Source organism: Nissabacter sp. SGAir0207, assembly GCF_005491205.1.
In the GTDB taxonomy this organism is placed as follows: domain Bacteria; phylum Pseudomonadota; class Gammaproteobacteria; order Enterobacterales; family Enterobacteriaceae; genus Chimaeribacter.
Genome location: NZ_CP028035.1, coordinates 1,028,507 through 1,084,855 on the forward strand (window position 1 = coordinate 1,028,507; position 56,349 = coordinate 1,084,855).

Genomic DNA, 56,349 nt, shown 5'->3' on the forward strand with positions numbered 1-56,349 from the left:
TAACGTCGAACCGCATGGCCTGTGCATCAGCCTGCGCATCCCACAGTGGAAATGAGCCAAAACAAAACGGCGCCCGAGGGCGCCGTTTTTTATGCTTCCGCAGAAGAGATTATTTACGGATGCGGATTACCGGGGTCTCGCCCACGGTCACGCTGCCGGAGAGCTTAATCAGCTCCTTGATCTCATCCATGTTGGAGATGACCACCGGCGTCAGCGTGGATTTGGCTTTCTCTTCCAGCAGCGGCAGGTTGAACTCAATGACGACGTCGCCCTTCTTAACGCGCTGGCCCTCTTCAGCGATGCGTTTGAAGCCTTCGCCTTTCAGTTCCACGGTATCGATGCCGAAGTGGACAAACAGCTCAATGCCACTGTCGGATTCGATAGAGAAAGCATGGTTGGTTTCAAAGATCTTGCCGATGGTGCCGTCAACCGGGGCAACCATCTTGTTGCCGGCAGGTTTGATGGCGATGCCATCACCCACGATCTTCTCGGCAAACACCACATCTGGCACATCTTCAATGTTGACGATTTCACCAGAGAGCGGCGCTACGATCTCAATCGTGCCTGACTCTTTCTTATCATCAGAAACCAGCGATTTCAGTTTATCGAACAAACCCATGATCTTCTCCTAAGCATTAATTTGGGCGGCGTTCCACGCAGCAAAATCAGCAGAGTGTTTTCTCTTCGATGAACTTGTTCACCAAATTCATCAACTCTTGCGCCGTCGGTTGAGCCAGTGCCTCGTCGGCCAACGCCTTCACATCTTCGAAGTTCGTATTACGAATGATTTTCTTGATGCGTGGGATTGAAATTGCACTCATGCTGAACTCATCTAATCCCATGCCCAATAACAGCAGTGTAGCACGTTCGTCGCCTGCAAGCTCGCCGCACATGCCGGTCCATTTGCCTTCCGCGTGGGAAGCGTCAATCACCTGCTTAATCAGGCTTAAAACAGCCGGGGACATTGGGTTATATAGATGAGAAATCAGTTCATTGCCACGATCAACTGCCAGAGTATACTGGGTTAAATCGTTTGTCCCAATACTAAAGAAGTCAACTTCCTTGGCCATATGGTGCGCAATGGCCGCTGCCGCCGGGGTTTCCACCATCACGCCCACTTCGATGGTCTCATCGAAAGATTTGCCTTCATCGCGCAGTTGCGCCTTCAGCATCTCCAGCTCCTGCTTCAGCTCCCGCACCTCTTCAATTGAGATGATCATCGGGAACATGATGCGCAGTTTGCCAAAGGAGGAGGCACGCAGGATGGCGCGCAGCTGGGCGTGCAGGATCTCTTTGCGATCCATGCAGATACGGATAGCACGCCAGCCGAGGAACGGGTTCTCCTCTTTCGGCAGGTTCATGTACGGCAGGTCTTTGTCACCGCCGATGTCCATGGTGCGCACGATCACCGCCTGGGAGCCGACGGCCTCAGCCACCGCTTTATAGGCCTGGAACTGCTCCTCTTCGGTCGGCAGCGCGTCACGATCCATGAACAGGAATTCGGTACGGTAGAGGCCCACGCCCTCCGCGCCGTTGCGCTCTGCACCGGCGACATCGCGCACGGTACCGATGTTGGCGCACACTTCCACCTGATGGCCATCCAGCGTAATGGCTGGCAGGTCTTTCAACTTCGCCAGATCGTTCTTTTCGGTCAGGTACTGGTTCTGTACCGCCTTCAGCTCATCAATCACATCGGCAGTCGGGTTGACGTAGATGTGGTTGTTGACGGCGTCCAGAATCAGGTAGTCGCCGTTGGTGACCTGCTTGGTGACGTCGCTGGTGCCCACAATCGCTGGCAGCTCCAGGGAGCGCGCCATGATGGAGGTGTGGGAGGTGCGGCCGCCCAGATCAGTGATGAAACCGAGCACCTTGTTCAGGTTGAGCTGCGCAGTCTCAGAAGGGGTCAGGTCGGTCGCCACCAGAATCACTTCATCCTGAATGGAGCCGAGGTCAACAATGTGCATGCCGAGGATGTTGCGCAGCAGGCGCTTGCCAATGTCGCGCACGTCAGCGGCGCGCTCTTTCAGGTACTCATCATCCAGATCTTCCAGCGCGTTGGCCTGGGTCTCAATGACGGCGTAGGCGGCGGCATCTGCGGTGGCATGCTCATCTTTGATGAGGGCTATGATTTCCTGCTCAAGCTCTTCGTCTTCCAGCAGCATGATGTGGCCTTCGAAGATTGCTTCTTTCTCTTCCCCGAAGGTCTCGCCGGCTTTGGTCTTGATGATTTCCAGCTGCGCGGAGGCTTTCGCCCGGCCAGCCAGGAAACGCTCGACTTCACTCTCAACTTGCTCTGCAGAGATTTTTTTCCGGTCGATGATAATTTCATCTTCTTTCAGCAGAAGAGCCTTACCGAAAGCGATACCCGGTGATACTAAAATGCCTGAAATCATAACCCTACCTTACTCTTGACTGGTGTTAACTAATAAAGACGGGCCTTCTTATTCAAGCTCAGCCATCAGTTTTACCAAATGCTCGACGGCTTGTTGCTCGTCTTCGCCTTCAGCAGAGATAGTCACGACAGTCCCTTGGGTCAGACCGAGGGTTTGCAGTTTGAACAGGCTCTTGGCGCTGGCGCTTTTGCCGTTGGAAGTCACGGTGATCTCAGAGGCGAAACCCTTCGCTTCTTTCACAAATTGTGCAGCAGGGCGAGTGTGCAGACCATTCGGAGCGGTAATTGTAACTTCTTGCTGGAACATTATATTTCCCCAACTTATTGGATTAATGTTGTGGAGCTAAAGTTTAGCGCAGTTGCCCAACTTTAGCCTGTTTGGTCGCGCCTGACGGGCAGGAGCAAACGTAGATACACCAGGAAGCATCAACGCCGCACAAGTACAGCCTCCGGTGCGGGACGCTTCCAATCTGCACCCCATTATGCCGTGTTTTGCCGGGATGTAACAAACCAGTAAAACGATTCAGCGGCAATCTGGCGCGGGGCAAGATTAATTTTGCGCATCGAAATAATTGCTCGCTTAAATACTAGACCTGCCGGTTAAAAGCAATCTGTGACAGCTGCAAACTTTGATGCAGCCCACAAAAAAGCACCCATAAGGGTGCTTTTTTCATCGTATCGGCAGACAAATGCTTCGCAGGGCAGATGTTGCAAATGTTGCAAAGATTATTCCGCCGCCAGATCGGCAAACAGCGCGGTGCTGAGGTAGCGCTCGCCGGAGGAGGGCAGGATCACCACGATGGTTTTGTCAGCAAAGCCCGGCTCTTCCGCCAGTTTCACCGCCGCCGTCACAGCCGCGCCGGAAGAGATGCCGGCCAAAATGCCTTCCTCTTCCATCAGGCGGCGCGCCATGCTCATGGATTCGTCATTGCTGATTTTGGCAACGCGGTCCAGCAGCTCCAGATCGAGGTTACCGGGGATGAAGCCAGCGCCAATGCCCTGGATTTTGTGCGGGCCGGGTTTGACCTCTTCACCCGCCAGCGTCTGGCTGATGACCGGGGAGTCGGTTGGCTCAACCGCCACCAGCGTGATCTCCGGGTTCTTGCTCTTCAGGAAGCGGCCCGCGCCGGTGATGGTGCCGCCGGTGCCCACGCCCGCGATCAGCACGTCCACCTGGCCGTCGGTGTCTTCCCAGATCTCCGGGCCGGTGGTTTTCTCATGAATCTCCGGGTTGGCCGGGTTGCTGAACTGCTGGAGGATCAGGTAACGATCCGGGTCAGAGGCCTGGATCTCCTCGGCCTTGGCGATGGCGCCCTTCATGCCCTTCGCACCTTCGGTCAGCACCAGATTGGCACCCAGCGCTTTCAGCAGCTTGCGGCGCTCCACGCTCATGGTCTCTGGCATGGTCAGCGTCAGCTTGTAGCCGCGCGCGGCCGCCACGTAGGCCAGCGCGATGCCGGTGTTGCCGCTGGTCGGCTCAACCAGTTCTTTGCCTTCAGTCAGGATGCCGCGCTTCTCGGCGTCCCAAATCATGTTGGCGCCGATGCGGCACTTGACGCTGAAGCTCGGGTTACGTGATTCGACCTTGGCGAGAATGCGGCCGTTGCCGATACGGTTCAGACGTACCAGCGGCGTGTGGCCGATTGTCAGTGAGTTGTCTTCATAGATCTTGCTCATAACCCGTCCTTTAACTGGTTGAAAATTTTGGGGAACGTCAAGAGCATACGCTATCGATTGGCGCAGGGAAGTAAAGAATTAGTATATCTATATGTTATTAGGAAATATGTTTTTAGCACAACAGGAAGGGCAGGGCGGGGGGCTGGCCCCCCGCCAAAAAACGGCTCAGCGTGGCGGCAGGGCGTGCTGCGCGCGGTAGCGGTCAACCCACATGGCGGTGGCACCGCAGACGGCCACCGGCATGATGAACAGGTTCACCAGCGGGATCATGGTGAACAGGCTGACCAGCGCGCCGAACTGCAAATTGTGCAGCTTGTGGCGGCGCAGCGACTGGCGCATGGCAGCGAAACTCACCTTGTGGTTGTCAAACGGATAGTCACAGTACTGGATGGCCAGCATCCAGGCGCTGAACACAAACCACAGCACCGGGGCCACGGTCTGGCCGATGCCGGGGATGAAGTAGAGCGCCAGCAGCACCAGCGCGCGCGGCAGGTAGTAGGCCAGCTTCAGCCACTCACGCTTCATGATGCGCGGCAGGTCTTTCAGGATGCCGACGAACCCGCTGTCCGGCAGCGGCTTGCCGGTCAGCCGGCCTTCCAACTGCTCTGCCAGCAGGCCGTTGAAGGGGGCGGCAATCCAGTTCACCAGCGTGCTGAACAGGTAGCTGAACACCAGCAGGATAGAGATCACCGCCAACGGCCACAGCAGGTAGTTGAGCCACTGTAACCAGCTCGGCACATAGCCCATCAATTGTGGGATCCACGCCTCCAGCCGGGTGAAGAGCCACCAGAAGGCGCCGCCCATCAGCAGGATGTTGAGCAGCATGGGCACGAGGATAAAACGCTTGAGGCCGGGCAGGGAGAGCAGGCGCCATCCCTCGGCGACATAGTGGAAACCGTTCGCCCCGGTGGGGGCGCGTCGTGGTTCAGGCATAAACAGCGGATCTCAGGGTGATCATTCGTGGCGGCTATCATATCGGGGGGATTTTCCGCTGGCTAGTCGCCAATCGCTGGAAAAAACAGCAGAAAAAGGTGCGCACTTCATGTTTATGCCGGGAAAATAGAGTCAATACTTGCACTTGTGTACGCGGGCAAATAGAGTTACTAGATGAATGTTTTCTGCGGCGTTCAAGGCCGTGGTGGCAATGTATAAAAGCAACTAGAGATAGCAATGATGCAGGATTTGCGTCTGATACTAATCGTTGTTGGCGCGATCGCCATAATAGCGCTGTTGCTGCATGGTTTATGGACCAGCCGCAAAGAGCGCTCCGCCCTGTTCCGCGATCGTCCAGCCAAGCGAACCAAGAAAGAGCGAAATAGCGCCCCGGCCGAGGATGTGGACGAAGGGGTCAGTGAGGTACGGGTGCGCGCCGCCCATGCCCATGATGAGCCAGAGCTGGGTCAGTTTGATGAGCCTGAAGCCGCGCCGGTACGCCGTGCGCCGCCCCAGCCTGCGCCCGCTGCCCGCCAGCCGGAGCCGGCACCCCAGCCTGCGCCGCGTCGCCAGCCTGCGCCTGTTGCCGAGGGTGATGACCCGCTGCTAAATGGCTACTCCGCTGCCGAGCCGGCCACCGCGCCGACGCCGCGCCAGCGTGACGTGCCAGAGCGTGAGCCAGTGCACACCTTCGTGCCCGCCGATGAGGATGAGGATCTGCCGATGTTTGGCAGCGCGGATGAGCCGGAGCCAGCTCCCTCCCGTCCAGCCGCGGCCCCGGTTGCCCCGGCCGCGCCTGCGCAACCGGAACCGGTAGTGCCACCGGTGCCGCCGCGCGAAAAATTGAGAGAGACCGTGCTGGTGCTGCATGTGGCCGCCCATCAGGGTGGCGTGATTGGCGGCGAGGTGCTGTTGCAGAGTGTGTTGCAGGCTGGCTTCCAATTTGGGCAGATGAACATTTTCCATCGCCACCTCAGCCCGGCCGGTAGCGGCCCAGTGCTGTTCAGCCTGGCCAACATGGTGAAACCCGGCTCCTTTGACCCGGACACCATGTCGGACTTCTCCACGCCCGGCATCACGATGTTCATGATGGTGCCGTGCTATGGCGACGCCAACCAGAACTTCAAACTGCTGCTGCAATCCGCCCAGCGCATTGCCGATGATGTTGGCGGCGTGGTGCTGGATGATGAGCGCCGCATGATGACGCCGCAGAAGCTGGAGACCTATAAGGCCCGCATCCGCGAAGTGCTGGAGGCGACCGCCGAGTCCTGATAGCCGGCGCCTCTGCCCCTTCCTGACCAACCCCCGCCTGCCGGGGGTTTTTTATCTTCAAATGGTGAGCCATGGAATCGATCATTCAACAAATCAATCAACTGCGGGCCTCACTGCGCCACCACGAATACCAGTACCATGTCCTTGACGCCCCAGAGATCCCAGATGCCGAATATGACCGGCTGATGCGCGAGCTGCGCGAGCTGGAGACGGCGCACCCGGAGCTGATCACCGCTGACTCACCGACCCAGCGGGTCGGGGCCGCGCCACTCACCGCCTTTGAGCAGGTGCGCCATGAGGTGCCGATGCTGTCGCTGGACAACGTCTTCGACGAGGAGAGTTATCTGGCGTTCAACAAGCGGGTGCAGGATCGCCTGAAGAGTGCCGATACCCTGACCTTCTGTTGCGAACTGAAGCTGGATGGGCTGGCGGTCAGCCTGCTGTATGAAGATGGGGAGCTGGTGCGCGCCGCCACCCGCGGCGACGGCACCACCGGCGAGAACATCACCGCCAACGTGCGTACCATCCGCGCCATCCCGCTGCGCCTGACCGGTGACAATATCCCGCGCCGGGTGGAAGTACGCGGCGAGGTGTTCATGCCGCAGCGCGGCTTTGAGGCGTTGAATGAGGAGGCGCGCCGCACGGGCGGCAAGGTGTTCGCCAACCCGCGCAACGCCGCGGCTGGCTCACTGCGCCAGCTGGATCCGCGCATCACCGCCAAGCGCCCGCTGACCTTCTTCTGCTACGGCGTCGGTGTGCTGGAGGGCGGCGAGCTGCCGCGCAGCCACTGGCAGCGGTTGATGCAGTTCCGCGAATGGGGCCTGCCGGTCAGTGACCGCATCCGCCTGTGCAACGGCAGCGAGGAAGTGCTGGCGTTCTACCACCAGATTGAGCAGGCGCGCACCGGCCTTGGTTTTGACATCGATGGCGTGGTGATCAAGGTGGACTCCCTCGATCTGCAAGAGGCGCTCGGCTTTGTCGCGCGTGCGCCGCGCTGGGCCATCGCCTTTAAATTCCCGGCGCAGGAGCAGGTGACCACTGTCCGCGACGTGGAGTTCCAGGTCGGCCGCACCGGCGCCATCACGCCGGTGGCGCGGCTGGAGCCGGTATTGGTGGCGGGCGTGACAGTGAGTAACGCCACGCTGCACAACGCCGATGAGATTGAGCGCCTCGGTTTGCGCATCGGTGACACCGTGATTGTGCGCCGCGCTGGCGACGTCATCCCGCAGGTGGTGGGGGTGGTGTTGAGCGAGCGCCCGGAGCACGTGCGTGAGGTGACGTTCCCCACCGCCTGCCCGGTCTGTGGCTCTGACGTGGAGCGCGTGGAGGGCGAAGCGGTGGCGCGCTGCACCGGCGGCCTGTTCTGTGGTGCGCAGCGCAAGGAGTCGCTCAAGCACTTTGTCTCGCGCCGGGCGATGGACGTCGATGGCATGGGCGATAAAATCATCGACCAGCTGGTGGAGAAGGAGTACGTCAAGACGCCCGCCGATCTCTTCCGCCTGAGCGCTGGCGTGCTGACCGGGCTGGATCGTATGGGGCCGAAGTCGGCGCAGAATCTGGTCAACGCGCTGCAAAAGGCCAAAGAGACCACGCTGGCGCGTTTCCTCTATGCGCTGGGCATCCGTGAGGTGGGCGAGGCGACCGCCGCCAACCTGGCGGCGCACTTTGGCTCGGTGGAGGCGCTGCGTGCCGCCGATCTGGAGGCGCTCAAAAGCGTGCAGGACGTGGGCGACATCGTGGCGAAGCATGTGCGTAACTTCCTGGAGGAGGCGCACAACCAGCAGGTGATTGACGAGCTGCTCGACCCGGCCATCGGCATCCACTGGCCGGCGGTGCAGGTGATTGTGCCTGAGGAGATTGACAGCCCGTTCGCGGGCAAGACCGTGGTGCTGACCGGCTCGCTCAGCATCCTGTCGCGTGACGAGGCCAAGGATCGCCTGACGGCGCTGGGTGCCAAGGTGAGCGGCAGCGTGTCGAAGAAAACCGATCTGCTGATCGCGGGAGAGGCGGCTGGCTCGAAACTGGCCAAGGCGCAGGAGCTGGGGATTGAGGTGATTGATGAGGCGGAGATGGTGCGCCGGCTGGACGCCTCCGCATGATGGATAAAGAGGATCTCATCGCCCTCGCCAACACCCCGATGCCGTTTGGCAAATATCAGGGCCGGATGCTGATTGACCTGCCGGAGGAGTACCTGCTGTGGTTCGCCCGCAAAGAGGCGTTCCCGGCCGGGAAACTCGGGCAGTTGCTGGCACTGACGCTGGCGATCAAAACCGAGGGGCTGGAGGGGCTGGTCACGCCGCTGAAACGCGGCTGACCCTCCCCAAAGGGCGTGGCGCAGGCCACGCCCTTTTTTTATGCCTTGTCAGCTGCCGGGGTGAGGGCGGCGGCCTGCCGCTGCTGGTAGCGCTTCGCCAGCACCGCGCAGGTCATCAACTGCACCTGATGAAACAGCATCAGCGGCAGCACCATGACCCCAACGCTGGCGGCCGGGAACAGGATATTTGCCATCGGCACGCCATTCGCCAGACTCTTTTTCGAGCCGCAGAAGACAATGGTTATCTCATCCGGTCGGCTGAAGCCCAGCCGCCGCGCCACGAACATATTGAAGGCCAGAATAATCGCCAGCAGCACGGCGCAGAACAGCAGGATGGCCAGCAGTGACCCAATCCCCACCTGATGCCAGATGCCGTGCGTCACCGCCTCGCTGAAGGCGGAGTAGACCACCAGCAGGATGGAGGCCTGATCGGTCTTGCCAATCACCTTCTTATGGCGGCTGATCCAGCCCGCCAGCCACGGGCGCGACAGGTGGCCGAGCACGAAGGGCACCAGCAGTTGCAGCACGATGGAGCCAACCTGCGACAGCATATGCTGCTCGCCGCTATGGACGTTCATCAGCAGCCCCACCAACATTGGCGAGACGAAGATGCCGAGCAAACTGGAGGCGGAGGCGCTACACACCGCCGCCGCCACGTTGCCGCCCGCCAGCGAGGTGAAGGCAATCGCGGACTGTACGGTGGCGGGCAAAATGCAGAGGTAGACAAAGCCAGCGTAGATCTCCGGGCTGACCGGCAGCGGCGACCACCACTGCAACGCCATGCCCAGCAGCGGGAAGATGATGAAGGTGCTGCACATCACCAGCAGGTGCAGCCGCCAGTTATTGCTGCCCGCCAGAATCGCTTCACGCGAGAGCTTGGCGCCGTGCATAAAGAACAGCAGGGCCACGGCGGCAGTGGTCAGGTGGCTGAAAAAGGGCACAAAGGCTCCCTGTGCTGGCAGCAGCGAAGCGAGCACCACGGTGCCAATCAGGGTCAGGGTATAGGGATCAGGTAAAAAGCGCATAAGGGTTCCATCACGGGAGTGAATGGCTATTGTGACCGGTTGGGATACAATGAAAAAATTGATTTATTTAATCCATTGATGAATTTTCCCCATGAACTACTCCCTGCGCCAGTTACGTACCTTTGTCGCCATCGCCCGCCACGGCAGCTTTAGCCGCGCTGGCGAGGCAATCGGCCTGAGCCAGTCTGCGGTCAGCCACAGCATCAAGGAGCTGGAGGCGGAGGTAGGCATCCGGCTGCTGGATCGCACCACCCGCGAAGTGGTGCTGACCGACGCCGGGCAACGGCTGGCACCACGGGTGGAGCGCCTGCTAGAGGAGTTGCAGGCGGCGCTGCTGGACAGCCGCAGCTTTGGCACCCAGCACACCGGCACGGTGCGCGTCGCCTCCAGCCAGACCATCTCCGCCCACCTGATGCCGCAGCGCATCGCCGATGGCGCGGCGCGCTTCCCGGAGATTCGCCTGACGCTGCGCGACCAGCCGCAACAACAGGTGCTGCACAGCGTGCGCAATGCCGAGGTCGATTTCGGTATCGTGATCGATCCGGTGACGGCCGCGGATCTGCACTGCGAGGTAATCATGCAGGAGCCATTCTTGCTGCTTTGCCGGGATGATCACCCCTTTGCCGGGCAGGCGCAGGCGAACTGGCGTGACCTGGAGGGGCAGGCGCTGGTGTTGCAGGATTACGCCTCCGGCAGCCGGATGCTGATTGACCGGGCACTGGCGGAGCAGGGGGTGACGGCGGAGATTGTGCAGGAGATTGGGCACCCGGTGACGCTCTACCCGATGGTGGAGGCTGGCATTGGCATTGGCGTTTTGCCCGCGCTGGCACTGCCACTGCCCGCTGGCAGTCGGCTGGCGGTGCGGGTGCTGCACCCGGTGGTCAACCGCAGCCTGATGCTGGTGCGGCGGAAAAATCGCTCCCTCTCCCCGGCGGCGGAAGCGATTTGGCAAGTGGTGCAGGCGCAGGCCGCCGCCCTGACCCAGCGCCGACAGCAGCAGCCGAACTGGCCGCAGGCCTAGGGCTTAGACGTAGATATCGATCTGGTTGGTGTCGCTCGGGCGGTTCACCCCTTCGGTGCGGGCGCTGTAGGCGCTGTCGCTGCTGGCGGTGTTGGCGGCCTGCTGCTTCTGCTGGGCGGCCTGCGCCTGCTGTGCCTCCAGCCGGGCAATCTGCGCCTGCAACTGCGCGATCTGCGCCTGCAACAGGTCTTTCTGCTTCTGCACCTCGTCAGAGCTTTCTGAGGAGTTGCTCAGGTCTTTCACCTGTTGGGTCAGTTTCTGTACCTGCTTGGTGAGCTGGGCGATCTGCTGGGCCGGATCGCTGCCGCCGCTGCTCTGGGTGGCGCTGGTGCCGGTTGCACTGATGGTGGTCATGGTCTCTCTCCGAATGTCAGCCCGGAAGGTGGGCAAACTGGGTATCGGCGAGGCCCTGTGGCGCTTTATCGGTCTTTCGAATTTTTTACACTTACCCGCCACGGTGCAACCCGCGCCCCGCCTGCCCCGCGCTGGAGCAGCGCCGCGTACCGGCGTCGCCAATCGGAAAAAAGTGTTGCCGGGTCAACGCGCCCGCTGGCCCTCGCATCTGGTACAGCCTTTGCAGCATCCCAGGACACCATACCGAGGGGAGAGAGCCATGCACACCACATCCGCACCTGACGCCCGGCCCGCGCTGAAACGCACGCTGGGCAGCTTTCACCTGTGGGGGATCGCCGTTGGGCTGGTGATCTCCGGCGAATACTTTGGCTGGAGCTACGGCTGGGCGCAGGCCGGTACGCTGGGTTTTTTGGTCACCGCGCTGCTGGTCGCCACCATGTACTGCGCCTTTATCTTCAGCTTTACCGAGCTGACCACCGCCATCCCGCACGCTGGCGGGCCGTTCGCCTACGCCTACCGCGCCTTTGGCCCGACCGGTGGCTTCATCGCCGGGTTTGCCACGCTGGTGGAGTTTGTCTTCGCCCCACCGGCGATTGCGATGGCGATTGGCGCCTACCTCAACGTGCAGTTCCCGGCCATCAACCCGAAGTGGGTGGCGGTGGGGGCGTACCTGATCTTCATGACGCTCAACCTCCTTGGCGTGTCGCTGGCCGCCACCTTTGAGCTGCTGGTGACGCTGCTGGCGATTTTTGAGCTGCTGGTGTTCATGGGCGTGGTGGCACCGGGCTTTGATGCCGCCAATTTCATGCAGGGCGGTTGGGCGGGCAGTGACGTCTTCACCTCCGCCGCGCTGCCGGGCATGTTCGCCGCCATCCCATTTGCCATTTGGTTTTTCCTGGCGATAGAGGGGGCGTCGATGGCGGCAGAGGAGGCGCGCGAGCCGCAGCGCACCATCCCGCGCGCCTTTATCGGCGGTATCCTGACCCTGACGCTGCTGGCGCTGGGCGTGATGCTGTTCGCGGGCGGGGTGGGGGAGTGGCGGCAGCTGGCCAATATCAACGATCCACTGCCGCAGGCGATGAAACGGGTGGTGGGCAGTGACAGCGGCTGGCTGCACATGCTGGTATGGCTGGGGCTGTTTGGGCTGATCGCCTCGTTCCACGGCATCATCATGGGCTATTCGCGGCAGATTTTCGCCCTGGCGCGCGCCGGATACCTGCCAGCGCGGCTGTCGGCGGTCAATGGCCGTTTCCACACGCCGCACTGGGCCATTCTGGCTGGCGGGGTGGTCGGCATCGCCGCCATCTTCTCCGACTCTTTGGTGACGTTGGGGGGCCTGCCGCTGACCGCCAATATCGTCACCATGTCGGTATTTGGCGCGATCGTGATGTATATCATCTCGATGGCGTCGCTGTTCCGGCTGCGCCGTCGCGAGCCGTTGCTCATCCGGCCCTTCCGCGCGCCGCTCTACCCGCTATTACCGGCGTTGGCGTTGGGGTTGGCTGTGGTCTGCCTCGCGGCCATGATCTATTATAACCCCTTGCTGGCGCTGATATTTGCCGCCATGATGCTGCTGGCGTATGCCTGGTACTGCATCACCCACCATTCACGCCGCGCCGCCGCCTGCGATCCGCATTTGCAGATTGCCGAACCGCTGAAGGCCGCGGCAGTTAAACCTGGCAAATAAGAGACTGAGAACTATGTTTCAGGCCACCCTGAGTCACCGCAGCTATCGGTTCCGCGATCTCCGCGATCTGATGGCCAAAGCCTCGCCGGCGCGATCCGGCGACTATCTGGCAGGCGTGGCGGCCGAGAGCGCCGAGGAGCGCATGGCGGCGCGGATCGCCCTCGCGGATCTGCCGCTGACGGCCTTTTTGCAGCAGGCGCTGATCCCCTATGAGCAGGATGAGGTGACGCGCCTGATCATCGACAGCCATGACGCGTTGGCCTTCGCACCGCTGTCACACCTGACGGTAGGCGGGTTCCGCGACTGGCTGCTCTCCGAGCGTTGCGACAGCGCCCAGTTGGCGGCCGTCGCCGCGGGCATTACGCCGGAGATGGCGGCGGCGGTCAGCAAGCTGATGCGTAATCAGGATTTGATTCTGGTGGCGAAAAAGTGCCGGGTGGTGACCGCCTTTCGCAATACCATTGGCCTGCCGGGCCGCCTGAGCGTGCGGTTGCAGCCCAACCATCCCACCGACAGCCTGCCGGGCATCGCTGCCGCGCTGCTCGACGGCCTGCTGTATGGCGCGGGCGATGCGGTGATTGGCGTCAACCCGGCCAGCGACAGCCTGCCGCAACTGGCGCAGCTACATGAGATGCTGGACGAGGTGATCCAGCGCTTCGCCATTCCCACCCAGTCCTGCGTGCTGACCCATGTCACCAATACGCTGCAACTGATGGAGCGCGGCGCGCCGGTCGATCTGGTGTTCCAGTCGATTGCTGGCACCGAGGCGGCAAACCGCGGCTTCGGCATTGACCTGGCGCTGCTGGCAGAGGCCCAACAGGCGGCGCTCAGCCTGCAACGCGGCACCGTCGGCCAGAATGTGATGTATTTCGAGACCGGGCAGGGGAGTTGCCTCTCTGCCAACGCCCACGCTGGCATTGACCAGCAAACCTGCGAGGCGCGCGCCTATGCGGTGGCGCGCCACTTCTCGCCGCTGCTGGTCAACACGGTGGTGGGCTTTATCGGGCCGGAGTATTTATATGACGGCAAGCAGATTATCCGCGCCGGGCTGGAGGATCACTTCTGCGGTAAGCTGATGGGGCTGCCGCTGGGGTGCGACGTCTGCTACACCAACCACGCCGAGGCGGATCAGGATGACATGGACACCCTGCTGACGCTGCTGGGCACCGCTGGCCTGACCTTCCTGATTGGCGTGCCGGGCGCGGATGACATTATGCTGAATTACCAGAGCACCTCCTTCCATGACGCCCTCTATGTGCGCGAACTGTTGGGGCTGAAACATGCGCCGGAGTTCGCCGCCTGGCTGGCGCAGATGGAGATCATTGATGAACAAGGACGGCTGCGCGACCCGCGCGCGGGCCACCCACTGCTGCAACACCTGCCACAGGGACGACTTGCATGAAAAAACCGCCACTCAATCCCGCCTGGCGCCGCCTGCAACAGTTTACCGCGGCGCGCATCGCCCTCGGGCGTACCGGGGCCAGCCTGCCGACGCAGGCGCTGCTGGAGTTCGGGCTGGCACACGCTCAGGCGCGGGACGCGGTGCACCAGCCCTTTGACAGCGATACCCTGGCGCTGCAACTGGAGGCGGAACTGTTCAACACCCTGACGGTGCAGAGCGCGGCGGTGGATCGCCCCACCTACCTGCGCCGCCCGGATCTGGGCCGACAACTCAATGCCGCCAGCCGCGAACTGCTGCGCGAGCAGCGGCGCAAGGGGGCAGATCTGGCGCTGGTGATTGGCGATGGCCTCTCCTCCAAAGCGGTATACCGTCAGGCGCTGCCCTTGATCACCGCCCTCGATCCCTATTTGCGTGAACTGGGGCTGACGCTGGCACCGGTGGTGCTGGCCCATCAGGCGCGGGTGGCGCTAAGCGATGAGATTGGCGAATTATTGCAGGCGAAAATGGTGGTGATGCTGATTGGCGAACGGCCGGGCCTCTCCTCGCCAGACAGCCTGGGCGCGTACCTCACCTGGCAACCGCACCGTGAGCGGCTGATGTCTGAGCGCAACTGCGTCTCCAATATCCGGCCAGAGGGGCTGGACTACCCGCAAGCGGCCTTCAAGCTCGCCTGGCTGCTGGAGCAGGCGTTCCAGCGTCGGCTGACGGGCATTGCGCTGAAAGACGAGAGCGACAACCCAGCGTTGCATGGTCGCATCACGCCACGTTTGGCAAAATAGGCACGGCAGGGCGAGGGCGGCCCTGTTTAACCGCAGGCAACAGCGAACAGAGATAACGCAGGCGTGGAAATAGGGAAAAGCAAAACAGGAATAGCGTAAGAGCACGGAAAAAGTAGAGAAATCGTGCGTTGGAATAACAGGAGATAATCAAGGGGAGTGAGAAATGGTGGGCGATGACGGGCTCGAACCGCCGACCCCCTCCGTGTAAAGGAGATGCTCTACCAACTGAGCTAATCGCCCATTTCTCAAATCTAAAACTCAACTGGCATGAACCAGATGATGGTGGGTCGTGCAGGATTCGAACCTGCGACCAATTGATTAAAAGTCAACTGCTCTACCAACTGAGCTAACGACCCGCAGAAGTGGTGGGTGATGACGGGCTCGAACCGCCGACCCCCTCCGTGTAAAGGAGATGCTCTACCAACTGAGCTAATCACCCACTTCTGGTTTGCGTAAGGGTGAGAGATGGTGGGCGATGACGGGCTCGAACCGCCGACCCCCTCCGTGTAAAGGAGATGCTCTACCAACTGAGCTAATCGCCCATGTCTCACGTCTTACTGCTTTATCACAACAGGCCACCTGTTTAGTGGTGGGCGATGACGGGCTCGAACCGCCGACCCCCTCCGTGTAAAGGAGATGCTCTACCAACTGAGCTAATCGCCCCCGTCGTGATGGAGTCGCATTATAGGGATAGTTCGAAGTGAGTCAACGCTTTTTCCGGAGAAAATAATCGTTCGCCGCAAAAGTAATCAGGATGCGATATTTATCGCCAGCGCTGCCGGTTCTTTATGCATATCTTTGATGAATGAGCGAAAGGCGAGGGCGGCAATCGTTGAGGAAATGATGTGGAGTGGTAGAATGTTGCCCACTTTTTTCGTTCTTTCCGAGCAAGCAGTGGCCCATTCTGGCCCCATTGCGTAATAAGGCAGTGTTTCCATGAAAATCAAAACCCGTTTTGCCCCCAGCCCGACCGGCTACCTGCATGTCGGTGGCGCCCGTACCGCGCTCTACTCCTGGCTGTTCGCCCGCCATAATCAGGGCGAGTTTGTGCTGCGCATTGAAGACACCGACCTGGAACGCTCCACCCAGCAGGCGATTGACGCCATTATGGACGGGATGAACTGGCTGAACCTGGCGTGGGATGAAGGCCCCTACTACCAGACCAAGCGTTTTGACCGCTATAACCAGGTCATCGACCAGATGCTGGAGAATGGCACCGCCTATAAATGCTACTGCTCGAAGGAGCGTCTGGAAGCGCTGCGTGAAACCCAGATGGCGAACGGCGAGAAGCCGCGTTATGACGGCCGCTGCCGCGACAGCCATGAGCACCATGCGGCCGATGAGCCGTGCGTGGTGCGCTTCCGCAACCCGCAAGAGGGATCGGTGATCTTTGATGACCAGATCCGTGGGCCGATCGAGTTTAGCAACCAAGAGCTGGACGATCTGATCATTCGCCGTACCGATGGTTCACCCACCTACAACTTCTGTGTGGTGGTGGATGACTGGGATATGGAGATCACCCACGTAATCCGTGGTGAAGACCATATCAACAATACCCCGCGCCAGATCAACATCCTGAAAGCGCTGGGCGCGCCAGTGCCGGTCTATGCCCACGTCTCCATGATCCTCGGCGACGACGGCAAAAAGCTCTCCAAGCGCCACGGCGCGGTGGGCGTAATGCAGTATCGCGACGACGGCTACCTGCCGGAAGCGCTGCTCAACTATCTGGTGCGCCTTGGCTGGTCGCATGGCGATCAGGAGATCTTCTCGATTGAGGAGATGACCAACCTGTTCACCCTGGAAGCGATCAACAAATCCGCCAGCGCCTTCAACACCGAGAAGTTGCAGTGGCTGAACCACCACTACATCAACACCATGGCGCCGGAGTATGTGGCCACCCACCTGCAGTGGCACATTGAGCAGCTGGGCCTCGACACCCGCAACGGGCCGCAGCTGGCGGAGATCGTCACGCTGCTGGGCGAGCGTTGCAAAACGCTGAAAGAGATGGCGGAAGCCAGCCGCTACTTCTATGAAGACTTCAGCGAGTTTGATGCTGACGCGGCGAAGAAACACCTGCGCCCGGTGGCTCGCCAGCCGCTGGAGGCAGTGAAAGCGCAACTGGCTGCCATTACTGACTGGACGCCGGAGAACGTGCACCACGCCATTCAGGGCACGGCGGATGCGCTGGGCGTGGGCATGGGCAAGGTCGGGATGCCGCTGCGCGTGGCGGTCACCGGTGCCGGCCAGTCGCCGGGCATGGACGTGACCGTACACGCCATCGGCCAGCGCCGCACGCTGGCGCGCATTGATCAGGCCCTGGCTTACATCGCAGAGCGCGAAGCCCAGCAGTAAGGTTTTCGGGCAATAAAAAGGCCGGCGGGGGATGCCCCTGCCGGCCTTTTTTATTGCCTGATCTTACTCGTGCTGTCCCTCATCGTTCCCCTCTGGCGAGCCTTCGGCCAGTCCCAGCTTCTTCATAACGCCGGTGATACCCTCACGCAAAATGAACTGGGTGATCAGGTGCTTCTCACGCCGGTTCAGGCGTGCGAACGCTGCCGCCCAAATGTCACGCGGCTGGTTGGAGTGGGTGAGGTAGGTTGCCGGCTCCTCTTGAGCAGAGCGGGCCTGCGCCAGAAACGGCGCCACGCTGGCGAGCAGGAATTCATGCGCCCGGCCACCCTGAACGCCAGGGCGGCGGCGCTTAACCCAGTTCTCTTTGGCAGCGCGCTGGTTGATGCTCTGCTCAGTGTAGCCAGTCTTTTGCGCCAGCTCCTTGGGAGTGATCCATTCGTCAGCCATCATACTTCCCTGATGAGTAAAATTACGGGTTCGTGTTACGTCTTCATTTTACATGAATCACTAACAGGGGAGGCGGAAGTGGAAAAAGGCGCGATCTGGATCACAAGAAAAACTGCCCGCAGATGCGGGCAGTGAGCAGGGGGTAAAGCGAACGTCGGCGATTATGCCTGTTTGGCAACCATGCCCGGACGGTAGGCCAGGAAGTAAATCAGGCCAACAAAGCCTGCGCCACCCACGGCGTTGCCCAGGAACACCGCCACGAAGTTCGGCAGGTAGTCACCCCAGGTCAGGGCACCGGCAAAGATGGCCGCCGGGATGATGAACATGTTGGCAACCACGTGCTGGAAGCCGATCGCCACGAAGGCCATCACCGGGAACCACATGCCAATCACCTTGCCGCCCATCTCTTTACTGGCAAATGCCAGCCAGACGGCCAGACAGACCAGCCAGTTACAGCCGATGCCGGAGATAAAGGCGTGCAGGAAGTCCGCGTTGACCTTCGCCTGTGCGATGGCAACGGTCTTGCTCAGGTAGGCGCCTTCGGTCATGCCCAGGAAGTGGCCAAAGAAGTAAGCGACTGCCAGGCTGCCCATCAGGTTAGCCAGGGTGACCCAGAACCAGTTACGCACGATGGCGAGGCCCTTAATCTGACGCGAGAACCAGGCAATCGGCAGGGTCATCATGTTGCCGGTCAGCAGTTCGCCACCCGCCAGCACGGTCAGGATCAGGCCAACTGGGAAGACGGCCGCGCCCAGCAGGCCGCCGAAGGAGCCCCACTGTGGCGGCAGGGTGCCGATGACATGCAGGTCAAGCAGGAAGCCAGTAGCGATGAAGGCGCCAGCCATAAAGCCCAGGATAATCAGGTTCAGGATGGAGGCCTGGCTTTTCGCCACGCCGGCCTGTACGGCGAGTGTTGCAATTTCTTTAGGTGAATGCAGTGACATGTGTAGCCCGGATGTAAAGGTTATGATTTTAGCGCCAGCAGTCTAGTATGAGAATTATCTCAAAACAAGCGTGATTGTTTAGTGAGCTAACATTAATTTAAACCTTATCTAACATCATGATGTTAGCGAAAGCAGGGCAGCGGGGGCAGGACAGTGGCCAGACGGGCGCGTGCCGTCTCCTTAGGATTCAGCCCCAGCCGCGTGGAAAAGCCGTTAACACGGCTGATGAAAGTGGCAGGTTGGCGGCAAAAACGGCGGCAGGTACCGGATTTGATTGCTTTTTCAGCGTTTGAATAATTTGTCGGAATTAGCCGTTGACAGCATCAGGTGGGTTTCATATTATGCGCCCCGTCCACACGACATGTTGTGTTGATGAGGGGCTATAGCTCAGCTGGGAGAGCGCTTGCATGGCATGCAAGAGGTCGACGGTTCGATCCCGTCTAGCTCCACCAACTCACTTCTCAGGGGAGTTGGTTAAGGACTTTCACTTTTGGTCCCTAAAAATGAAGTGACCACATATTGTGGGGCTATAGCTCAGCTGGGAGAGCGCTTGCATGGCATGCAAGAGGTCGACGGTTCGATCCCGTCTAGCTCCACCAAATTTAGAAAAACCGGCTCAGGCCGGTTTTTTGCTTTCTGGCGTTTGCCACTTCTCTGCTCCCTACTGCTTTTCCTGCCATACCAAATCACAGGCAATAAAAAAGGCGCCGCAGCGCCTTTTAGAGAGATCGTCCGCTTAACCCAGCACCAGACCGGCGATAGAGGCGGAGAGCACGCTCACCAGCGTTGAGCCGTAGAGCAGCTTCAGGCCGAAGCGTGACACCACGTTGCCCTGATGCTCGTTCAGGCCCTTGATGGCGCCCGCCACAATCCCGATGGAGGAGAAGTTGGCGAAGGAGACCAGGAACACCGACAGAATGCCTTCCGCACGTGGGGAGAGGGTGGCAGCAATCTTCTGCAAGTCCATCATCGCCACGAACTCGTTGGAGACCATCTTGGTCGCCATGATACTGCCCACCTGCAACGCCTCGTTGGATGGCACGCCCATCACCCAGGCGAACGGGTAGAAGACGTAGCCCAGCAGCTCCTGGAAGGAGTGGCCGAACAGGGTGGAGAAGAGGGCGTTGACCGCGGAGATCAGGGCAATGAAGCCGATCAGCATCGCTGCCACAATAATTGCCACCTTAAAGCCCGCCAGAATGTATTCGCCCAGCATCTCGAAGAAGCTCTGTCCCTTGTGAAGCTCCCCCAGTTGCAGATCCTGCTCGCCCTCAACGCGGTACGGGTTGATCAGCGACAGCACGATAAAGGTGCTGAACATGTTCAGGATCAGCGCTGCCACCACATATTTCGGGTCAAGCATGGTCATGTAGGCGCCGACAATCGACATGGAAACCGTGGACATCGCCGTGGCGGCCATGGTGTACATGCGCTTCTCGGACATCTTGCCGAGAATGTCTTTGTAGGCGATGAAGTTTTCAGACTGCCCCAGAATCAGCGAGCTGACGGCGTTGAACGACTCCAGCTTGCCCATGCCGTTCACTTTCGACAGCACAGTACCGATCCAGCGGATGACAATCGGCAGCACACGGATGTGTTGCAGGATACCGATCAGGGCGGAGATAAAGACAATCGGGCAGAGCACTTTCAGGAAGAAGAAGGCCAGACCCTTGTCGCCCATTCCGCCGAAGACAAAGTCAGTACCTTGGGCGGCGTAGCCGAGCAGCTTGTCAAAGAAGTTGGCAAAGCCCTGAACAAAGCCTAAACCAACTTCCGAATTCAGGAAGAAGTAGGCGAGCAGGACTTCAATAACCAGTAGCTGTGCGATAAAACGTAAGCGTATGTTCTTGCGATCGTGACTGACCAACAGCGCCAGTATAGCGACCACAGCCAACGCCAACACGAAGTGTAGTATGCGGGACATGTGTGCTCCAAATTTGAGGCAGGCAATATTTCGGGGGACATTTTATGTAACGGCTACATTAAAAACGAGACATCAATTGCAAATATAAAAAGTCATGCTGCTAAAAGCAACGAAATGGCGCATTTATCAGCCACTTAAGAAACACATGTGCCAGCTGAATATTTGTGCTAGTTTTAATAATTGCGATAGTACGCGCTAAATTCTCGCGGACTGGGTAAATTTCGAACGGCAAAACCCTCAAAATACAGGGGACTCTGTGGTCTTCGTTCCCACAACTCTTTAGACACATCACTGCAGCCTATCAGTGAGATACAGAGAAGCGATGGAATTACGCTTGATAATGATTCTCATTAACCTGATGATGGCGGTAAGCTCACAATGATTAAGGGTTATAGGCTATGCTGAACAGCCGCGCTGACTCCACCAGCCGCACGTCCAGAAAAATCAAACTTTCCCTCATGGGGCCGGCGTTTATCGCCGCCATTGGCTACATCGATCCGGGTAACTTCGCCACCAATATTCAGGCGGGGGCCTCGTTCGGCTATCAGCTGCTGTGGGTGGTGGTGTGGGCCAACCTGATGGCCATGCTAATCCAGCTGCTGTCGGCCAAGCTGGGCATCGCCACCGGCAAGAATCTGGCGGAGCATATCCGTGACCGCTTCCCGCGCCCGGCCGTGTGGGCCTACTGGGTGCAGGCGGAGATCATCGCCATGGCGACCGATCTGGCGGAGTTCATCGGCGCGGCGATTGGCTTTAAGCTGCTGCTCGGCGTGTCGCTGCTACAGGGGGCCGTGCTGACCGGCATTGCCACCTTTATTATCCTGGCGATTCAGCGGCGTGGGCAGAAGCCGCTGGAGTGGGTGATTGGCGGCCTGCTGCTGTTTGTGGCGGCGGCCTACATTGTGGAGCTGTTCTTCTCGCAGCCCAAAATGACGGAGCTGGTGAAGGGGATGGCGCTGCCATCGCTGCCGGGCGCGGAGGCAGTCTATCTGGCCGCGGGCGTTCTGGGCGCGACCATTATGCCGCATGTCATCTATTTGCACTCGTCGCTCACCCAGCGTTCCGGCTCCAGTTCCAAGGCGGAGCGCTACTCCTCCACCAAGCTGGACGTGGCGATCGCCATGACCATCGCGGGCTTTGTCAATCTGGCGATGATGGCAACCGCCGCCGCGGCCTTCCACTTCAGCGGCCACAGCGGCATCAGTGAGCTGGATCAGGCTTACCTGACGCTGGAGCCGCTGCTGGGCCACGCCGCGGCCACCATCTTTGGCCTCAGTCTGGTGGCCGCCGGCCTCTCCTCCACGGTGGTGGGCACGCTGGCAGGGCAGGTGGTGATGCAGGGCTTTGTGCGCTTCTATATCCCGCTCTGGATCCGCCGCGTGGTGACCATGCTGCCCTCGTTCATCGTGATCCTGATGGGAATGGACGCCACCAAAATTCTGGTGATGAGCCAGGTGCTGCTGAGCTTCGGTATTGCGCTGGCGCTGCTGCCACTGCTCTCTTTTACCGGCAACCGCGAGCTGATGGGGGAGATGACCAACACCCCGCTGATGCAGAATTTAGGGCGGATGATTGTGGTGGTGGTGATTGGCTTGAACGCCTACCTGTTGATCAGCATGCTCCGCTAACAGGCAGAAAAGAGAAAGGCAGGCCCTTGGGCCTGCCTTTTTTTATTTGTTTTTATTATGTGCTGTGTGTGTCTTTGCCGTTATCAATGATGTCCATGGCCGCGGCCATGATCGTGGCCGTGGTCATGCCCCCAGCCGTGACCACGGGGCGGGCCGTGGTGCCAGCGCGGTGGGGGCGGCGGTGGCCGGTGGAAGCGGGGATGATGACGGCCCCACCAGGCACGGTCACGCCAGCGGTGTCCATCCCAGTAGTTGCCATGCCGGTCGCGGTCACCGATGGAGAGCGACAGACCGGGCATCCGTAAATCGAGGCCCCCCGCCTTGGCAGGCAGGACAGCCGGTAACAAGGCGACAAACAGGGTGCTCAACAAAAGTGTTTTTACTTTAACCATTCTTATTATCCTCCAGACCACCGTAGTGGATGGCATAGGTATACGGCTAAACATAAGCAACTTCTATAAGACAATGCGCCCTTTTGAATCCTTTACCCCTCTTAACAGATCACTGACAAAGCGGCAGATCATGGGGAAATTGTGGAGAGAGGCGGGAGCTGGCTGGCACAGGTTTAGCGAGGGAGATCGAGGGTAATAGCTTGATATTAAGAGTTATTTTTCACGTAATGCCAAGGTGAAAACTGTGGAGCGTGGGACAATGCTGGGTAAATGCATTGATAAGCAGCCTAATCTAATCCGGTGCGGCAGCGCGCGTCAATCAGCGGGTGAAGGTGGGCACGTCGTTAAAGGTTAATGAAAGTGTTCCTGCCGGTAGCTCGGCATTTGGCAAGGCCAACGTACTGGCCTCGCCAAATAGCGGGCTTATCCGGAAACTTGCCTGTCCAGGTAAGCGCTTACACCAAAATCTCTTCGATGGCGTCCAACTCCTGCTGGCTGAAGGTGCGGTTCTGCAACATGCCGACCGCATCCTCAATCTGGCTGGTTTTGCTGGCGCCAATCAGCACCGAGGTCACGCGGTCGCCGCGCAGCACCCAGGCCAGTGCCATCTGGGAGAGCTTCTGCCCGCGCTGCTGTGCCAGTGCGTCCAGTGCCCGTACCCGCGCCAGCTTCTCGTCTGTCAGTTGGTCTGGATTGAGGAAGCGGCTGCCGCTGGCGGCGCGGGAGTCGGCCGGGATGCCATGCAGGTAGCGGTCAGTCAGCTGCCCACCGGCCAGCGGTGAGAAGGCGATTGAGCCGACGCCGTGCTCCTCCAGCGCATCCAGCAGACCCGCCTCCACGCCGCGCTCAAACATCGAGTACTTCGGCTGGTGGATCAGGCAGGGCGTCCCGAGGTCGGTCAGGATCTCAAACGCCTGCCGTGCCCGCTCCGCCGGATAGTTGGAGAGGCCGACATAGAGCGCCTTGCCCTGACGCACCAGCAAGTCCAGCGCCGCCATCGTCTCCTCCAGCGGGGTATCAGGGTCGGGGCGGTGGTGGTAGAAGATGTCAACATACTCCAACCCCATCCGGGTCAGGCTCTGGTTGAGGCTCGACACCAGATACTTCTTGGAACCCCAGTCGCCATACGGGCCGTCCCACATGGTGTAGCCCGCCTTGGAGGAGATGATCAGCTCATCGCGGTAGGGGCGCAGATCCTGTTGCAGGATGCGGCCAAAATTCAGCTCGGCGGAGCCGGGCGGCGGGCCGTAGTTATTGGCGAGGTCAAAGTGGGTGATGCCCAGATCAAAGGCGCGGCGCAGCAGCTGGCGGCTGTTCTCCAGCAGCGTGGCGTCGCCAAAGTTATGCCACAAGCCGAGTGAGATGGCTGGCAGCTTCAACCCGCTGCGGCCGCAGCGGCGGTACTCCATGGCGTCATAACGCGCCGGGCTGGCTTGGTACACCATATCTGTCCCTTATCGATGAGAGAAAGTCGCGCTGTAGTGTAGACGTTTACATGGCGCGCCAATGCCAGCTGGATCACATCTTAAACAGCCCTGGCAGCTTAACCCCCTGAATCAGAACCGTTCCATTCATCCCGTCAATAGTGTGATCCCGCGCGCCTGCGCCCGCCGTGGCTGTAACGCCCGCTTGCCAATCAATAGGCTGGGAGAAAATTCGCTGCACTCACCGTTTTCACGATACTTAATGCTGGAGTCCAACCATAACGCAGGGGGTCATGATGAGTGAAAGGGGTACCGTCGGGGATTATCTGTTGGCACGGCTGGCAGAGGTGGGCATCCGCCATTTGTTTGGTGTGCCGGGTGACTATAACCTGAAGTTTCTTGACCACGTGATTGACCACCCGCAGATCGCTTGGGTGGGGTGCGCCAACGAGCTGAACGCTGCCTACGCGGCGGATGGCTATGCCCGCCAGCGTGGCGCGGCGGCGCTGCTGACCACCTTTGGCGTCGGTGAGCTGAGCGCCATCAACGGCACCGCCGGCAGTTATGCCGAATATGTGCCAGTGATTCACATCGTTGGCGCGCCGCCGCTGTCTTCGCAGCGCGGCGGGGAGCTGCTGCACCACACGCTGGGGGATGGCGAGTTCGGCCACTTCCTGCGCATGGCGTCAGAGGTGACGGTCGCGCAGGCCAGCCTGACGGCGGAGAACGCGCTAACGGAGATTGACCGGGTGATCGCGGCCGTCCTGCACCAGCGCCGCCCTGGCTACCTGCTGCTGCCGAGCGATGTGGCGGCGTTGCCGGTGGCCGCAATGCCGTTGCCGCTGGCACGCACCGAGGCCGCCTGCTCACCGGAGGCGCTGCACGCCTTCACCGAAGCCGCCGATAACCTGCTGGCGAATGCCGACAGCGTGGCCCTGTTGGCGGATTTTTTGGCCCATCGTTTTGGCGTGGCGGAGTCGCTGAACCGCTGGCTGGCGGCCACGCCGATCGCCAATGCCACGCTGCTGCTCGGCAAGGGAGTGCTGGATGAGCAACACCCGGCGTTCCTTGGCACCTATACCGGGGCGGCCAGCCCGGAACCGGTGCGCCGCCCGTTAGAGGAGGCGGGGGCGGTGATCACCGTGGGCGTGCGCTTCACCGACACCATCACCGCGGGCTTCAGCCATTGCTTGCCACAGGCGAAGCGCATCGATCTCCACCCCTTTATGGCGCAGGTGGGCAATCGACAGTTTAGCCAGCTGCCGATGGCCGTCGCGCTGGCGGCGCTGCAACCGGTGGTGGCCCGCCATCTGGCGCGTTGGCGGCTGCCATCGCTTGGGCGCGTGGCACCCTCTCCGCCCTCGGGGCAGCTCGATCAGCCGGCCTTCTGGCAGGCGATGCAAACCTTCCTGCGCCCCGGCGACATCCTGCTGGCCGATCAGGGCACCACCTGCTTTGGCGCGGCCAGCCTGAGGCTGCCCAGCGGCTGTGACATGCTAGTGCAACCGCTGTGGGGGTCGATTGGCTACACCCTACCGGCGGCCTATGGCGCGCAGATCGCCTGCCCGGCGCGGCGGGTGGTGCTGTTGATTGGCGATGGCGCGGCGCAGCTTACGATTCAGGAGTTGGGATCGATGATCCGCGATGGCCTGCGGCCGCTGATTTTTGTCTTCAACAATCAGGGCTACACCGTTGAACGGGCGATCCACGGCCCGGAGCAGCGCTACAACGACATCGCCGCCTGGCACTGGACGCAGCTGCCGCAAGCGCTGGGGGCAGAGGCCGATCGGGTGACTACGCTGCGCGTCACCGATCCGCCGCAGTTGCGGCAGGCGCTGGCGCAACTGGCGGAGCCGGATCGTCTGGCGCTGGTGGAGGTGGTACTGCCCAAACAGGATGTGCCGGTGCTGCTGCGCGCCGTCACCACAGCCATTGAGCAGCGCAACTGCGGCAAGGCCTCACACTGAGGCAGCCGGCCCGGCGATCAGCTGATCAAGGAACCAACTGCCCGCCGGGCCGGGCAGGTTCTGTTTCGACCACACCACATCCACGTCCACTCGCATCGGCCAGCCCTCGGCGGGCAACGCCACCAGTGTCCCTTTGCCATACTGCTCCACCAGCCAGCGCGGCAGCACGGCCCAACCGAAGCCCTGTTCCGCCATCTCCATCAGCATCAGGTAGCTGGGGGCCGACCAGAACAGCCCGGTGGGTAGGGCGGCCGCGCGGCGGTGATAGAGCGTCAGGCAGAGCTGGCGCGCCGTGCCAAGCTGGGTGGCACTGACGTGCGCCTGTGCCGCCAGCGGGTGGCTGCGGGCGACATAGAGCGCCATCTCCGTCTGCTCCGGCAGGCGCGCATGGGCGATATCCGGCGGGTAGGCAGACAGGCTCTCCAGAATGCCGATGTGCGCCCGTCCCTGTTGCAACAGGTCAGTGACATCCTCCCGTTCGGCAATCATGCATTCGTACTCAATTTCCGGGTAGCGTGTCCCAAAGTGGCCGAGCAGCGTCTCATAGTGGCTGGGGGCATAGGTGTCCGACAGCACCAGCGTCAGGCGCGGCTCCACCGGCTGCCCGAGCCGCACGGCCAGCGCATCCAGCCGTTCGCTGGCGGCCAGAATCGCCTGCACGTGGCTCAGCACTCGCCGCCCCTGTGGCGTCAGCGCCGGGGTGCGGCTGTGGCGGTCAAACAGCGTCAGCCCCAGATCCGCCTCCAGATTGGCGATGGCCGCGCTGATGGTCGATTGGCTCTTGCGCAGCTTGCGCGCAGCCGCCGAGAAAGAGCCAGCATCCGCCGCCTCAACAAAGGCAATCAAAGCTTCAGGAGAGTAGCGCATCAGTGCTCCTATCGTTTTTATCGATGTTAGCCCACTTTGTCCTATCACCGAAAGCGATGATGATGGCGTTCCACGACCAAGAGAGGCTGACCATGAAACCTAAATCCCTGCGTACACGTATTGTCCATGCCATTGGCTTTGAGGTGCTGGCTATCCTGCTGGTTTCACCGCTGGCGGCGTGGATCATGGGGCGACCCCTGTGGCAGATGGGAACGGTAGCAATTGTCCTGTCGCTGATTGCCCTGCTGTGGAATATTAGTTACAACACACTTTTTGACCGCTGCTGGCCGCCGCAGCGGGTGGCCCGTACCCTGTGGGTGAGGGTGGGGCACGCGCTGGGCTTTGAAGGGGGCTTCATTTTGATTGCGCTGCCCGTCACCGCCTGGATCCTCAATGTGTCGCTGTGGCAGGCCCTGATGCTGGAGGTCGCCTTTTTCCTATTTTTTCTGCCCTACACCGTGGCCTACAACGGGTTGTTCGATTTTCTCCACGCGCGGTTGCACCGCCGGGCGCAAAAACAGCACGCGCGCCTCTCCTCGCGCGGCTGAAATTGGGGTATGTTCCGGCATCAGCCTGAACACCTGGAGAGCCACATGAGAACCCTGGGATTACTTGGCGGCATGAGTTGGGAGTCCACCGTGCCGTACTATCGCCTGATCAACCAACAGGTGAAAGCCGAGCTGGGCGGGCTGCACTCCGCCCAACTGATCCTCTACAGCGTCGATTTCCAGCAGATTGAGCAGATGCAGGCGCAGGGGGAGTGGCAGCGCGCCGGGCAGGTGCTGGGCGAGGCCGCCGCCGCCCTGAAGCGCGCGGGCGCGGAGGCGGTGGTGCTCTGTACCAACACCATGCACAAGGTAGCCGATGAGATTGAGCGTCTCGGCGGCCTGCCGCTGCTGCACATCGCCGACGCCACCGGGCAGGCGGTGCAGGCGCAGGGCATCCAGCGGGTGGCGCTGCTGGGCACCCGCTTCACTATGGAGGAGCCGTTCTACAAGGCGCGGCTGGCGGAGCGCTTTGGCCTCGAGGTGGTGGTGCCGGAAGAAGCGGATCGTGAAACCGTGCACCGCATCATCTATCAGGAGCTGTGCCTCGGTATCATCAATGACGCCTCGCGCGCCGCCTATCAGGCAATTATTCGCAAGCTGGAGGCGCAGGGCGTCGGTGGCATCATCCTCGGCTGTACCGAAATTGCGCTGCTGGTGGGCGCGCAGGATGCGCAGGTGCCGGTGTTTGATACCACGGCGCTGCATGCCGCCGCTGCGGTGCGTTATGCACTCGGCGGGGAGTGATTGCTGGAATCGGAATCCTCGTCTTTCCGTAGGAAAAAGAAGCCCCTATTATTTTGCACGCCGTGCCAGTGCGGTGGGGGCTGGATAATTTATCATCGGCAAACGAAAGTCCCGGCTTATTTTTGTGATCAAGATCACTAAAAAGCGGGAGGCCGGTGTATCGGCATTGTTGTTTTGCAGGGGGAAATTTACAGTGTGCGCAGCCAATAACATTCCTTTTCGTGGAGAAGTACCTCAATGAACAAATATTCCCTGGTGGGCGATGTGGGAGGCACCAATGCCCGTCTGGCGCTCTGCGCGCTGGACAGCGGCGAGATCTCCCAGGCCAAGACCTTCTCCGGTCTGGAATTTGAGAGCCTGGAGGCCGTGGTTCGGCATTACCTGGCGGAGCACCCGGAAGCGGTGGTGGAGGATGGCTGCATCGCCATTGCCTGCCCGATCACCGGTGACTGGGTGGCGATGACCAACCACACCTGGGCATTTTCCATTGCGGAGATGAAGCAGAACCTCGGCTTCAGCCACCTGGAGATCATCAACGACTTCACGGCGGTCTCCATGGCGATCCCGATGCTGGGCGAGCAGGATGTATTGCAGTTTGGCGGCAAAAAGGCGCAGGCCGGTAAACCGGTCGCGGTCTACGGCGCGGGCACCGGGCTGGGCGTGGCGCACTTGGTGCAGGCTGGCAACTGCTGGGTGAGCCTGCCGGGCGAGGGCGGCCACGTTGACTTCGCGCCAAACAGCGTGGAGGAGGACATTATTCTGATGCAATTGCGCGGCGAGCTGGGGCACGTCTCCGCCGAGCGCATCCTTTCCGGGCCGGGGCTGGTGAACCTCTACCGCGCCATCGTCAAGGCGGATGAGCGCCTGCCGGAGAACCTGCAACCGAAGGATGTCACCGAACGCGCGCTGGCAGACAGCTGCATTGATTGCCGCCGGGCGCTGTCGCTGTTCTGCGTCATCATGGGCCGTTTTGGCGGCAACCTGGCGCTGAACCTCGGCACCTTTGGCGGCGTCTACATCGCTGGTGGCATCGTCCCGCGCTTCCTGGAGTTCTTCAAGGCGTCCGGCTTCCGCGCCGCCTTTGAGGACAAGGGCCGCTTCAAGGACTATCTGGCGGACATCCCGGTCTACATGATCACCCACGACCAGCCGGGCCTGCTGGGCGCCGGAGCCTACCTGCGCCAGTCGCTGGGCATGCGGTTGCAGCCCCTGCAAGCTGAGTCAGCCTAAATCGCGTAAGGCATAAAAAAGCCGGTCATGATGACCGGCTTTTTTTATCGGCGGCGGCTAGCGCAAAATGCCCAGCCGACGCGCCTCCATTGACCACTGCGCAAACTCCGTCAGCAGCAGGTCGTAGAGCTGGCCGTCATCCATCCGGGCAAAATCATCAATGGCGAAAAAGTCACTGTTATCGACACGGCGATCGGTGAAGTCGTCCAGCTGCTCCAAAATGCCGTAGTTCTGGCCGCCAAGGCCGACGAACTTCCAGAAGATTGGGTAGTGGGCGGAGCGGCGGATTGCCTCCTTGATGGCGCGGGTCTTGCTGATGCCGCCATCGGTAATAAAGACGATGTAGGCCGGGCAGTCACTCCCTTTGAAAGTATCTATGATCTCCTCCATCACCGGCGGCTCATTGTTGACGCCGCCGAGGCCGGGCAGGATCTCGCCCATGCGGCGCTTGCCGATGCCCTGGATCATGTGGATATAGCCATCGAGGTTATCGAGAGTGACGTCCGGGTATTTCTGGTGGCGCTCGCCGAATCCCCACAGCTCCATGCTGCCATCGTCGTCAAACTGCGCCGCCAGCACGGCAATGCGATCCAGAATCGCCTGCACATTCCCCTTCCTGAATTGCTGGGTCATCGAGCCGGAGGCGTCCAGCACAAAGGCGACTTTGGCCTGCATATCCTGCAAGCGGTGCTTGGTCAGACTGACCGTCGCCTTTTTCGCCAGGCTCACCAGCCGGGGCGCGTGCTGCGCCAGCCGCTTCTCCAGATCCACCACGCCGCGCGTGGCCGCTGGCGGAGGGGCCGCCTGATCCACCTCGACGCCAAAGTGGGTGGCCAGCGGCTCCAGCCCGCCATTGAACCCTTGCCCCAGCGCGCGCAGCTTCCAGCCGCCTTGATAGCGGTAGATCTCCGCCAGAATCAGCGCCTTTTCGCTCCGCTGTTGCAACGGCGGGGCAAAGCGGGCGTGGCCGCCGATCTCCAGCGTCAGGTTGGTCAGTTGGGAAAAGGTATCCGGCCCGTCAATCACCAGCGTCAGGGCAATTTTGCTCACGCCAGCATCCACCTGGCGCAGATCGACGGTAAACCGCGCCTGCTCTGGGGCCGTCTCCAGCACCACGCTGCGGTTGGGCGTGGCGGGCTGGTTGAAGAAGATGAAATCGCTGTCGCCGCGCACCCGCTGGTGGGCATCCAGCATAAAGGCCGAGGGGTCCAGCTCGCTGCGGAAGGCGGGCATCCGCTGGTAATTCAGCGTCAGGCACAACGTGGGGTCAGTTAACGGGATATTTTGTCCGGCAGTCAGTTCCATGCTCAATCCTTGGGTGCTGTGTGGAAAGGTCAAGCCAAAGGGAGATTTTTGTCAGGGCAGCGGGGGAATTGCAAGGCGGGGCGAAATAAAAACCGCCCATCAAAGGATGGGCGGCGGGGTGACTCAGGCGTGCTGCCGGGAGGGCAGGGCGCGCGTGGCCGGTTCGGTTTTCGGTGGCTTGATCAGCAGCGTCACCAGCAGCGAGAGCAGCGACATCACGCCAATCACCATAAAGGTGGTGTGGTAGCCGCCGAAGTGGGCGGCGATAAAGGCACCGGCCAGCGCGCCGATGCCGAAGCCTTGATAGACCAGCCCGTAGTTCTTGCTGTGGTTGCGCAGCCCGAAAAAGTCACCAACGATAGCCGGGAAGACGGTGATGTTGCCGCCAAAGCAGAAAGCGATGATGCTGACGCAGACGAAGAACAGCATCGGCGTGAGGCTCATAAAGCTCAGGGTGCTCACGGCCAGCAGCGTCATCAGTAGGGTGAAGCTGATGACGCGCATCCGGCCCACCTTGTCTGAGAGCGCGCCCAAGATGATGCGCCCGGCGGTGTTGAAGATGGCGATGGCGGAGACCGTGTTGGCCGCGGTGGCCAGATCCATCCCGGCCAGCCGCACGCCAATATCCTTCACGATGCCAATCAGGTAGAGGCCGCCCATGCAGGCGGTGAAGAAGATCATAAACAGCAGCCAGGCCTCTTTGGTCGCCAGCATCTCGCGCACGCTGAAGTCACGCCCCAGCCCACTGGCCTGCACCGGTTGGCCCGCTGGCACTTTCTTCTCTTTCAACAGCAACGAACCGGCTGCCACCAGCGCCATCACAATCAGGCCCCAGTAGAGGAACGCTTGTGAGACGCCATGCTCGGCAATCAGGGCGGCGTTGACATACTTGAACAGCAGGCTGCCGGTGCCGAACGCGCCGACCGAGATGCCAGAGATCAGCCCCTTGCGCTCCGGGAACCACTTGATCAGGTTGGAGAGGGTAGTGATGTAGGCGGTGCCGTCCGCAAAGCCGACCACCACACCGGCCAGCAGGTAGAGCTGCGTCAGCGAGGTGGCGTGCGAACTGGCGATCAGGCCGCAGCCGAGCAGCACCCCGGCCAGCAGGGTCAGGCGGCGGATGCCGAGGCGCTCCTGCAAGCGGCCGGCGAACAGCGTGGCCAGCGCCAGCGAGAAGCTGGTGATGGAGAAGGTGGTCGCCACATCGCCCAGCGCCCAGCCGAACGTCTCCACCAGCGGTTGGTTAAACAGGCTCCAGGTGTAGATGGTGCCCAGCCCCATCTGTACCACGATGGTGCCCAAAACAATCAAACCACGATTTACCGGTTTACTGCTGTTCATGCCGGCCTCCCGTTACTGCGCCGAAGGCCCCTCCGGGGCCAAAATTAACAGACCGTTGGCCGCGCTCGGCGCCTGTTGGTCTGCCCACTGAGGCCAGTATAGGGGCGGCTTTTCAAGCAGTGATCGAATCGGGAATGAGATGCCTCCGGGGCGGAATGAAATGCACCTAGATGCGCATCAACTGCCGGAAAGCCTTCACCTTGCTGCGGCTGACCGGCACTTCAAACGGCAAATCGCTCAGGCGCAGGATGTAGGTGTTGTTGAACCAGGGCACAATTTCGCGGATTTTACCGAGGTTGACGCAGTAGGAGCGGTGGCAGCGGAAGAAGAACTCCTCCGGCAGGCGGCTGCAAAACTCGGTGATGTTCATCGGCATGGTGAACACCTCACGCCGGGTAAACACCTGCGTCACCTTCTCCTGCGCGGCGGCGTAGTAGATCTCGTTGATGTCGGTGACGATGATCCGCTCATCCTTGATCAGGTTGATGCTGTGGCTGCTGCGCGCCGGGGAGGGGTGGTCGCCCACGGGCTGGCGGTCGCGCCGGTGATGCGCCTCCAGCTTCTGCAACATGGTGACGATGCGCGCCTCGTGGTAGGGCTTCAGGATGTAGTCGAACGCCTCAATCTCAAACGCCTCGGCGGCGTGCTCCTTGTAGGCGGTGATAAAGACGATATAGGGGCGGTGGGCGAACTTGCTCAGGTTCTGCGCCAGCAGCACCCCATCCAGCGACGGGATGTTGATATCGAGGAAAATGGCGTCCACCGGATTGCCCTGCAAATACTTCAGCACGTCCAGCCCGTCATCGAAACAGCCTGCCAGCTCAATGTCGCTGTGGGCGTTAATCAGGTACTTCAGCTCCTCCTGAGCCAAAAACTCATCCTCAACAATAATGGCTTTCACGGCCCTCTCCCCACTCAATGCGGCGTCAAACCAGAGCGGCGGGGTGCTTGCCACCCTCTCTGGGAATAAAGAATGCGATCTCGGTGCCCGGCTCCAGCCGACGGATGTGCAACCCCTCGCCATACATCAGCGACACCCGGTGGTGCACATTCAGCAGGCCAATCTTATTGCCGGGCATCTCATTGCGCGCCACCCGCTCAATCACCTCTGGGTGGATGCCGTTGCCGGTATCCTGCACCGCGATGCGGATGCGGTCACCGGCGTGCTTGACGCTGATCGACACCACGCCCTTGCCGCGGCAGGGCTGGATGCCGTGCACAATGGCATTCTCCACCAGCGGCTGGATCAGCAGGCTCGGGATCGGCACCGCGATCTCCTCATCCACGTCATACAGCACCGTCAGCTTGCTGCCGAAGCGCGCCTGCTCAATGGCAATGTAGTCCTGCACCTGATGCAGCTCCTTGCGCAGGTCAATCAGCTCGTCGTTCAGCTCGAGGTTGTAGCGCAGGTAACGCGACAGGTTAATGATCAACTGGCGCGCGGTGTCCGGGTTGAGGCGGATCGAGGAGGAGATGGCGTTCAGCGCGTTGAACAGGAAGTGCGGGTTGATCTTGCTCTGCAACGCGCGCATCTCCGCCTTGTTCGCCATCTCGCGTAGCTGTTCGGTGCGCGACACCTCCATCTGGGTGGAGATCATCTGCGACAGCCCGACCGCCATCACCTTCAGCGAGTAGGTGATCTTGTGGGCGCGGCAGTAGTAGATCTTCAGGGAGCCGGTGACCTCGCCCTTTTCCCACAACGGAATGATGATCAGCGAGTGGATCTGCGGGGTGCGGTGCATCTCATCGTTGTTTTTGATGGTGATCTTGCCACGCCGCAGCGTCTCCTTGGTCATGTCGCTGATGATCTCATGGCCAATGTTGTACTGGTCAGCGCCGGTGCCGACGTAGGCCAGCACGTTTTTGGTGTCGGTGATTGCCACGGCGTCCGCCTTGATGTCGCCACGGATGATGTCGCAGATGGTGGTGAGTGAGGCGTGGTTGATGTTGCGGAAGTAGGGCAGCGTCTTGTTGGCGATGTCCAGCGCCAGCTTGGCCTGCCGCGCGGCGATCACCTCCTTCTCATCCTCCACGCTCTGCACCAGCAGCACAATCAGGCCGATGCAGGTGGCACCGAGGATCATTGGCACGGCGATGCGCGAGACAATCTCCAGCCCCAGCGACAGCGGGCTGGCCCACAGTACCACCAGCAGCATGGTCAGGGACTCGCACACCATGCCGGCGGCAATCCCGACGCTCCAGCGCCGCGGCTTGTCAACGCGCTGGTGGATCCAGCCCGACATCAGCCCGGCCACCACGCTGGTGATCAGGCAGGGCACGGCGGTGATGCCGTGCACGTCAATGGCGTAGCGGTGGATGCCGGCGATCAGGCCGGTGATGATGCCGACCCACGGGCCGAACAGGATGCCGCCAGACATCACGGCAATCACCCGCACGTTGACCAGCGACCCCTCGACATTGATGCCGGAGTAGGTGCTGAACAGCGCGAACAGGGAGAAGATGGCGGTTACCGCCGCCCGTTCACGCGGCGTGTGCTGCTCTTTTTGCAACAACTGGCGGAAGGCGCGGGTGCGGGTCAAAAAGAAGAGGCAGATCAACATCAGGGCGGCGCGATCAAACACCGCCAGCAACATCTCAAACATGGAGTGCACGACAGCTTCCCTGTGCGATGACAAGCAGCCACTATAAAGAAAAGCCACCGGCGGCGCCAGCGCCGGTGGCGGGGGGCTATGCCAGACCGAGCTGGCGGCGGCCGCGCGGCGTCAGCGTCTCCTCGGTGGCGCGATCCTGGAAATCAACCTCAAAGTCATCGGCAGCGAAGTCCGGCGGCGAGCGGCCATCGAGGAAACTGGCCGCCTGTCCCGACAGGTAGGCGGCGTTCTTCTCACACCAGGGGGCGGCGGCGATGTACATCACATTGCTGTCAAACTCGCCGTGGTGCTCATTCTCCACCGCGTGCACCACGTCGCAGTGCCAGAACACCGTGTCGCCCGGCTCCAGATCCGGGATCGGCGACAGCGCCTCCAGCAGCAGCGGGTGCCACTTCTCCGACACCGACAGCGCGCGGCCGGGCGCGGCGTCGCACAGTTCATCCTCCGGCACGTCATCCTGCAGGGCGCGCAGCAGGATGTAGGCCATCGCATTGGCAATCGGGATCAGGTTAAGGGTACCGGCATGGGTGCGCTGTGGCGTCAGGGCCGTCCAACCCTGAAAAGTGCGGAACATGGAGCAGACAGCCGGCGAGGGGAACTCGCGCACCTCGGTACGCCCCTCGGCGGCAAAGGGATCGTAGGCGCGCCAGTCGCCGCTGAACAGGTGGCGGTAGACGTGGCGGAACCCCTCATCCAGCCAGCGCTCCAGCGATCCGCCATCCACATGCGGCGACAGGCCGAGGGAGGAGGAGCGCGGCGGCCGGCGGCGGGTGCGGTCAGCGTAACTCACCACCCGCCCGGCATCGAAGTGCTGCGTGCCGTGGCTCTCTGACTGCCACAGCCGGTTGAGGAACACCTGCACTGCCTCCATCCGCTCATGCTGTCGCGCCTCAACCTGCGGGCGTGACCAGTAGATGCCATAGATTTGCGGCTTGCTGGCGGCCAGGGTGCCGAAGTAGTTGTCCTCCGCCGCCTGTTTCAGCCGCTCGACAAAGTTGTTCTGCTCCAGATAGTCGCCGATCATCTGGTTCCAGCGGCGCGCCTTCTCCTGCGGGAAAACGCCACGGATGGCGCAGGCCCCGCGCTGGCGGATCAGGGCTTTCTGCTGCTCGCTGACGCGGCCATGCAGGATATCGTCGGCATCCAGTTGCGGCACCGGGTTCTCGCCGCGCGCCAGCTCAGCGCGGATGGCCGCCACCTGGGCGGCGACATCCTGCTCGACCTGGCGGAAAACCTCCGCATAATCAGGCAGATCGCGCCGCAGTTGCTGTTTGACTTTGCGGATCGCCTCGGGAATGTTATCAATGGTCAACGCCGTCATAGGCTTCTCTCCAGCCGGTAAAAAGGGGAATAGTTGTTGCTCAGACGTTAACCATTATGGAGAGAAGGCCGGCCGAAGAAAAGGAATAACCTTTCGTTCGAAAGTATAAATTCTTCATTTGAAGATCTGTGTCACGTAATCTGGAGAACCCGATGCAACTAGAGACTGCCCGACTGATCCTCTCCCCGCTGACCGAACGCGACTGGCCGCTGTTCCAACAGCTGCAACAGAACCCGCAGGTGATGGCATTTGTCGCTGACCGCCGCGACGAGACGGAGGTGCGCCAACACTTTGAGTCGCGGCTGCCAGCCTGGAACAAAGAGAGCCACCACTGGCTCTGTCTGGTGATCCGGCTGCGCAAAACCGGCGAGGCCATTGGCGTCACCGGTTTTATGCCGGAGTGGGCGCCGTACCGTCAGGCGGAGATAGGCTATATGCTGCTGCCCGCCTTCCAAGGGCAGGGCTACGCCACCGAGTCGCTGAATGCGGTGTGTGATTACGCCTTTGAGCTGGGCTTCCATCGTTTGAAAGCGCTGGTGGTCGAAGGGAACCGCGCTTCGCGCCGGGTGCTGGAGAAGTGCGGCTTTGCGTGGGAAGGCACGCTGCGTGATAACTACCTGCTGGGCGGTGAATGGGAAAATGATTGGCTGCTGGCGCGCATTGCGCCTGAATAATCGGCCATAAACGATAAAAATTTTTTATCAAAAAGTAATGTGATTGTAAAAAGTGGCTTGCCAGCGCCTCGACAGGCGATTTTTGCTGCGATATGGTCAGGTTTCGGCCGCATGAGTGCGGCCCACGTCGCTCGGACGGTCCGGGCGCCTACGTACAAGAGGAAATCATGGCTGAATCCCGCGCATTACGCCGTTTTACCCGTATTGATCGCCTTCCCCCCTACGTCTTCAACATCACCGCTGAACTGAAAATGGCGGCGCGCCGCCGTGGTGAAGACATCATCGACTTCAGCATGGGCAACCCGGATGGCGCCACGCCGCCGCATATTGTGGAGAAGCTCTGCACCGTCGCCCAGCGTGATGACACCCACGGCTACTCCACCTCGCGCGGCATCCCACGCCTGCGCCGCGCCATCTCCCGCTGGTACGCCGACCGCTATCAGGTGGAGATTGACCCGGAGAGTGAGGCGATCGTCACTATCGGCTCGAAAGAGGGGCTGGCGCACCTGATGCTGGCGACGCTGGATCACGGCGACACCGTGCTGGTGCCGAACCCGAGCTACCCGATCCATATCTATGGCGCGGTGATTGCTGGCGCGCAGGTGCGATCGGTGCCGCTGACTGAGGGCGTGGACTTCTTTGGCGAGCTGGAGAGGGCGATCCGCGAGTCGATTCCGCGCCCCAAAATGATGATCCTCGGCTTCCCCTCCAACCCGACCGCGCAGTGCGTGGAGCTGGATTTCTTTGAGCGGGTGGTGGCGCTGGCGAAACAGTATGACGTGCTGGTGGTGCATGATCTGGCCTATGCCGATATCGTCTACGATGGCTGGACGGCTCCCTCGATCATGCAGGTGCCGGGCGCGAAGGATATTGCGGTGGAGTTCTTCACCCTCTCCAAAAGCTACAACATGGCGGGCTGGCGGGTCGGCTTTATGGTGGGCAACCCAGAGCTGGTGAGCGCGCTGGCGCGCATCAAGAGCTACCATGACTACGGCACCTTTACGCCGCTTCAGGTGGCGGCGATCGCCGCGCTGGAGGGAGACCAACAGTGCGTGCGGGACATTGCCGAGCAGTACCGCCAGCGGCGCAATGTACTGGTGCGTGGGCTGCATGAGGCGGGCTGGATGGTCGAGAACCCCAAGGCGTCGATGTATGTCTGGGCGAAAATTCCCGAACCCTATGCCCACCTGGGGTCACTGGAGTTCGCGAAAAAGCTGCTGGCGGAGGCCAAGGTGTGCGTCTCGCCCGGCATTGGCTTTGGTGACTATGGCGATACCCACGTGCGCTTTGCCCTGATCGAGAATCAGGATCGCATCCGCCAGGCGGTGCGCGGCATCAAGGCGATGTTCCGAGCAGATGGTCTGCTGCCAGCCACCCGCCACACCGAGGGTACCAAACCCTGATGCCATCGGGGGCGGCACGCCGCCCCCAGCCTCTCTACTCAAGCAGCATGATGAAGGTGCCCAACCACAGCGCCATCATAAAAGAGAGGCCCATAAACAGATATTTCACATCTCACTCCTGAATACACGCCGGCCACCTGGGTTACGGCGCATCAAAAAAAAACAGCCGGTCAGGCTGCGACGACCCTGAACCTCCCACTGATCCTGCCGCTCTGCGCAGCGCGCGAGGGGTTATATCAGGGAGAAGATCACAGCCCAAAACAGAATACAAAAGGTAAAAATGCACAGCCAGGTCAGGCGACGACTCATCATGTTGATTATCTTGCTGAGAGCGGATGCAGTGAGTATCGGCCGTGCCACCCGAAACTTTAGCGCCCTCACAAAAAAGCAAAAGATTAGCGTTTCTGGATGGATCACCAGTCCATTTATAGAAAAAATATAGTTATGATTGTGACTTATTAGCTTGGTTAAAGCTTTTAACATCTGAAAATTTGGGATAACCGTTGGTTTTTCAACAGTTGTTAGCGCAAAAGGGTTTAGAACATAGACAAACTATTATGAATTTTAATTAAAACTACTCTGCCGATCTGTATAAAATAGAGCGCTCTTATGGTGGTTCCCGACATTGGGAAAAAATTTCAGGCAGGTTGAGGGTCGGATTTCCCTGAATCACCATGAAATTTTTTAATCCTTACACTGCTAAATGGGAGTGGGTGGACAGGATGGCAGGCAGAAATCCCATTTTCCGTTTACGCTTAAAAGGTTACCACGCTGGCCTCGGCTGGCAGCGGGCCTGATGCAGCAGTGTATCCCTTCACCATGGAAAAAGTAGTGGTTCAGTGAGGCAGTACCGAACAAACGCCGCACCAAAAATCAGTGCCGGGTTCGCCCACAAAAAAACTGATAATGGTTTTGCAGGCTGGGGTAGCAATGTCAACACAATGGTCACCGCTTGCGTTATTTCCCAACGCCCGCGTGACGCTTTTTTATGAGTGAGGTACATGAATAATTTTTACTTCATCTGTCAGCATTGTGGAGGTGAAGATTTTGAGTCTTTGGACCAATCTAAAGTTTCTGGTACATCTCCTGTCTATGTATGTTGTGACTGCGGTCATGCAGTAACTCAAGAGGATATTCAAAAGTTTCATCATCTTATCCATGATGAAAGTATTAGTTGGCTGGCGGACTAAATCCAGCGGCAATAACAGCCCAAGCTATTTGCGCGTTATTCATTCAACCTGTTGCCTTGCAGGGATGTGCACTCCTCTTTCGTCACACATTATTTCTCTATACCACCGGGGGTTGCCGCCATCACATGGTTGGGTAACCCTCCGCTATTCTCCCTATCTTTAATGCACCTATTAACCCTGTTTTTATTCTGGTTAACTACCTACCAGTAAAACTGTTCTTTTTTCCGCTGTCTATTGCTGCTAATAATGAACACTATATTTAAAATGGACGTATTAATTTCTCCAAATGATATCAGAGATAAACCGGTTTTTACTGAAATGTCGTTAAATATTGGGATGGTATCGGTTCACGCGTGCATTTCTGCCCGAATATGACGAGAAACCTTGTTGAACAGGTGGGGCCAGTAAATAGGGCCTGACTGTGCATAGCGTCAGGCCCTATTGCAGAGCGAGAGAAGCCATGTCAGCTTCTCCAGCACGTGCTTACCGGTTATAGGGACTCAACACCGGGCCAATCTTCACGATGACCACGCCCTGTTTCATTGCTACGGCATTGCGGTTAGGCCATGACGCCATGTCTGTGCCGTCAGCGATAGCCCGATCAACCTGCTCAGGTGAGGGGCGCAGGAAATCGGCAATGTTGCTGATCTTAAAATAGTTATAGATACGATTATTATTGCCGCCATCCCAACGGAAGAATGATGCGCCAAAGGTATCAGCCCTGGGCAGTTTCCAGATGTTTTTAGGCTCATAGGCACCATAGAAAAAGACCGGGTTTTTATCAATATCGAACTGTGGATACTTCTGGTAGATCGTATCCAGCATCATTTTTGCCGCATGTTCATCGCTGGCCCGAGCCATGTAATCACTATAGAACAGTTGGTTAGAAGCCGCAGAGCCGCAGGCAAGCAGAATGGCGCATACAGCTATGCCCAAGGTTTTACTGCGCAGGGCCATAATAGCCAGCGTAATTAATCCGGCAAACACCGCAGGCAGTTGCGTCATGGTGCGCGGTGGCAGATAGGAACCCAACAGCACATTCAGGATAAAAGGCGACGCCAAAGCCGCCAGGGAGAACAGGGTGATATAAAACGCTCTCCGGCCTGACCAGAAGGAGGCCAGGATAATTATCACAAAGGCGAGCAGGGTAACGGAGAACATGCGCAGCCCATAGGGGGCTGGTGCTGAGAAATAGTTGGCAATCAGGTACAGGACTTCATGCACGATGGTGTGGGTATCATGCTTGCCCCAGCCTATCATGGCGGACAGGTAACTTGAGGCGGAGGTGTGATAGAGCGCGATAAGGAATTTAGTGATTAGGCTGTTAAAGACCAGTGACACGCCTACCAGCACGATATAGAGAGCAATCTGTTTAAAGCACGCTTTGGGCGTAATCTCATTACGATAAAAATCAAACGCCATTCGGATACAGATCAGCGATGCGCCAATCAGGAATAGGGATTGATAAACCGAAAGGGTAACGATAGTCAGCGCCACAAAAGCGGCAGCGTTTTTAATACCGCCTTTGCCTGCAAAATGCATCGACGCCGCACAGCTCAAGATCGCCAGCGCCACTGTTTCCGCCTGATTTTGGAACTCGAACTGATAAGCCAGCTGCGGGAGGGCAGCAATCAGAACGGAGAAAAAGATCGCATGCAGCGTATCCAATCTCAGATAACGGCAGATCACGACGGAGGCAAAAGACATCAGAATCAGTGCCAATGCCAGGGTGAAAAAAGGGGCATAGGGTTCAGGAAAAATGAATTCACGCAACAATGCATGGCCCCACCGGCCGGTAGTCAGGGTGGCCATAACGTTATCGGTATTTTCCTCGTCGATAGAGAGGGTGAAATGGGTCAGCTCAAACCCATAAACCAGAATATAGGAGAGAATAGCCGCGAAAAATGTGTACCAGGTCGCCCGGTCAAGCTTGTTCATATTTTATCCATGCACTGAAGTTATCAAATTAATAAGAATTTTCTGATGCTCTGCTTATAAAGATTTTTGTGATGACCCTACTGGTCATTGCTAAGTGCCATACCCTAACCAGTTAACATCTTGAACATCTGAGGCTGACCAGATAGTTATCATACTGATTTTATTGGATTAGCTTTATGGCAATGCCTTAGCAGGTTGAAAATCGACATCTTATTGTAAGCAATGAGTAAAAAAATGGTGAAAAATTGTCGCCGTTTTGCATTTACCCAAAGAAGGGGGACACTGTCAATGAGACGTGAAGCCTGAGTGGCAACGATCTGAGTGTCGGGGAGGAGAGTTAGCTATTCTCCGATTGCAAGGAGAGGCATTAGGGCCGCAGTGTGAGGATGGGAACCCACACCATCCACCAGCCTATTATTGATGAGGGGAGTAAATACCTACTTAAATGAGCAATCCCTATCAGCTTTAAAGCTTTATAAGGACGCTGTTATCTCGCGACTTTTACACGGCATATTTGATTATGGATGGATTGGACGGATAAAAATAAGGGTAAAAGAATCGACTTGAAAGGATTAAACATCACTTTTTATCTACAACATTAATTTTTTCATCGAGTTAATTAAGAGGTTTGTGCCGGGCTTAACAACATTAGAAAAAGAGAGTGTTCAGATAAATAATGAGTTTTTTTATAAACAGGAGAAAGTTGGGAATGGTTCCCCACTCAATTGGCGCTTGAAAGGCGCAGTAAGGGTTTCAGGCGTTGCAGTAGATAATGGCGACATGCTTTAAAGCTAAAGTACACAGTGAGAGCAGAAACAGATAGAGAAGCAGGTAGGCAGTAACTAAGTGGCGTCCCCTGCAGGAATCGAACCTGCAACTAGCCCTTAGGAGGGGCTCGTTATATCCATTTAACTAAGGGGACAACCGGACAGCGTGGGGCCGTCCGGCGGGCATTATACCCATTTTTTGCTGGTGTATAAGCGTTGGTCGGTGCGTTTGCTTATTCCCTCGCCACTTTTGGGCGCGGGGGGCGCGCTGGCCCGTGCACGTTACCGCTGCTTCTCTTACTCTTTTTCGCGCTTTTTCTGCTCCGCCTTGGCTTTGGCCTTGGCTTCCGTGCTCATGTCATTGCGGATCTGTGCATGGCTGATCATGGCGAAGATAAAGGTGCCGCCGATGATGTTGCCAAGCAGTACCGGGATGGCGAAGGGGAAGAAGAACTCGTACCACGGGATCACGCCAGCGAACACCAGATAGAGAATCTCCACCGAACCCACCACGATATGCGTCAGGTCGCCAATCCCCACCAGATAGGTCATCAGCACGATGATCCATAGCTTGGCGGCCCCGGCGGAGGGGAACATCCAGACCATGGTGGCAATCAGCCAGCCAGAGAGGATGCCCTTGGTAAACATCTCCCCGGCACTGTTCTGCATCACCTCCTCACTGACGGCAATAAAGGCACGGTTGAGCGGCTCATCAAAGACGGGCAGGTAGTGGAAGGCCAGCGCCGCACAGGCACCGCCAATCAGGTTGCCGAGTAGCACCCAGCCCCAGAGCCGGAACAGCATCCCCAGGTTGTTGAGCGTCGGCTTGTGCATCACCGGCAGCACCGCCGTCACGGTGTTCTCGGTAAACAGCTGCTGGCGCGCCATGATGACGATGATAAAGCCAACGGTGTAACCGAGGTTCTCCAGGAAAAAGCGCGCCGGGGTGTCGGGCAGCTCGGCGTGCACAATCCCCTTCGCCAGCAAGGAGGCGGCAATCGACAGGCCCGCGGCAATCGCTGACCAGAGCAGCGCCATGCTGTCACGCTCCAGCTCCTTCTCTCCCTCCATGCGGATCTGCTCGTGGATCGCTGCCGCCCGTGACGGCAGGTTCTCCTCATCCACCTCTATCTCGGTGCCTTGCTCCTCCTCTTCACTGTCCACGTTCTGCTCATCATCAGGCTCGCCATGCTGGCGTGGGTTATTTTTTTGCTGCGTCATAAAGGTTCCCATAAGGTGAAATGCCCGCCTGACCGGCGGGTGAAAGGGCAGGGCGCAGGCCCTGTGGCTTAAGCATAGGTGATTTCACAAACGGTGCTGGGGCGGTGCATAAAGCGTTACCAGAATTAATAAAAAAAGTAACAGGATCTTAACTTTGAGGAAAAACTCACCATTGTGGGCAAGATTGGATGGAATCGGTTCTGACTGATAGGCAAACCCTGCCAAGGCAGGCTACGAGCGCCTTGCGGCTTGTGCTATGATTCGCGCTCCCAAAAAAAGAGGCGAGTTTTCCCAATGCTTGAAGCCGTGCAACTGAGCTGCGTCCGTGATGAGCGGAGCCTGTTCAGTCAACTGAGTTTTAACATTACCGCAGGCGAGATCGTTCAGGTTGAAGGCCAGAACGGCGCCGGGAAGACCACGCTGTTACGGATTATGGCCGGGCTGGCGCAGCCGGAGAGCGGCGAAGTGCGCTGGCAAGGTGAACCGGTACGCAAGGCGCGTGACACCTTCCACCGCCAGATGCTGTTCCTTGGCCACCAGCCGGGCGTGAAGTCACTGCTGACCCCTTTTGAGAACCTGGCGTTCTATCAGTCGGCGATAGGTAAACCGGATCACCCGGCGATCTGGCAGGCGCTGGAGCAGGTGGGGCTGCTGGGCTATGAGGAGGTGCCGGTGGCGCAACTCTCGGCTGGCCAGCAGCGTCGGGTGGCACTGGCGCGGTTGTGGCTGAGTCAGGCCACGCTATGGGTGCTGGATGAGCCGCTGACCGCCATCGACCGTCAGGGCGTGGCCTCGCTGGTGGCGCTGTTTGAGCGGCAGGCGGCGCGCGGTGGCATGGTGCTGCTCACCACCCATCAGGATCTGCCGGGCGTGCGGCAGGCCGTGCGCAGCATCCGCCTGACCCAGACGGAGCCTGCATGATGTTTGCCGTATTGTTGCGGCGTGAACTGACGCTGGCCTTCCGCCACCGCGCGGAGATCGTCAACCCGCTCTGGTTTTTCCTGATTGTCATTACGCTCTTCCCGCTGGGCATCGGCCCGGAGCCGCAGTTGCTGGCGCGCATCGCCCCCGGCGTGGTGTGGGTCGCGGCGCTGCTGGCGGCGCTGCTGTCGCTGGAGCGGCTGTTCCGCGACGACTTTATGGATGGCTCGCTGGAGCAGTTGCTGCTGCTGCCAACGCCGCTGCCAGTGACGGTGGCGGGCAAGGTGTGCGCCCACTGGCTGGTGACGGGTTTGCCGCTACTGCTGCTCTCACCGCTGGCGGCGCTGCTGCTGTCGCTGGACATGGCCACCTGGCGGGCGCTGGCGCTGACGCTGCTGCTCGGCACGCCGACCCTGAGCTTTATTGGCGCCATCGGCAGTGCGCTGACAGTGGGGCTGCGCAAGGGCGGGGTACTGCTGAGCCTGCTGGTGTTGCCGCTCTACATCCCGGTGCTGATCTTTGCCAGCGGCGCGGTGGAGGCGGCGGCCAGCGGCCTGGCGATTGATGGCTATCTGGCGGTGCTGGGGGCGATGCTGGCTGGCAGTCTGACGCTGGCTCCCTTCGCCACCGCCGCCGCGCTGCGCATCAGCGTGCACTGATTTGACAAGCTTGCCCGGTTCGCGCCGGGCGCCTGCAACACCCTGACGCCTGACAAGAGCGGCAACGGCCTGGCCGTATGCCGCCGCACCCTTTCCGGGCGGGCGCCGACACTTTGGAACATGACGACGAGCACTTAACAATGTGGAAATGGATACATCAACTCGGTAAGCCGGATCGGCTCTACCACCTGTGCGGCCGTTTCGCGCCCTGGTTTGGGCTGGCAGGCGCGATCTGCTTAGGGATTGGCTGGATCTGGGGCTTTGGATTCGCCCCGTCGGACTACCAGCAGGGCGAAAGCTACCGGATTATGTATATCCATGTGCCGGCCGCCATCTGGTCCATGGGCATCTACAGCGCGATGGCCACCGCCGCCTTCGTGGCGCTGGTGTGGCAGATGAAGATGGCGAATCTGGTGGTGGCAGCGATGGCACCGGTCGGCGCGGTATTCACGCTGATTGCGCTGGTGACCGGCTCCGCCTGGGGCAAGCCGATGTGGGGCACCTGGTGGATCTGGGACGCGCGCCTCACTTCCGAGCTGGTGCTGCTGTTCCTCTATCTGGGGGTGATTGCCCTCTACCATGCTTTCGAGGATCGCCGGCTGGCGGGCCGCGCCGCTGGCATTCTGGTGCTGGTCGGCATCGTCAATATCCCCATCATCCACTACTCGGTGCAGTGGTGGAACACCCTGCACCAAGGCTCCACCAACATGCAGCAGACCATTGACCCGAGTATGCGTTACCCGCTGCGCTGGGCGATTGCTGGCTACCTGCTCTTCTTTATTACCCTGGCGCTGCTGCGCCTGCGCAATCTGATCTTGCAGCAGGAGAGCCACCGCCCGTGGGCCTTATCCCTTTTTGCACGCAGGAGCCGCCCATGAGCGCCGCATTCCCTTCCTGGCACGCCTTTTTTGCGATGGGCGGCTACGCCTTCTACGTCTGGCTCTCGGTGGCCGTCACCCTGCTGGCACTGCTGGCGCTGGTGCTGCACACCGTCTGGCAGCGCCACCGGCTGATTGACGCCATCCGCCGCCGTGAGGCGCGTGCGGCACGCATCCGCCACGCCCGTGACACGCCAGCACAGGAGGGTGCACCATGAACCCACGCCGCAAAAACCGGCTCTATCTGGCGCTGGCGGTGCTGGTCGGCCTTGGCCTGACCGCCGCGCTGGTGCTCTACGCGCTGCGCTCGAACATCGACCTCTTCTATACGCCGAGCGAAATCCTCGACGGCAAGGGCGAGGCGCATGAGCGGCCGGAGCCGGGGCAGCATCTGCGCATCGGTGGCATGGTGATGCCCGGATCGGTCAAGCGTGACAGCCAGAGCCTGGAGGTGCGCTTCAAGGTGTATGACGCGCGCGGCGCGATTGAGGTCACTTACACCGGCATCCTGCCGGATCTGTTCCGCGAGGGGCAGGGCGTGGTGGCGCAGGGTGTGCTGGAGCCGGGCAACGTGGTCAACGCCAAGCAGGTGCTGGCCAAGCATGATGAGAAGTATGTGCCGCCGGAGGTGGCTGACGCGATGAAACAGAACCACAAGGGGCCGGCGGCGCAGTACCGCGCGGCGGACGGGGGCCACGCATGATCCCTGAGATTGGCAGCTTCCTGCTCTGTCTGGCGATGGCGATCGCCCTGTTGTTGAGCATCTACCCGCAGTGGGGCGCGGCGCGTCAGGATCTGCGGATGATGGCCACCGCCCGCCCGCTGGCCTATGGCCTGTTTGCCTGCATCGCCGGGGCGTTCGCCATTCTGGTGCACGCCTTTGTGGTGAACGACTTTACCGTGGCCTACGTCGCCACCAACTCCAACAGCCAACTGCCGGTCTACTACCGCGTCGCCGCCACTTGGGGCGCGCATGAAGGCTCGCTGCTGCTGTGGGTGCTGATGCTGAGCGGCTGGACGCTGGCGGTGGCGCTGCTGAGCCGCCGGATGCCGCAGGATGCGGTAGCGCGCGTGCTGTCGGTGCTCGGGATGATCAGCGGCGGCTTTTTGCTGTTCATTATCCTCACCTCCAACCCCTTTACCCGCACCCTGCCGGACTTCCCGATCGATGGCAGCGACCTCAACCCGCTGTTGCAGGACATTGGCCTGATCTTCCACCCGCCGCTGCTCTACATGGGCTACGTCGGCTTCTCGGTGGCCTTCGCCTTCGCCATCGCCTCGCTGATGGCTGGTCGGCTCGACACCGCCTGGGCGCGCTGGTCACGCCCGTGGACTACCGCGGCCTGGGTCTTCCTGACCATCGGCATCGTGCTTGGCTCCGCGTGGGCCTACTATGAGCTGGGCTGGGGCGGCTGGTGGTTCTGGGATCCGGTGGAGAACGCCTCCTTTATGCCGTGGCTGGCGGGCACCGCGCTGATCCACTCGCTGGCAGTGACCGAAAAACGCGGCACCTTCAAGGCCTGGACGGTGCTGCTGGCGATCACCGCCTTCTCGCTCTGCCTGCTCGGCACCTTCCTGGTGCGCTCGGGCGTGCTGGTGTCGGTGCACTCCTTTGCCTCTGACCCGCAGCGCGGGATGTTTATCCTCGCCTATCTGGTGATTGTGATTGGCAGTTCGCTGCTGCTCTATGCGGTGCGTGGCGCGCAGGTGCGCAGCCCCAGCCGCCATGAGCTGTTCTCCCGTGAGAGTTTCCTGCTCGGCAACAACGTGCTGCTGATTGCCGCGATGCTGGTGGTGCTGCTCGGCACCCTGCTGCCGCTGGTGCACAAGCAGCTTGGCCTTGGCAGCATCTCGATTGGCGAGCCGTTCTTCAACACCATGTTCACCTTCCTGATGGCCCCGCTGGCGCTGCTGCTGGGCATCGGGCCGCTGGTACGCTGGCGGCGCGACGACGCGGGCAAGTTCCGCCGGCGGCTGCTGGCTTCGCTGGCGGTGACGCTGCTGCTCTCCCTGCTGCTGCCGTGGCTGTTGCAGGATCGCATCGCTGGCATGACGGTGCTCGGCCTGATGATGGCGCTGTGGGTGACGCTGCTCACCCTGCTGGAGCTGCATGAGCGCGCCACCCACCGCCACAGCTTCTGGCGCGGCCTGACGACCCTCACCCGCAGCCACTGGGGCATGGTGCTCGGCCACCTCGGCGTGGCGGTGACGGTGATCGGCATCGCCTTCAGCCAGAATTACAGCGTCGAGCGCGACGTGCGGATGAAGGCGGGCGACAGCGTGGACATCCGCGGCTACCACTTCGTGTTCCGCGACGTCCATGCCATCCGTGGCCCCAACTACAGCGGCGGCGCGGGCATCATCGACGTCAGCGAAAATGGCAAGCCGGTGACGGTGCTGCGTGCCGAGAAGCGCTACTACAGCGTGGCGCGCAGCATGATGACCGAGGCGGCCATCGACGGCGGGCTGGTGCGGGATCTCTACGCCGCACTGGGCGAGGAGCTGGGCGACGGTGCCTGGGCGGTACGCCTCTACTATAAACCGTTCGTCCGCTGGATCTGGCTGGGCGGCCTGTTGATGGCGGCGGGCGGGGTGCTCTGCATCCTCGATCCGCGCTACCGGATGAAAAAGCGGGCGCTGCCCGCAGGGGAGGGCGCATGACGCGCAAGATGCTGTTCATTCCACTGGTGTTGTTCCTGCTGCTGGCGGCGGCGTTTTTGGTGCAGTTGCAGCGCAACGCCCACGGCGACGACCCGACGCGGCTGGAGTCGGCGCTGATTGGCCGACCGGTGCCGGTGTTCCAGCTGGAGTCGCTGGCCGAGCCGGGCAAAACCTACAGCCAGACGGTACTGCGCGACGGCAAGCCGCTGCTGCTAAACGTCTGGGCCACCTGGTGCCCGACCTGCCGCGCCGAGCACCAGTACCTCAACACGCTGGCGGCGCAGGGCGTGCGGGTGGTGGGGCTGAACTACAAGGATGACCGCACCAAGGCGGTCAACTGGCTCAACACCCTCGGCAACCCCTACGCCCTGAGCCTGTATGACGGCGACGGGATGCTGGGGCTGGATCTGGGCGTCTATGGCGCGCCGGAGACCTTCCTGATCGACGGCCAGGGGGTGATCCGCTACCGCCACGCTGGCGACCTGAATGCCGAGGTCTGGCGGCGTGAGGTCGAGCCGCTCTACCGCCGCTACGGCGGGGGGGCGTCATGAGGCGTTTCATGTTGCTGCTGGGGCTGCTGCTGTGCTTCGGCGTGCAGGCGGCCATCGATACCTACCACTTCGCCAACGTCGAGCAGGAGCAGCAGTACCGCGAGCTGACCGGCCAATTACGCTGCCCGAAGTGCCAGAACAACAGCATCGCCGACTCCAACTCGATGATTGCGGCGGACATGCGCAACAAGGTCTACCAGCTGATGGAGCAGGGGCAGTCGCGCCAACAAATTATCGATTACATGGTGGCGCGCTACGGCAATTTCGTCACCTATGAACCGCCGGTTACCCCCTCCACCCTGATCCTCTGGGTGGGGCCGATACTGTTTGTGTTGCTGGGCGCGGGCGTGATCTTTGGCCGCGCGCGCCGTCGGCAACGCGCCGCCCTGCTGCCGCCCGAAGAGCGGGCGCGGCTGGCGCAACTGTTGAATGATTCTGACAGGACACCTGACTGATGGCTTTTTGGCTGATTATCTTTTTGCTGCTGGTGCTGGCTGGCGCGCTGTTGGTGGTGCCGGTGCTGCGCCGTGGCCACTCCTCCCCGATGACCCGCGACAGCCTGAACAAGGCGCTCTACCACCATCGCCTCGCCGAACTGGCGCACGATGAGCAGCACGGCGTGGTGGAGGGCAAGCCGCAACTGATTGAGGAGTTGCAGGAGACGCTGCTGGCGGACATCCCCGGACAGGCGCGCGCTTCCGCCGCCCGGCCGATTGGCCGCTGGACGCTGATGCCCGGCCTGCTGGTGCTGGTGCTGCTGCCGATGGCCCTCTACCTGAAGAGTGGTGGGCTGGTACAGGTGGCGGAGTGGCATCAGGCGGTGGCCGATCTGCCAGCGCTGCGCGCGCGGGTGGCGGACGAGCACGCCGCGCCGCTGACGGCAGGTGAAGTGGCGCGCCTTGGGCTGGGCGTGCGCAGTGAGCTGCAACAGCAACCGGATAATGTGTCGGACTGGCTGCTGCTGGGGCGGGTCGGGGTGGCGCTGGACAACGCCGACACCGCCACCCAAGCCTTCGCCCGCGCCTACGCGCTGCAACCGGAAAACCGCGAGGCGCAGTTGAGTTACGCCGAGGTGCTGACCCGCTCCGCGGATGCCGAGCAGCAGAAGCAGGCGGAGCAGATCCTGCGCAAGCTGGGGGAAGCCAACCCGGCTGACCTGCGGGTACTCAATTTGCTGGCGCTCAACGCTTTCCAACAGGGGCAGTATGGCAAGGCGCTGGAGGGGTGGACGCTGATGCTGCGCGTGCTGCCGCCAGACGATCCGCGTGTTGACATGTTAAAGCGCAGCATTAGCCAAGCGCGTGCCAAGGCGGGTCTGGATAATGCGCGGCTCGCGGTGGCGGTCACGCTCTCCGCAGAGGCGGCCCGGCAGTTGCCAGCACAGGGGATGGTGATCCTCTCCGTGACCGATGGCCACAGCCCGGTGCCGGTAGCGGTAAAACGGCTCCCGCTCAGCCGTTTCCCGCTACAGTTAACTATTGATGATACCAATGCAATGATGCCTGAAAGGTTGCTTTCTTCCATACATCAGGCCAAAGTCAGGGTACGCATTTCGCCAGAGGGGCAGGCAGCGCCGCGCACCGGTGAGTGGTTTGGCGACAGCGCGCTGCTGTCGCTTGATGGGCAGCCACAGGTTAACATTGAGATTAATCAGCAGGTGCCATAAGGCCCCGCACCAAGAATAGGGAGAAAAGAATGGACTACCGCCTGTCTGGACTGGTCTTTGCCAGCGTACTGCTTGTTGGCTGCGCCAGTTCACCTGAGAAGGATCAGCAAGGGCGGTCTGACCCGCTTGAGGGCTTCAACCGGGCGATGTTCAGCTTCAACTACGACGTGCTGGACCCGTACATTGTGCGGCCAGTCGCCGTGGCGTGGCGTGACTACGTGCCGATGCCAGCGCGTAACGGGCTGAGCAACTTCACCAGCAACCTGGATGAGCCAGCGACGATGGTGAACTACTTCCTCGAGGGCAAGCCCTATGAGGGGGCGAAGCACTTCACGCGCTTCTTCCTCAACACCATCCTTGGGATGGGCGGGTTGATTGACGTCGCGGGCATGGCCAATCCCCAGCTGGCGCGTGAGGAGCCGCACCGCTTCGGCAGCACGCTGGGCTACTACGGCGTCGGCTACGGCCCCTATGTCGAACTGCCGGGCTATGGCAGCTTCACCATCCGTGAGGATGGCGGCGAGTGGGTGGACAAACTCTACCCGCCGCTCAGCTACCTGACCTTCTGGATGTCGGTCGGCAAGTGGGCGGTGGAGGGGATCGAAACCCGCGCCCAGCTGCTGGACTCCGATGGGCTGCTGCGTAACGCCTCCGATCCGTACCTGATGGTGCGCGAGGCCTACTTCCAGCGCCACGACTTCCTGGCGAATGGCGGCAAGCTCACCCCGACCACCAACCCGAACGCGGCGGCGATCCAGGGCGACCTGGATGACATCGACTCGCAGTGACCGGCCTGCTGGCATAAAAAAAGCGCCCCTCGGGGCGCTTTTTTTGTGGGCGGCAACCTAGAACAGGTAGTTGAAGTTCACGCCGTAGAGCCACGCCTTGCCTTCGGAGTCAAACTCGTAGTTCGGCAGGCTGGCGGAGACCTGTTCGCTGATGTGCACTTTCTTGCCGTGCATATAGGAGACACCCACGTCCACCGAGGCATCGCGGTTGAAGGCGTAGGTGGTGCCAGCGCTCAGCCAGAAGCGATCCTGATCCGGGATGGAGATGGTGCGGTTCTGCGCGGGGATCGGGCTGTCATCGAAGGCAATACCGGCGCGGAAGGTCCAGTTGTCATCATGGTAGTAGGTGGTACCGAGCGCCAGACGGTAGGCGTCGCGGAAGCCTTCGTGCTTCTCGAACAGCGTCTGGCCTTGGGTGCCGGTGGCCTTCAGCTGCTGGAACTGGCTCCAGCTGGTGTAGGTCAGGCTGTAGTGGATCGCCCACTGCGGCGCCACGCGGTTGTAGCCCGACACTTCCCACATCTCTGGCAGGTTGAGCGTCAGCGCGCCGGGGATGGTGCTACCGCCGGTACCGCCCAGCAACCTCGGCAGCTCATTGCTGTAGTCGCCGTCAAAGTCGATGTCCACCTTCGAGCGGTAGGTCAGGCTGTAGCGGTTATTGTCATCCACCTCATACAGCAGGCCCGCGTTCCAGCCATAGCCCCACTCGTCACCCTTCAGGCGGGCGATCTGGGTATCCGCCGAGATCAGGCCACGGCTGGAGAGCACGCCCGCCTCGCCAGCGGTGCGCTCAATCTTGGCGCGCGCGTAGACCGCGTCAAAGCCCACGCCAAAACTGAAGTGGCGGTTGAAGCGGTAAGCGGTGCTCAGGTTGAAGTTGGCGGTCTTCAGCTCGGTCTTGCCGCCCAACGGGCCAGCGGCGTAACCGCTGTTGAACTCGGTGGCGAGGCCATAGTTGGAGGTGACGGAGGCGCCCACTGACCACTGGTCATCCAGCGGCATGATGAAGTGGATGTTCGGGATCCACTCGGCGGGCGCGATGTTGGAGGAGCTGGTGTCCGCCCCGGTCAGCGGTGAGGAGCCGCTGATGTCCACATCCGGGTCGATATAGATCGCGCCGACGGAGAAGGCCGGGCGATCAAACATGGTCATGGTTGCCGGGTTGCGGCTGCCGGAGGCGGCGTTGTCCGCCATGGCCCCTTCGCCAGAGAAGGAACGGCCCAGCCCGGCGGCGGAGTACTCGTTCAGGAGAAAGCCTGCGGCATACGCCTGGGTGGAGACCAGTGCCACAGCCGCTGCCAGTGCGGTTCTTTTAAACAGGTTTTTCTGGTTCATGACCAAAACCTCAGTTATGTGTTTATTTTTTGCAATGTTACATGAAGTAACAAGGAGCGCGGATTGTAGGGGCGGGGACGTCCCTGACAAATCAGACCAGTGAGCGAATTATAGGGTTGTCGAGGGTTTGTGTTGCAATATTGTTTTGCACTTATTTCCCTTTTGATAACAAAAGTTAGATCCAACCAACAATTTTCTTTCAGTAAGGGCGAACTATTTACTTCTGACCGATCGCGGCGGGGATTTTCATGGCAATTGATCGGGATAAAAGCCCTGCAAACAGTAAGGGCTGGTGGATCGGGGGCGGCAGGCGTAAAATCTTACCCATCTTTTCGCTTTCTGTGCCATTCCCTGATGGCCCCATCACGTTTTGCCGAGGAGTAGACCTATGTCTGATGTAACCCAAGCCTGCCATGCCGAAGAGACCGCCGCCTGCTGCTGCGTGGATGTCGGCACCGTCATGGACAACACTGACTGCACCGCCGCCTACCGCCACACTTTCGCTGACCGCGCCGCCGCCGAGGCGATGCAGGCCACGCTGACCGAAAAGGCGCGCCAGGTGGAGTCCGATCCCTGCCAGATTGAGAGCCGCATGGTGGAGGAGGGCGAGGGCGTCAGCCTGGAGATGTCATTTGCCTTTGCCTGCCAGGCGGAGGCGTTGATTTTCCAGCTCGCCTTGCGCTAATCCCACCTGACTCCCCCCGCTCCGGCGGGGTTTTTTTTGCCCCTCCCTCCCGCCTGCCGCCGAAAAGGGTGCTCAGGCTCCCATTTCTCCCCGCCTGCGGTTTGCGACATGTAAGCAATGGGTTAACAATATTGGTTCAGGTCTGACCTGTTAACGCAGGCGGCCCGCATCTCTTGTTCAGGAGCGACTATGGGAAAGGTGTTACCGCTGGTCACGCGGAGCGGCGACCGCATCGCGATCGTGGATGGCCTGCGCACGCCGTTTGCCCGGCAGGCAACGGCATTCCACGGCGTGCCAGCCGTGGATCTCGGCAAAATGGTGGTCAGCGAGCTGTTGGCGCGCAGCGGGCTGGATCCGCAGGTGATTGACCAGCTGGTGTTCGGCCAGGTGGTGCAGATGCCGGAAGCGCCCAACATTGCGCGCGAAATTGTGCTCGGCACCGGCATGAGCACCGCCACCGACGCCTACAGCGTGTCACGCGCCTGCGCCACCAGCTTCCAGGCGGTGGCCAACGTGGCGGAGAGCATTCTGGCGGGCACCGTGCAGGTGGGCATCGCTGGCGGCGCGGACTCCTCGTCAGTGCTGCCGATCGGCGTCAGCAAGGCGCTGGCGCGCACGCTGGTGGACGCCAACAAGGCGCGCAGCCTGTCGCAGCGACTCAAGCTGTTCAGCCGCTTGCGGCCGCGTGATCTGCTGCCGGTGCCGCCAGCGGTGGCGGAGTACTCCACCGGCCTGCGGATGGGCGACACCGCTGAGCAGATGGCGAAAAGCCACGGCATCAGCCGCGAGGCACAGGATGCGCTGGCGCACCGCTCCCACCAATTGGCGGCGGCGGCCTGGCGTGATGGCTTGCTCAGCGAGCAGGTGATGGCGGCTCACGTGCCGCCCTACCGCACGCCGCTGGTGGAGGACAACAACATCCGCCGCGAATCCAAGCCAGAGGACTACGCCCGGCTGCGCCCGGCCTTTGACCGGCGGCACGGCAGCGTCACCGCCGCCAACAGCACGCCCCTCACCGACGGGGCGGCGGCGGTGCTGCTGATGAGCGAGTCACGCGCCGCCGCCCTCGGCATGGCGCCGCTTGGCTATCTGCGCAGCTACGCCTTCACCGCCATCGACGTGCGGGAGGATATGCTGCTCGGCCCGGCCTACGCCACGCCGCTGGCGCTGGAGCGCGCTGGCCTGCAACTGGCGGATCTGGATCTGGTGGACATGCACGAGGCATTCGCCGCCCAGACGCTGGCGAACCTGAAGATGTTCGCCAGCCCCGCCTTCGCGCGGGACAAACTCCAGCGCCCACAGCCGCTGGGCGAGGTTGACCCGGAAAAATTCAACGTGCTGGGCGGCTCCATCGCCTACGGCCACCCCTTCGCCGCCACCGGCGCGCGCATGATCACCCAAACCCTGCATGAGCTACGCCGCCGTGGCGGCACGCTGGGCCTGACCACCGCCTGCGCGGCGGGCGGGCTGGGCGCGGCCATGATTCTGGAGATTGCCTGATGAGCCTTGACGCCACTCCCCAGCCGGCCAGCCCGGAGCCGGTGCACGAGGGCCACGCCGCGCCGTCGGCTTTCCACTTTATGCTGCGGCCGGACGGCGTCGGGGTGATCACCCTCGACGTGCCGGGCGAAACCATGAACACCCTGAAGGCGGAGTTTGCCGAACAGTTGGTGGCGGTGCTGCACGAGGCGCAGCGCCAGCCCGGTTTGCAGGGGCTGGTGATCATCTCCGGCAAGCCCGACTCCTTTATTGCGGGCGCGGACATCGGCATGATTGCCGGTTGCCGCAGCGCCGCCGAGGCGACCCGGCTGGCGAAAAAGGGGCAGGCAACGATGGCGCAGGTGGCCGCCTTCCCGGTGCCGGTGGCGGCGGCGATCCACGGCCCCTGCCTTGGCGGCGGGCTGGAGCTGGCGCTGGCCTGCCACTACCGCATCTGCACCCTCGACCCCAAAACGGTGATTGGCCTGCCAGAGGTGCAACTTGGCCTGCTGCCCGGATCCGGCGGCACCCAGCGCCTGCCCCGGCTGGTGGGGGCCAGCAAGGCGCTGGAGCTGATCCTCACTGGCCGCCACCTGCGCGCCCGTCAGGCGCAAAAGCTGGGGCTGGTGGATGACGCGGTACCGGCCTCCATCCTCCTGGAGAGCGCGGCGGCGCAGGTGAAACGCGGCTGGCGCGCCTCACGCCCGCTGCCGTGGCGCGAACGGCTGCTGGGCGGGCCGCTCGGCAAAAGGCTGCTGTTTTCGCTGGTGCGCCGCCAGACGCGTGCCAAAACCCAGGACAATTACCCGGCACCGGAGCGGGTGCTGGAGGTGGTGCGCAAAGGGCTGGAGGAGGGCAGTACCAGCGGCTACGCCGCCGAGGCGCAAGCCTTCGGCGAATTGGCGATGACGCCGGAGTCAGCGGCGCTGCGCAGCCTGTTTTTCGCCAGCACTGCACTGAAAAAAGCGCCACCCAGCGCGGCGGAGCCAGCCCCGCTGGCGCGCATCGGCGTGCTGGGCGGTGGGCTGATGGGCGGCGGTATCGCCAGCGTCACCGCCACCCGCGCCCAGTTGCCGGTGCGGATCAAAGACATCACCCCGGCGGGGATTGGCCACGCGCTCCAGACCAGCTGGGCATCGCTCAGCAAGCAGGTGGCGCGCAAGCGGCTCACCGCCGCCGAGCGCGGCCGGCAGATGATGCTGATCACCGGCGACACCCACTACCGCGGCTTCGCGCACCTTGATCTGGTGGTGGAGGCGGTGTTTGAGGATCTGGCGCTCAAGCAGCAGATGGTGGCGGAGGTGGAGCAGCACGCCGCGCCGCACACCATTTTCGCCTCCAACACCTCCTCGCTGCCGATTGCGCAGATTGCCGAGGGCGCGCAGCGCCCGCAGCAGGTGATTGGGCTGCACTACTTCAGCCCGGTGGAGAAGATGCCGCTGGTGGAGGTGATCCCCCACGCTGGCACCGACGCGCGCACCCTGGCGACCACCGTGGATCTGGCGCGCCGTCAGGGCAAGACGGCGATTGTGGTGGCGGATCGCGCTGGCTTCTACGTCAACCGCATCCTCGCACCCTATATTAATGAGGCGGCGCGCTGCCTGCTGGAGGGGGAGCCGGTGGATCGCATC

The 56,349-nt window shown here is 60.8% G+C and carries 51 protein-coding genes and 8 tRNA genes (2 of these 59 only partly in view); 31 read left to right on the forward strand and 28 right to left on the reverse strand.

Annotation, left to right across the window (positions count from 1 at the left end):
- Positions 1-55: the final stretch of a cell wall metabolism sensor histidine kinase WalK gene (locus C1N62_RS04480; RefSeq protein WP_137762498.1), read on the forward strand. 1,298 nt of this gene lie to the left of the window's left edge; the window shows 55 of its 1,353 coding nt (coding positions 1,299-1,353); its start codon lies off the left edge, out of view; the stop codon is at positions 53-55.
- A gap of 54 nt (positions 56-109) precedes the next feature.
- Here the strand turns inward: C1N62_RS04480 and crr are convergent, their stop codons facing one another.
- From crr to cysZ, 5 genes are all read right to left on the reverse strand, one after another.
- Positions 110-619, reverse strand: coding sequence for a PTS glucose transporter subunit IIA (gene crr / locus C1N62_RS04485; RefSeq protein ID WP_137762499.1), 510 nt, complete (start codon positions 617-619; stop codon positions 110-112).
- Between the two features lie 46 nt (positions 620-665).
- Complete coding sequence (ptsI, locus tag C1N62_RS04490; protein ID WP_137762500.1) at positions 666-2,393, reverse strand: phosphoenolpyruvate-protein phosphotransferase PtsI; 1,728 nt, start codon at positions 2,391-2,393, stop codon at positions 666-668.
- A 48-nt stretch (positions 2,394-2,441) separates the two neighbouring features.
- Positions 2,442-2,699 (reverse strand): phosphocarrier protein Hpr, encoded by a 258-nt coding sequence (ptsH, locus tag C1N62_RS04495; protein ID WP_137762501.1) that lies wholly within the window; start codon positions 2,697-2,699, stop codon positions 2,442-2,444.
- 419 nt (positions 2,700-3,118) lie between these two features.
- On the reverse strand, positions 3,119-4,069 hold the full coding sequence (gene cysK, locus C1N62_RS04500; protein ID WP_137762502.1) for a cysteine synthase A: 951 nt from the start codon (positions 4,067-4,069) through the stop codon (positions 3,119-3,121).
- 165 nt (positions 4,070-4,234) lie between these two features.
- Positions 4,235-5,002: a sulfate transporter CysZ gene (cysZ, locus tag C1N62_RS04505; RefSeq protein ID WP_137762503.1), complete on the reverse strand. Its 768-nt coding sequence runs from the start codon at positions 5,000-5,002 to the stop codon at positions 4,235-4,237.
- Positions 5,003-5,239: 237 nt separating this feature from the next.
- On the opposite strand from cysZ, the gene zipA reads away from it, so the two are divergent.
- The 3 genes from zipA to C1N62_RS04520 all read left to right on the forward strand — a co-directional run bounded on the left by zipA (position 5,240) and on the right by C1N62_RS04520 (position 8,588).
- Positions 5,240-6,274, forward strand: a complete 1,035-nt coding sequence (gene zipA / locus C1N62_RS04510) for a cell division protein ZipA (protein ID WP_137762504.1) — start codon at positions 5,240-5,242, stop codon at positions 6,272-6,274.
- Between the two features lie 71 nt (positions 6,275-6,345).
- Positions 6,346-8,373: an NAD-dependent DNA ligase LigA gene (gene ligA, locus C1N62_RS04515; RefSeq protein WP_137762505.1), complete on the forward strand. Its 2,028-nt coding sequence runs from the start codon at positions 6,346-6,348 to the stop codon at positions 8,371-8,373.
- Positions 8,373-8,588 (forward strand): DUF3820 family protein, encoded by a 216-nt coding sequence (locus tag C1N62_RS04520; protein ID WP_137764902.1) that lies wholly within the window; start codon positions 8,373-8,375, stop codon positions 8,586-8,588. The genes ligA and C1N62_RS04520 overlap by 1 nt, the downstream gene beginning before the upstream one ends.
- Positions 8,589-8,626: 38 nt before the next feature.
- On the opposite strand, the gene C1N62_RS04525 is transcribed toward C1N62_RS04520, so the two are convergent.
- A complete protein-coding gene (locus C1N62_RS04525; RefSeq protein WP_137762506.1) occupies positions 8,627-9,613 on the reverse strand; it encodes a bile acid:sodium symporter family protein in 987 nt (328 codons plus the stop codon).
- A gap of 91 nt (positions 9,614-9,704) precedes the next feature.
- Between C1N62_RS04525 and C1N62_RS04530 the strand changes: the two genes are divergently transcribed.
- Positions 9,705-10,634 (forward strand): LysR family transcriptional regulator, encoded by a 930-nt coding sequence (locus C1N62_RS04530; RefSeq protein WP_137762507.1) that lies wholly within the window; start codon positions 9,705-9,707, stop codon positions 10,632-10,634.
- A gap of 3 nt (positions 10,635-10,637) precedes the next feature.
- On the opposite strand, the gene C1N62_RS04535 is transcribed toward C1N62_RS04530, so the two are convergent.
- Complete coding sequence (locus tag C1N62_RS04535; protein WP_137762508.1) at positions 10,638-10,988, reverse strand: FlxA-like family protein; 351 nt, start codon at positions 10,986-10,988, stop codon at positions 10,638-10,640.
- 259 nt (positions 10,989-11,247) lie between these two features.
- Between C1N62_RS04535 and eat the strand changes: the two genes are divergently transcribed.
- From eat to eutC, 3 genes are read left to right on the forward strand one after another with little or no spacing between them, the layout of a single operon-like run.
- Entirely contained in the window at positions 11,248-12,675 is a 1,428-nt protein-coding gene (gene eat / locus C1N62_RS04540; protein WP_137762509.1) for an ethanolamine permease, read from the forward strand.
- A 13-nt stretch (positions 12,676-12,688) separates the two neighbouring features.
- Positions 12,689-14,077 carry an ethanolamine ammonia-lyase subunit EutB gene (locus C1N62_RS04545; protein ID WP_137762510.1) on the forward strand — a complete coding sequence of 463 codons (1,389 nt, stop codon included), beginning with the start codon at positions 12,689-12,691 and terminating at the stop codon, positions 14,075-14,077.
- The gene (gene eutC, locus C1N62_RS04550) at positions 14,074-14,856 is read left to right on the forward strand and encodes an ethanolamine ammonia-lyase subunit EutC (protein WP_137762511.1); all 783 of its coding nucleotides are present in this window, start codon (positions 14,074-14,076) and stop codon (positions 14,854-14,856) included. The genes C1N62_RS04545 and eutC overlap by 4 nt, the downstream gene beginning before the upstream one ends.
- 164 nt (positions 14,857-15,020) lie before the next feature.
- On the opposite strand, the gene C1N62_RS04555 is transcribed toward eutC, so the two are convergent.
- The 6 genes from C1N62_RS04555 to C1N62_RS04580 all read right to left on the reverse strand — a co-directional run bounded on the left by C1N62_RS04555 (position 15,021) and on the right by C1N62_RS04580 (position 15,794).
- Positions 15,021-15,096, reverse strand: a tRNA-Val gene (locus tag C1N62_RS04555).
- A gap of 40 nt (positions 15,097-15,136) precedes the next feature.
- Positions 15,137-15,212, reverse strand: a tRNA-Lys gene (locus C1N62_RS04560).
- Between the two features lie 7 nt (positions 15,213-15,219).
- Positions 15,220-15,295 (reverse strand) — tRNA-Val (locus C1N62_RS04565).
- Between the two features lie 27 nt (positions 15,296-15,322).
- Positions 15,323-15,398, reverse strand: a tRNA-Val gene (locus C1N62_RS04570).
- Positions 15,399-15,443: 45 nt separating this feature from the next.
- A tRNA-Val gene (locus C1N62_RS04575) sits at positions 15,444-15,519 on the reverse strand.
- 86 nt (positions 15,520-15,605) lie between these two features.
- Positions 15,606-15,794: a hypothetical protein gene (locus C1N62_RS04580; protein ID WP_137762512.1), complete on the reverse strand. Its 189-nt coding sequence runs from the start codon at positions 15,792-15,794 to the stop codon at positions 15,606-15,608.
- Here C1N62_RS04580 and gltX point away from each other — a divergent pair.
- Complete coding sequence (gene gltX, locus C1N62_RS04585) at positions 15,793-17,208, forward strand: glutamate--tRNA ligase (protein WP_137762513.1); 1,416 nt, start codon at positions 15,793-15,795, stop codon at positions 17,206-17,208. The two genes, C1N62_RS04580 and gltX, sit on opposite strands and share 2 nt — an antisense overlap.
- 63 nt (positions 17,209-17,271) lie before the next feature.
- On the opposite strand, the gene C1N62_RS04590 is transcribed toward gltX, so the two are convergent.
- Positions 17,272-17,655, reverse strand: a complete 384-nt coding sequence (locus C1N62_RS04590; protein WP_168195804.1) for a YfeC-like transcriptional regulator — start codon at positions 17,653-17,655, stop codon at positions 17,272-17,274.
- Positions 17,656-17,816: 161 nt separating this feature from the next.
- A complete protein-coding gene (locus C1N62_RS04595) occupies positions 17,817-18,599 on the reverse strand; it encodes a formate/nitrite transporter family protein (protein WP_137762515.1) in 783 nt (260 codons plus the stop codon).
- Between the two features lie 376 nt (positions 18,600-18,975).
- Between C1N62_RS04595 and C1N62_RS04600 the strand changes: the two genes are divergently transcribed.
- Together C1N62_RS04600 and C1N62_RS04605 are read left to right on the forward strand one after the other, a co-directional pair.
- Positions 18,976-19,051: transfer RNA gene (locus C1N62_RS04600), tRNA-Ala, on the forward strand.
- A gap of 71 nt (positions 19,052-19,122) precedes the next feature.
- Positions 19,123-19,198: transfer RNA gene (locus C1N62_RS04605), tRNA-Ala, on the forward strand.
- A 137-nt stretch (positions 19,199-19,335) separates the two neighbouring features.
- Here the strand turns inward: C1N62_RS04605 and C1N62_RS04610 are convergent.
- Positions 19,336-20,523: a NupC/NupG family nucleoside CNT transporter gene (locus C1N62_RS04610; protein ID WP_137762516.1), complete on the reverse strand. Its 1,188-nt coding sequence runs from the start codon at positions 20,521-20,523 to the stop codon at positions 19,336-19,338.
- Positions 20,524-20,921: 398 nt separating this feature from the next.
- Between C1N62_RS04610 and C1N62_RS04615 the strand changes: the two genes are divergently transcribed.
- Positions 20,922-22,151: an Nramp family divalent metal transporter gene (locus C1N62_RS04615; protein ID WP_137762517.1), complete on the forward strand. Its 1,230-nt coding sequence runs from the start codon at positions 20,922-20,924 to the stop codon at positions 22,149-22,151.
- Positions 22,152-22,234: 83 nt separating this feature from the next.
- Here the strand turns inward: C1N62_RS04615 and C1N62_RS04620 are convergent, their stop codons facing one another.
- Both C1N62_RS04620 and mgrA read right to left on the reverse strand, forming a co-directional pair.
- Entirely contained in the window at positions 22,235-22,543 is a 309-nt protein-coding gene (locus C1N62_RS04620) for a DUF2502 domain-containing protein (RefSeq protein WP_137762518.1), read from the reverse strand.
- 455 nt (positions 22,544-22,998) lie between these two features.
- Entirely contained in the window at positions 22,999-23,988 is a 990-nt protein-coding gene (gene mgrA / locus C1N62_RS04625; protein ID WP_137762519.1) for an L-glyceraldehyde 3-phosphate reductase, read from the reverse strand.
- 275 nt (positions 23,989-24,263) lie between these two features.
- On the opposite strand from mgrA, the gene C1N62_RS04630 reads away from it, so the two are divergent.
- Positions 24,264-25,934 (forward strand): alpha-keto acid decarboxylase family protein, encoded by a 1,671-nt coding sequence (locus C1N62_RS04630; RefSeq protein WP_137762520.1) that lies wholly within the window; start codon positions 24,264-24,266, stop codon positions 25,932-25,934.
- Here the strand turns inward: C1N62_RS04630 and C1N62_RS04635 are convergent.
- A complete protein-coding gene (locus tag C1N62_RS04635) occupies positions 25,926-26,801 on the reverse strand; it encodes a LysR family transcriptional regulator (RefSeq protein ID WP_137762521.1) in 876 nt (291 codons plus the stop codon). The genes C1N62_RS04630 and C1N62_RS04635 overlap by 9 nt on opposite strands.
- A gap of 92 nt (positions 26,802-26,893) precedes the next feature.
- On the opposite strand from C1N62_RS04635, the gene C1N62_RS04640 reads away from it, so the two are divergent.
- From C1N62_RS04640 to glk, 3 genes are all read left to right on the forward strand, one after another.
- On the forward strand, positions 26,894-27,349 hold the full coding sequence (locus C1N62_RS04640; protein WP_137762522.1) for a multidrug/biocide efflux PACE transporter: 456 nt from the start codon (positions 26,894-26,896) through the stop codon (positions 27,347-27,349).
- A gap of 45 nt (positions 27,350-27,394) precedes the next feature.
- Positions 27,395-28,093: an aspartate/glutamate racemase family protein gene (locus C1N62_RS04645; RefSeq protein WP_137762523.1), complete on the forward strand. Its 699-nt coding sequence runs from the start codon at positions 27,395-27,397 to the stop codon at positions 28,091-28,093.
- A 237-nt stretch (positions 28,094-28,330) separates the two neighbouring features.
- Positions 28,331-29,323, forward strand: a complete 993-nt coding sequence (gene glk / locus C1N62_RS04650) for a glucokinase (RefSeq protein WP_137762524.1) — start codon at positions 28,331-28,333, stop codon at positions 29,321-29,323.
- Between the two features lie 57 nt (positions 29,324-29,380).
- On the opposite strand, the gene C1N62_RS04655 is transcribed toward glk, so the two are convergent.
- From C1N62_RS04655 to C1N62_RS04675, 5 genes are all read right to left on the reverse strand, one after another.
- Positions 29,381-30,628 carry a VWA domain-containing protein gene (locus tag C1N62_RS04655; RefSeq protein WP_137762525.1) on the reverse strand — a complete coding sequence of 416 codons (1,248 nt, stop codon included), beginning with the start codon at positions 30,626-30,628 and terminating at the stop codon, positions 29,381-29,383.
- A 123-nt stretch (positions 30,629-30,751) separates the two neighbouring features.
- The gene (locus C1N62_RS04660; protein ID WP_137762526.1) at positions 30,752-31,969 is read right to left on the reverse strand and encodes an OFA family MFS transporter; all 1,218 of its coding nucleotides are present in this window, start codon (positions 31,967-31,969) and stop codon (positions 30,752-30,754) included.
- Between the two features lie 166 nt (positions 31,970-32,135).
- A complete protein-coding gene (locus tag C1N62_RS04665; RefSeq protein ID WP_137762527.1) occupies positions 32,136-32,870 on the reverse strand; it encodes a LytTR family DNA-binding domain-containing protein in 735 nt (244 codons plus the stop codon).
- Between the two features lie 25 nt (positions 32,871-32,895).
- Entirely contained in the window at positions 32,896-34,581 is a 1,686-nt protein-coding gene (locus tag C1N62_RS04670) for a sensor histidine kinase (RefSeq protein ID WP_137762528.1), read from the reverse strand.
- Positions 34,582-34,657: 76 nt separating this feature from the next.
- Positions 34,658-35,902 carry a DUF1479 domain-containing protein gene (locus C1N62_RS04675; protein WP_137762529.1) on the reverse strand — a complete coding sequence of 415 codons (1,245 nt, stop codon included), beginning with the start codon at positions 35,900-35,902 and terminating at the stop codon, positions 34,658-34,660.
- Between the two features lie 152 nt (positions 35,903-36,054).
- Here C1N62_RS04675 and C1N62_RS04680 point away from each other — a divergent pair, with 152 nt between their 5' ends.
- Positions 36,055-36,576, forward strand: coding sequence for a GNAT family N-acetyltransferase (locus tag C1N62_RS04680; RefSeq protein ID WP_137762530.1), 522 nt, complete (start codon positions 36,055-36,057; stop codon positions 36,574-36,576).
- A 167-nt stretch (positions 36,577-36,743) separates the two neighbouring features.
- The gene (alaC, locus tag C1N62_RS04685) at positions 36,744-37,979 is read left to right on the forward strand and encodes an alanine transaminase (protein ID WP_137762531.1); all 1,236 of its coding nucleotides are present in this window, start codon (positions 36,744-36,746) and stop codon (positions 37,977-37,979) included.
- A gap of 1,673 nt (positions 37,980-39,652) precedes the next feature.
- Here alaC and C1N62_RS04695 read toward each other — a convergent pair.
- The 3 genes from C1N62_RS04695 to C1N62_RS04705 form a co-directional block, all read right to left on the reverse strand.
- Positions 39,653-41,107, reverse strand: coding sequence for a glucosyltransferase domain-containing protein (locus C1N62_RS04695; RefSeq protein WP_137762532.1), 1,455 nt, complete (start codon positions 41,105-41,107; stop codon positions 39,653-39,655).
- An 847-nt stretch (positions 41,108-41,954) separates the two neighbouring features.
- Positions 41,955-42,029: transfer RNA gene (locus C1N62_RS04700), tRNA-Arg, on the reverse strand.
- Between the two features lie 142 nt (positions 42,030-42,171).
- The gene (locus C1N62_RS04705; protein WP_137762533.1) at positions 42,172-43,095 is read right to left on the reverse strand and encodes a formate/nitrite transporter family protein; all 924 of its coding nucleotides are present in this window, start codon (positions 43,093-43,095) and stop codon (positions 42,172-42,174) included.
- A gap of 294 nt (positions 43,096-43,389) precedes the next feature.
- On the opposite strand from C1N62_RS04705, the gene ccmA reads away from it, so the two are divergent.
- From ccmA to mlaA, 10 genes are all read left to right on the forward strand, one after another.
- A complete protein-coding gene (gene ccmA / locus C1N62_RS04710) occupies positions 43,390-44,016 on the forward strand; it encodes a cytochrome c biogenesis heme-transporting ATPase CcmA (protein WP_137762534.1) in 627 nt (208 codons plus the stop codon).
- Positions 44,016-44,675: a heme exporter protein CcmB gene (gene ccmB / locus C1N62_RS04715; RefSeq protein WP_137764904.1), complete on the forward strand. Its 660-nt coding sequence runs from the start codon at positions 44,016-44,018 to the stop codon at positions 44,673-44,675. The genes ccmA and ccmB overlap by 1 nt, the downstream gene beginning before the upstream one ends.
- A 140-nt stretch (positions 44,676-44,815) precedes the next feature.
- Complete coding sequence (locus C1N62_RS04720) at positions 44,816-45,553, forward strand: heme ABC transporter permease (RefSeq protein WP_137762535.1); 738 nt, start codon at positions 44,816-44,818, stop codon at positions 45,551-45,553.
- Positions 45,550-45,771 carry a heme exporter protein CcmD gene (gene ccmD, locus C1N62_RS04725; RefSeq protein ID WP_137762536.1) on the forward strand — a complete coding sequence of 74 codons (222 nt, stop codon included), beginning with the start codon at positions 45,550-45,552 and terminating at the stop codon, positions 45,769-45,771. The genes C1N62_RS04720 and ccmD overlap by 4 nt, the downstream gene beginning before the upstream one ends.
- Positions 45,768-46,256 (forward strand): cytochrome c maturation protein CcmE, encoded by a 489-nt coding sequence (ccmE, locus tag C1N62_RS04730; protein ID WP_137762537.1) that lies wholly within the window; start codon positions 45,768-45,770, stop codon positions 46,254-46,256. The genes ccmD and ccmE overlap by 4 nt, the downstream gene beginning before the upstream one ends.
- The gene (locus tag C1N62_RS04735; protein WP_137762538.1) at positions 46,253-48,214 is read left to right on the forward strand and encodes a heme lyase CcmF/NrfE family subunit; all 1,962 of its coding nucleotides are present in this window, start codon (positions 46,253-46,255) and stop codon (positions 48,212-48,214) included. Before ccmE ends, C1N62_RS04735 begins: the two co-directional genes overlap by 4 nt.
- Positions 48,211-48,765: a DsbE family thiol:disulfide interchange protein gene (locus tag C1N62_RS04740; protein WP_137762539.1), complete on the forward strand. Its 555-nt coding sequence runs from the start codon at positions 48,211-48,213 to the stop codon at positions 48,763-48,765. The genes C1N62_RS04735 and C1N62_RS04740 overlap by 4 nt, the downstream gene beginning before the upstream one ends.
- A complete protein-coding gene (locus C1N62_RS04745; protein WP_137762540.1) occupies positions 48,762-49,220 on the forward strand; it encodes a cytochrome c-type biogenesis protein in 459 nt (152 codons plus the stop codon). Before C1N62_RS04740 ends, C1N62_RS04745 begins: the two co-directional genes overlap by 4 nt.
- The gene (ccmI, locus tag C1N62_RS04750) at positions 49,220-50,431 is read left to right on the forward strand and encodes a c-type cytochrome biogenesis protein CcmI (RefSeq protein ID WP_137762541.1); all 1,212 of its coding nucleotides are present in this window, start codon (positions 49,220-49,222) and stop codon (positions 50,429-50,431) included. The genes C1N62_RS04745 and ccmI overlap by 1 nt, the downstream gene beginning before the upstream one ends.
- Before the next feature lie 29 nt (positions 50,432-50,460).
- Positions 50,461-51,219, forward strand: a complete 759-nt coding sequence (gene mlaA / locus C1N62_RS04755; RefSeq protein ID WP_137762542.1) for a phospholipid-binding lipoprotein MlaA — start codon at positions 50,461-50,463, stop codon at positions 51,217-51,219.
- A gap of 57 nt (positions 51,220-51,276) precedes the next feature.
- Here mlaA and fadL read toward each other — a convergent pair whose 3' ends face one another.
- Complete coding sequence (gene fadL / locus C1N62_RS04760) at positions 51,277-52,554, reverse strand: long-chain fatty acid transporter FadL (RefSeq protein WP_137762543.1); 1,278 nt, start codon at positions 52,552-52,554, stop codon at positions 51,277-51,279.
- 388 nt (positions 52,555-52,942) lie between these two features.
- Between fadL and C1N62_RS04765 the strand changes: the two genes are divergently transcribed.
- The 3 genes from C1N62_RS04765 to fadJ all read left to right on the forward strand — a co-directional run.
- Complete coding sequence (locus C1N62_RS04765) at positions 52,943-53,239, forward strand: YfcZ/YiiS family protein (RefSeq protein WP_137762544.1); 297 nt, start codon at positions 52,943-52,945, stop codon at positions 53,237-53,239.
- A gap of 189 nt (positions 53,240-53,428) precedes the next feature.
- Positions 53,429-54,739, forward strand: coding sequence for an acetyl-CoA C-acyltransferase FadI (gene fadI / locus C1N62_RS04770; protein ID WP_137762545.1), 1,311 nt, complete (start codon positions 53,429-53,431; stop codon positions 54,737-54,739).
- A protein-coding gene (gene fadJ / locus C1N62_RS04775; protein WP_137762546.1) for a fatty acid oxidation complex subunit alpha FadJ crosses the window boundary here: on the forward strand, positions 54,739-56,349 show its 5' portion. The gene runs 579 nt beyond the window's last position; 1,611 of the gene's 2,190 nt are visible here — the first part of the coding sequence; its start codon is at positions 54,739-54,741; the stop codon falls past the right edge of the window. The genes fadI and fadJ overlap by 1 nt, the downstream gene beginning before the upstream one ends.

Bases quoted from the DNA above. Each gene is read 5' to 3' on its own strand.
- crr (WP_137762499.1), bottom strand. From the start codon at position 619: ATGGGTTTGTTCGATAAACTGAAATCGCTGGTTTCTGATGATAAGAAA.
- ptsI (WP_137762500.1), bottom strand. From the start codon at position 2,393: ATGATTTCAGGCATTTTAGTATCACCGGGTATCGCTTTCGGTAAGGCT.
- ptsH (WP_137762501.1), bottom strand. From the start codon at position 2,699: ATGTTCCAGCAAGAAGTTACAATTACCGCTCCGAATGGTCTGCACACT.
- cysK (WP_137762502.1), bottom strand. From the start codon at position 4,069: ATGAGCAAGATCTATGAAGACAACTCACTGACAATCGGCCACACGCCG.
- cysZ (WP_137762503.1), bottom strand. From the start codon at position 5,002: ATGCCTGAACCACGACGCGCCCCCACCGGGGCGAACGGTTTCCACTAT.
- zipA (WP_137762504.1), top strand. From the start codon at position 5,240: ATGATGCAGGATTTGCGTCTGATACTAATCGTTGTTGGCGCGATCGCC.
- ligA (WP_137762505.1), top strand. From the start codon at position 6,346: ATGGAATCGATCATTCAACAAATCAATCAACTGCGGGCCTCACTGCGC.
- C1N62_RS04520 (WP_137764902.1), top strand. From the start codon at position 8,373: ATGGATAAAGAGGATCTCATCGCCCTCGCCAACACCCCGATGCCGTTT.
- C1N62_RS04525 (WP_137762506.1), bottom strand. From the start codon at position 9,613: ATGCGCTTTTTACCTGATCCCTATACCCTGACCCTGATTGGCACCGTG.
- C1N62_RS04530 (WP_137762507.1), top strand. From the start codon at position 9,705: ATGAACTACTCCCTGCGCCAGTTACGTACCTTTGTCGCCATCGCCCGC.
- C1N62_RS04535 (WP_137762508.1), bottom strand. From the start codon at position 10,988: ATGACCACCATCAGTGCAACCGGCACCAGCGCCACCCAGAGCAGCGGC.
- eat (WP_137762509.1), top strand. From the start codon at position 11,248: ATGCACACCACATCCGCACCTGACGCCCGGCCCGCGCTGAAACGCACG.
- C1N62_RS04545 (WP_137762510.1), top strand. From the start codon at position 12,689: ATGTTTCAGGCCACCCTGAGTCACCGCAGCTATCGGTTCCGCGATCTC.
- eutC (WP_137762511.1), top strand. From the start codon at position 14,074: ATGAAAAAACCGCCACTCAATCCCGCCTGGCGCCGCCTGCAACAGTTT.
- gltX (WP_137762513.1), top strand. From the start codon at position 15,793: ATGAAAATCAAAACCCGTTTTGCCCCCAGCCCGACCGGCTACCTGCAT.
- C1N62_RS04580 (WP_137762512.1), bottom strand. From the start codon at position 15,794: ATGGAAACACTGCCTTATTACGCAATGGGGCCAGAATGGGCCACTGCT.
- C1N62_RS04590 (WP_168195804.1), bottom strand. From the start codon at position 17,655: ATGGCTGACGAATGGATCACTCCCAAGGAGCTGGCGCAAAAGACTGGC.
- C1N62_RS04595 (WP_137762515.1), bottom strand. From the start codon at position 18,599: ATGTCACTGCATTCACCTAAAGAAATTGCAACACTCGCCGTACAGGCC.
- C1N62_RS04610 (WP_137762516.1), bottom strand. From the start codon at position 20,523: ATGTCCCGCATACTACACTTCGTGTTGGCGTTGGCTGTGGTCGCTATA.
- C1N62_RS04615 (WP_137762517.1), top strand. From the start codon at position 20,922: ATGCTGAACAGCCGCGCTGACTCCACCAGCCGCACGTCCAGAAAAATC.
- C1N62_RS04620 (WP_137762518.1), bottom strand. From the start codon at position 22,543: ATGGTTAAAGTAAAAACACTTTTGTTGAGCACCCTGTTTGTCGCCTTG.
- mgrA (WP_137762519.1), bottom strand. From the start codon at position 23,988: ATGGTGTACCAAGCCAGCCCGGCGCGTTATGACGCCATGGAGTACCGC.
- C1N62_RS04630 (WP_137762520.1), top strand. From the start codon at position 24,264: ATGAGTGAAAGGGGTACCGTCGGGGATTATCTGTTGGCACGGCTGGCA.
- C1N62_RS04635 (WP_137762521.1), bottom strand. From the start codon at position 26,801: ATGCGCTACTCTCCTGAAGCTTTGATTGCCTTTGTTGAGGCGGCGGAT.
- C1N62_RS04640 (WP_137762522.1), top strand. From the start codon at position 26,894: ATGAAACCTAAATCCCTGCGTACACGTATTGTCCATGCCATTGGCTTT.
- C1N62_RS04645 (WP_137762523.1), top strand. From the start codon at position 27,395: ATGAGAACCCTGGGATTACTTGGCGGCATGAGTTGGGAGTCCACCGTG.
- glk (WP_137762524.1), top strand. From the start codon at position 28,331: ATGAACAAATATTCCCTGGTGGGCGATGTGGGAGGCACCAATGCCCGT.
- C1N62_RS04655 (WP_137762525.1), bottom strand. From the start codon at position 30,628: ATGGAACTGACTGCCGGACAAAATATCCCGTTAACTGACCCCACGTTG.
- C1N62_RS04660 (WP_137762526.1), bottom strand. From the start codon at position 31,969: ATGAACAGCAGTAAACCGGTAAATCGTGGTTTGATTGTTTTGGGCACC.
- C1N62_RS04675 (WP_137762529.1), bottom strand. From the start codon at position 35,902: ATGACGGCGTTGACCATTGATAACATTCCCGAGGCGATCCGCAAAGTC.
- C1N62_RS04680 (WP_137762530.1), top strand. From the start codon at position 36,055: ATGCAACTAGAGACTGCCCGACTGATCCTCTCCCCGCTGACCGAACGC.
- alaC (WP_137762531.1), top strand. From the start codon at position 36,744: ATGGCTGAATCCCGCGCATTACGCCGTTTTACCCGTATTGATCGCCTT.
- C1N62_RS04695 (WP_137762532.1), bottom strand. From the start codon at position 41,107: ATGAACAAGCTTGACCGGGCGACCTGGTACACATTTTTCGCGGCTATT.
- C1N62_RS04705 (WP_137762533.1), bottom strand. From the start codon at position 43,095: ATGACGCAGCAAAAAAATAACCCACGCCAGCATGGCGAGCCTGATGAT.
- ccmA (WP_137762534.1), top strand. From the start codon at position 43,390: ATGCTTGAAGCCGTGCAACTGAGCTGCGTCCGTGATGAGCGGAGCCTG.
- ccmB (WP_137764904.1), top strand. From the start codon at position 44,016: ATGTTTGCCGTATTGTTGCGGCGTGAACTGACGCTGGCCTTCCGCCAC.
- C1N62_RS04720 (WP_137762535.1), top strand. From the start codon at position 44,816: ATGTGGAAATGGATACATCAACTCGGTAAGCCGGATCGGCTCTACCAC.
- ccmD (WP_137762536.1), top strand. From the start codon at position 45,550: ATGAGCGCCGCATTCCCTTCCTGGCACGCCTTTTTTGCGATGGGCGGC.
- ccmE (WP_137762537.1), top strand. From the start codon at position 45,768: ATGAACCCACGCCGCAAAAACCGGCTCTATCTGGCGCTGGCGGTGCTG.
- C1N62_RS04735 (WP_137762538.1), top strand. From the start codon at position 46,253: ATGATCCCTGAGATTGGCAGCTTCCTGCTCTGTCTGGCGATGGCGATC.
- C1N62_RS04740 (WP_137762539.1), top strand. From the start codon at position 48,211: ATGACGCGCAAGATGCTGTTCATTCCACTGGTGTTGTTCCTGCTGCTG.
- C1N62_RS04745 (WP_137762540.1), top strand. From the start codon at position 48,762: ATGAGGCGTTTCATGTTGCTGCTGGGGCTGCTGCTGTGCTTCGGCGTG.
- ccmI (WP_137762541.1), top strand. From the start codon at position 49,220: ATGGCTTTTTGGCTGATTATCTTTTTGCTGCTGGTGCTGGCTGGCGCG.
- mlaA (WP_137762542.1), top strand. From the start codon at position 50,461: ATGGACTACCGCCTGTCTGGACTGGTCTTTGCCAGCGTACTGCTTGTT.
- fadL (WP_137762543.1), bottom strand. From the start codon at position 52,554: ATGAACCAGAAAAACCTGTTTAAAAGAACCGCACTGGCAGCGGCTGTG.
- C1N62_RS04765 (WP_137762544.1), top strand. From the start codon at position 52,943: ATGTCTGATGTAACCCAAGCCTGCCATGCCGAAGAGACCGCCGCCTGC.
- fadI (WP_137762545.1), top strand. From the start codon at position 53,429: ATGGGAAAGGTGTTACCGCTGGTCACGCGGAGCGGCGACCGCATCGCG.